Source organism: Microvirga sp. GN3, from assembly GCF_055792825.1.
Genome location: NZ_JBVVAK010000011.1, coordinates 54,916 through 107,681 on the forward strand (window position 1 = coordinate 54,916; position 52,766 = coordinate 107,681).

Below are 52,766 nucleotides of genomic sequence, written 5' to 3' on the forward strand. Positions count from 1 at the left end.
GAATCACACAAGTTTTTCTCCTGTAACCACCCTCCGGTTGCAGGGGTTAAGTCAATGAAAACTTTCCGACCAAGAAACGCCTATCACGTTTCGTCCCGCGTCCATCGTCTCGATCCGCGCCAGGAAAGCCGCTGCTCGCTTGCCCTGATCATGCTGCTGGGCCTCGCGACGCTCTTCGTCATGACCACGACCCAGACCCTCTCGGCTCACGACACCAAGACTATCCACGTTTATTCGCTGCGATAACGCGTGAGTGAACGGCGGCACGGTTGACCGCCTGTCGCAGAAGTTTAGCTCTCCGGCATCGGAACGACGGAGAGATTCAGAGATTCCAAGATGCTGAGCCCCCGACTTGCCCTGGCCTGCGCCCTTGCTCTCGGCACCATCCCTTCCGCCTTGGCCCAGGACACCCAGCGCTTTCGCACCGACAAGGTCGAGGTGATCGTCGAGACGGTCTCCCGCAATCTCGAAAATCCGTGGGGCCTCGCCTTCCTTCCCGACAATCGCATGCTGGTCACGGAGCGGCCCGGCCGCCTGCGCATCGTCGATGCCAACGGCACTCTCTCCGAACCGCTCCAGGGCATTCCGCGCGTTGTGGCCCGCGGCCAGGGTGGCCTTCTCGATGTCGCCATCGACCCGAATTTCGCTCAGAACCGCCTCGTCTACCTAAGCTATGCCGAGGATCGCGGCGAAGGCCGCGCCGGCACCAGCGTGGCCCGCGGCCGCCTCAATGCGAACGGAACCGCATTGGAAGCTGTGCAGGTCATCTTCCGCCAGGAGCCGACCCATACGGGCAACAACCACTGGGGCTCGCGCCTGGTCTTCGACCGTAACGGCAATCTCTTCGTGACGCTCGGCGACCGGTTCGACCTGCGCAACCAGGCGCAGAATCCGGCGAACCACATCGGCAAAATCGTTCATATCAAGCCCGAAGGCGGGGCGGCGCCCAACAATCCCTTCCTGAACCGAGAAGACGCCAAGCCCGAGATCTGGTCCATCGGCCATCGCAACCTGCAATCGGCCGCTCTGCATCCGACGACTGGCGAACTCTGGACCGTGGAACACGGCGCCCGTGGTGGCGATGAGGTCAACATTCCGCAGAAGGGCAAGAATTACGGCTGGCCCGTTATCTCCTATGGCGTCGATTACTCCGGTGCGAAGATCGGCGAAGGCACGAGGAAGGAAGGCCTGGAGCAGCCGGTCTATTACTGGGATCCCTCGATCGCGCCTTCCGGAATGGCCTTCTATACCGGCGACAAGTTCCCGGCGTGGCGCGGCAGCATCCTGGTCGGAGCGCTCGCGGGCAAGCTCGTCTCGCGGCTGGAGACCAACGGCAATCGCGTCACCGGCGAGGAACGCATGCTGCAGCAGCTCGGCGAACGCATCCGCGATGTGCGGCAGGGGCCGGACGGCTTCGTTTATCTGCTGACGGATTCCCGCAACGGCCGCATCCTGCGCATGAAGCCGGCGACCTGATTGCGCCTCAACCCCGCGGCCCGAACAGGATGAGCGCCGCGCCTGCCAGGCAGATGCCGGCGCCGGCGATGTCCCACCGGTCGGGCCGCGCCCCTTCGGCGATCCAGAGCCAGAGGATCGAGGCGACGATGTAGACGCCGCCATAGGCCGCATAGGCCCGCCCAGCCGCGTCGGCCGGAACGAGCGTCAGCAGATAGGCGAACAGTGCGAGCGATCCCATGCCGGGCACCAGCCACCACGGTGACTTGCCGAGCCTCAGCCAGGCCCAGAAGGAAAAGCATCCGGCGATCTCGGCAAGCGCCGCGCCTGCATAGACGAGGAACGCCATGGCCTCGGATCAACGCCCCTGGAAGATGAAGGCGGCGCCGGCCGCAATGAGGCCGAAGCCGATCAGGTGGTTCCAGCCGAGCGGCTCCTTCAGGTAGAGCACCGAAAAGATCGCGAAGACCACGAGGGTGATGACCTCCTGCATGGTCTTTAGCTCGGCCGCCGAATAGACCGCCGAGCCGATCCGGTTGGCCGGCACGGCGAACCAATATTCGATGAAGGCGATGGCCCAGCTGGCGACGACCGCTATCCAGAGGGGGGATGTCTTGAACTTCAGATGCCCGTACCAGGCGAAGGTCATGAAGACGTTCGATGCGATCAGCATCAGGACGGGCGCCGTTTGAGGGTTCATGAGAAGGACCGGAGGGGAGAAAAGAGGAGGTGCGAACCCTGCCCTATTCCTTCAGGCCAAAGTGTCAAGCTGCCCGATGGACGCGATGCCCTTAGCAGGAAAAGGAGCATCGGATGGTTTCCAAAAGTGGAAGTCCACTTTTGGGTCCGATGCTACCGGATGCCGAGGCGCTCCAGCACCTGGGAGCCGCCGGCGATCTGCGGATTGGAAGGGTCGAAACCCTCGCGCCGCTCGCGCTGTGTGACGAGTCCGCGGGCTCTCTCGAAGGCGACATCCAGGCGACGCTCGCCTCGCAGGGCCTTGTTGAAGAAGGCATCGCCGAAATAGGTCCAGGTCGCACCGTCCCGGCAGCCGAAGGAGGGCTTGTCCGCCGCCGCGGCCGTGATGACGAGGGTCCGGGCATCGGCCAGCTCTCGGGCAAAAACGCCGGAATAACAGGCTGAAACGATCACGACCCGGTGCTGCGCCCGGGTTTGATCAAGCAGCGCCCGCACATCGGATGGGGTCATCAGGCTCGCATTGCGTCCGGCGACGAGACCGATCCCTTCCGGTGCGCCATGAGAGGTGAGGACCAACGCCACGATATCCTCGGCCGGATCGAGGGTCTGGCCCACGGCCCGTGTGGCTGCAACGAGAGTTTGCGCGGTCGCACCAGCACGCCGCTTGGTATTGAACAGGACGATGGAGCGCCCCTTGGAACCAAACTGCCCCTCGAGGATGCGCGCCGCTCCCTTGGCCTCGCTCTCGAACACGCTCTGCGGACCCCACAGCCCGAAGGACAGGATGTAGACATCGACCTGCCCGGGACGTTGCGGGGCCAGTTTGACAGGCTCGGCCCGGCGAGCTGTCTGCCCGTGAGCCTCATAAGAAGGGCCGAGGGCGAGAGAGAGCCCAATCAGGCAAAAAGCGATCAACCGGTGCATGGTATACCCCAACCTCGAGCTACCTTACGCGCAGCGCCCGGCGAAAGCCAAGGAGCCACCAAGGCATCGGACCCAAAAGTGGACTTGCACTTTTGGGATCCATCCGATGCTCATTCTTTGATGAGCGCATCGTTGAGCGCGACCTCTGGGTCCGCACGATGCGCAGGCTGAACCGAATCCTCTCTTCCGGGTTTCCCTGTCAGGCACGTCACTGGTCATCCCAAGAGGGTATTACATGGATATCGCGCTCGATAAGGTTTGCGAACTCATTCTCCGGATCAGGGCCATCGACGTGAAGGAAGGCCCCACCGATCCGGCTTCGGGCTCGAACCCTATCGACGACGGCAGCATCGACTCCCTCACCTCCTCGCCGGATGACGCCACCGAGGACGAGCTTCGCGACGTGATCGCGGGCCTCAACGACGACGAGCGCGCCGACCTGATCGCCCTCGTCTATATCGGCCGCGGCGACATGGAACCCGAGGAATGGGGCGCCGCCGTGCGCCTCGCCCGCGAGCGCGAGGCATCGAGCTCGCTCTCGACCGCCGACTGGCTCATCGGCATTCCGAACCTGGCCGAGCTGCTGGACGAAGGCCTCAACGCCATGGGCCGTAGTTGCGCCTGAGGCGCTGACAAACCCATCATCCCATCAACAGATTGCCGCCTTCGAGCCGTCGGCCGAGGTACTCCGGAACAACGGTTGATGGCTGTCACCATCACGCAAATGGCATCGACGGCACAGTGACGGCGCCCTATTTGTGACATGGATCAAGCTGATAATTCACCCTACTCCCAAAGGAGGATGTGATGACTCCGCGCCTGCCCCCGGAGAGTCCGGACGACGACGTGCAGAGTGAGCTGCTCCAGGCCGTTCACAAAGCCCTGAACGACCTTACCCCCATCAACGACCCGGTAGAGGAACAACCCCTCACCGAGACGCAGCAGGACGTGCAAGCATCCGCATCGCCGGATGAAACCGAGGTCGAGATCGACCGCATCGAAGCCTATCTGCGGGGTCCGACGGCGTTCACCGCCTGACCCCAACCTCTTCCTTGTCCCGCCTTCGTCTATGCGGATCGCAACACGGAAGGCCGGCCCCCAATCCTCAGCGAGCAAATTGAGTCCCTGAAGCCGTTTCAGGAAATCCGTTCGCGCGACCGATCCATCGCAAGTGGGGCCTTGGCCCCACTCCTTACTGTTAGAAGTTCCTCAAGGCCTTTCAGCCTCACTGCTTGCCGAGCTTGAGGAACTGCGTCTCGCCGGACGAATCGTCGACGCCGTCGTTGTCGGTCACGATATAGGCGTCGCCCGCGGCATCGATGATGAAGCCCTCGACCTTGTCGAGCACGTAGCCGTTCGCGGACTTCAGATCGGCGAGGAGATCGCGCACCAGCATCTTCTGCACGAGCGGCAACTCGCCACCGAGCTTGACAGGCTTCATGTCGGCAAGCGAAACGGCATAGAGCTTCTTCAGCTTCGCCTTCTCGGCGATCTGGTTGTCACGCTCGATGATGATGACGCGATCACCCGCTGCCGCGATTTCGGACAGGCCGATCCAGCCGGCTTCCGTGCTGTCGAGCGGATAGCGCACGGCGCTCCAGCTCTTGTCCGACGGCTTGTAGGCGAGGAGTTTTACGGCGTTCTTGCCGTCGTCGGCCCATTCGCGCTGGACCGCGAGCCACACGATCTCGTCGGCGCCCGATCCGGTGACGGTCACGCCTTCGAAGCCGTAGTTCTTCGCGCCCTTTTCGAGCTCCGCCGGAACCGAGATCTCCTCCTGGATCGCACCCTTCGCATCGACCCGGATGAGCAGGTTCTTGACGCCCTTCTCGAGATTGCCCTCGGAGGCGAGCCAGAAGCCGTCAGACGCTGTTGCAATGCCTTCGAGATCGAGCTTCTCCGCCGCCGCGCCGTTGCGGGTCACGAGCGCTTCGCCCGTGATCAGTGCCGGCTTCTTCGTCGCGTCAATGGTGAGGATGCGCGGTGCGCCGCCATAGACGCTGTCCGTCACCGCGTAGAGCTTGCCGGCCTGCGCCTTATCGGCGGCAAGACCGGAAAGCGCACCCCAGCCGATCGGCAGGCCGTTGGCGTTCTTTCCCGAGCGGATCGTCGGATAGGCCGGAGCGGCGCGCTCTGCACGCTGGTAGATCATCACGTGCGGAGCAGCGCCGCCATCGCCGTGCAGATCGGTCTCGCTGGTGGCGACGAAGAGATTGCGCGACGGAATGGCAATCAACCCTTCCGGACCGATGCCGGTCGGCAGAACCTGCACGAGTTCAGGAGCCGCACCAGTATCGCGATAAACGGCGACGACCGAAGCGCGCTCGGAACCGACGAAGATCAGGTTGTCGTTGCCGAACCGGCCCGTCTCGACGCCTTCGATCTCGACGCCCTTCTTGTTGCGCTTGTCGGGATAATGGCCGAGCGACACGATCTCGTACTCCAGGCTCGCGCCGGATTCGTAGGCCACGCTGCCATCCTTGTTGAAGATGGTGAAACCGCGCGAACCGCCCTTCCAGTCGCCTTCATTGGCGGTCACGAAACGGTTGGCGTCGATCCAGTGCACCGCATCCGGCTCGCGCACGACCTTCTCCATCGAGCCGGTCAGTTCGATCTTGCCGTCCTTCTTGGTGTCGATGTTCTTCAGATCCACGCTGCCTGCGGAGAAATGCGTCTCGACCTTGCCGGTCTTTCCATCGACGATGGCGATGTGGTTGTTCTCCTGCAGGGTCACCACGACCTTGCCGTCCTCGGACACATCCACGTATTCCGGCTCCGGATCCTCGCCTGCGACAGCCGCAAGGCCGGTGAGAGCAACAGTCTTGAGAGCCGTGCAATCGAGGCTGCTGCCATTGAGAGAAGCGACCACCAGCGCGCCGGCGGGCATTTGCGGGATCGCACCCTCGTTCACCTCTTCATTGCGCTCGTTCTCAATGGCGACGGCAAGAACGCCCGCATTGGCGGCAACCGAATCGGGCTGGCCCGGCAGAGCGCATTCCGCAGCAACCTTGCGCTCGGCGAGGTTCACGGTGACGAGCTTGCCGCTCGGATTCGTGAAGCTCTCGGATGTGTTGACGGCCACATAGGCCTTCTCACCCACCACCTTCACCGAGGTAGACTCGCCACCGACGGCAAGCGAGCCGCCGGCCTTGGGATTTGCCGGGTCGGTGATGTCGATGAAGCCAAGCGCCTTGCGCGGGCTATCGGTATAGATTAGCAGCTTGCCGTCCTCGCTCGCCGTGATGATCTCCGCCACCGTGTCGGCCTTCTGGTCCCCGTCCTTCGGCAGGTTCAAGGTGATAGGGAAGCTGGCGATACGGTCGAAATATTCTGCGGCGGAGGCGCTGAGCGCCGTGCCGGAGAGGAGTGCGGCGGCAAGCGAGCCGGCGATAAGGGAGCGATGCATGGGATTCCCCGCAAGACGGTCAAGGTTAGCCGGATCGTCATGCGCCCGTCTCATGACGAGCCGATGACAGATGGCGGGCCGCATCGAGCGGGGCCGTTTTGCACCGAAATTACCGCTCGGGCGTTGTCGAGACCGAAGCCAAAAGATAGCTCTTACCGCTTGAGCCAAACCTCGCACTGAGACGATTTTCGACAGGAGCCTCCATGAGTATCGGCCTGATCGCCTTGCTGGACGATATCGCGAGCCTCGCCAAGGTCGCTGCGGCGTCCCTCGACGATGTGACCGCCCAGGCCGCCAAGGCCGGTGCCAAGGCGGCCGGCGTGGTGATCGACGATGCCGCCGTGACGCCACGCTATGTGACCGGCTTTTCCGCTTCTCGCGAGTTGCCGATCGTCGGCAAGATCGCCTGGGGCTCGCTCAAGAACAAGCTCATCTATCTGCTGCCGGCGGCACTGCTCCTCAGCCTGTTCGCGCCCTGGGCGATCACGCCGCTGCTCATGATCGGCGGCGCCTATCTCTGCTACGAGGGCTCGGAGAAGGTGTTCGAGGCGCTGTTTCCGCATGGCGCCCACGAGCACGAACGGGCGGTCGGCGCAGCGACCCAGACGGCACAGAACGTCGAGGACGAGAAGGTGAGCGGCGCGATCAAGACCGACTTCATTCTCTCGGCCGAGATCATGGCCATTACCTTGGCCAGCGTGCCGGCCGTATCCACCTGGATGCAGGCCGCCGTGCTGGCCGTCGTCGGCATCGGCATCACCGCTCTGGTCTATGGCGGCGTCGCTCTGATCGTGAAGGCGGACGATGCCGGGGTCGCGCTCGCCCGCAGCGACAGGCCGATGTCGAGCCTGCTGCGGCGCCGGAGCACGAGTGCTCCGCTGCATACGGATCGTCTCCTGGCTCCCGTGACCAGAGTGTTCGGGCGCGGATTGGTGAAGGGCATGCCGGTTCTGCTCAAGCTCCTCGCCATCGTGGGCACGGCCGCGATGATCTGGGTCGGCGGCGGCATCATCATCCACGGACTCGAAGGCTACGGCTTCGCCGATCTCGGCCACGTCATCCACGATGCCGCCGCAGCGGCGGGTCACGCGGTCCCGAGCCTCGGCGGGGTTGTCGAATGGCTGGTCTCGGCCGCCGCCGCCGGCCTCTTCGGGCTCCTTCTCGGTGCCCTCCTGATCCCCCTCATCCACTTCGTCGCAGTGCCGCTCGTGAAGGCCTTGCGACGGGGGAAACGCGAGGCGGAGAAGCATACGGTATAACCACTAGCGCATCGTGCGGAAAAGTGGATCCGGTTTTCCGCACTCAACGATGCGCCATTTAAGGGATTGAGCATCGGAATGGATCCCAAAAGTGCAAGTCCACTTTTGGGTCCGATGCTCTAGCACTCTTCCATTCCCCGGCTGTTCGTACCATATTCGTTCTATGGCCAAATCACCCAAGAAGCCCAAGCTTTCCACCGGGAAGGCGTCCAAACCTGATCTGAAGCCCCTGGCCCCTCATCTGGCAGAACTTCTCAACCCGGCGGTGAACCGGGAACGGGAGGCGGCCGAGGGTTTTGCCGAGCGGGCGCAGGAAACCTTCATCCATGGCGACATCACCGATGTCGACCCGGCGCTCGCCAAGAAGCTTGGCCTGAAAGGTCCCGACGATGGGCCGGACGTGGCCGACGAGCTGGGCGACATGTCCCCCGGCTCCGGCGTCTCGGCCACGGTCGATGCGCTCACCAAGCTTCTGACCGAGGGCGATCCGCGCTTCAAGAACGGCGTGCTCTGGGTGCCGCACCGCCCGTCCCGCCCCGAGAAGTCGGAAGGCGGCATTCCGTTCAAGATCAAGTCCGAGTTCACGCCCTCGGGCGATCAGCCCACCGCGATCCGCGAGCTGGTGGACGGGGTGCGCCGTAGCGAGCGCGATCAGGTGCTGCTCGGCGTCACCGGATCGGGCAAGACCTTCACCATGGCCAAGGTGATCGAGGAGACGCAGCGCCCTGCCCTCATCCTCGCACCGAACAAGACGCTGGCCGCGCAGCTCTACGGCGAGTTCAAGTCGTTCTTTCCGGACAATGCGGTCGAGTATTTCGTCTCGTACTACGACTACTACCAGCCCGAGGCCTATGTGCCGCGCTCGGACACCTTCATCGAGAAGGAAAGCTCCATCAACGAGCAGATCGACCGCATGCGCCACTCGGCGACGCGTGCGCTGCTCGAGCGCGACGACGTGATCATCGTCGCCTCGGTGTCGTGCATCTACGGTATCGGCTCGGTCGAGACCTATACGGCCATGACCTTCTCCGTGAAGGTGGGCGAGCGCATCGAGCAGCGCCAGCTCATCGCGGATCTCGTGGCCCTGCAGTACAAGCGCATCCAGAGCGATTTCGCCCGCGGCACCTTTCGCGTGCGCGGCGATGTGATCGAACTGTTTCCGGCCCACTTGGAGGATCGTGCCTGGCGCATCGGCATCTTCGGCGACGAGATTGAGAGCATTGTCGAGTTCGATCCGCTCACCGGCAAGAAGACCAACGATCTGCAATTCGTGAAGGTCTATGCGAACTCGCACTACGTGACGCCGCGCCCGACCCTGCAGCAGGCCGTGAAGGGCATTCAGGACGAGCTGCAGCACCGCCTGCAGGAACTTGCCCGCATGGGCCGTCTGCTCGAAGCGCAGCGGCTCGAGCAGCGCACGCAGTTCGACCTAGAGATGATCGAAGCGACCGGCGTGTGCAACGGCATCGAGAACTATTCGCGCTATCTCACCGGCCGCAAGCCCGGCGAACCGCCGCCGACCCTGTTCGAATACCTGCCCGACAACGCGCTCGTCTTCACCGACGAGAGCCACGTGACCGTGCCGCAGATCGGCGGCATGTATCGCGGCGACTTCCGCCGCAAGGCGACGCTCGCCGAATACGGCTTCCGACTGCCCTCCTGCCTCGACAATCGCCCGCTGCGTTTCGAGGAATGGGACGCCATGCGTCCGCTATCGATCCACGTGTCGGCGACACCGCAGAAATGGGAGATGGAGCAGACCGGCGGCGTGTTCGTGGAACAGGTCATCCGTCCGACAGGTCTCGTCGATCCCATCGTGGAGATCCGTCCCGCACGGTCACAGGTGGACGATCTCGTGCACGAGGTGAAGGAGCTTGCTGCGAACGGCTACCGCACGCTCGTGACCACGCTCACCAAGCGCATGGCGGAAGACCTGACCGAGTACATGCACGAGAACGGCATCCGCGTGCGCTACATGCACTCGGACATCGACACGCTGGAGCGCATCGAGATCATCCGCGACCTGCGTCTCGGCGCCTTCGACGTGCTCATCGGCATCAACCTGCTGCGCGAGGGTCTCGACATTCCCGAATGCGCGCTCGTCGCCATTCTCGATGCGGACAAGGAAGGCTTTCTGCGATCCGAGACCTCGCTGGTTCAGACCATCGGCCGCGCGGCGCGTAACGTGGAAGGCAAGGCGATCCTCTACGCCGATAAGATCACCGGCTCGATGGAACGCGCCATCGCGGAGACCAACCGCCGCCGCGAGAAGCAGCTTGCCTACAACGCCGAGCACGGCATCACGCCGCAATCGGTGAAGAAGAACATCGCCGACATTCTGGAAAGCGTCTACGAGCGCGATCACGTATCGGTCGACACGGGCCTCGCCGACAGGACGGTCGGCCACAACCTCAAGGCCGTCATCGCCGATATGGAAAAGCGCATGCGCGAAGCCGCCGCGAACCTCGAATTCGAGGAGGCTGCGCGCTTGCGCGACGAGCTCAAGCGCCTGCAGGCCACCGAGCTTGCGATCAGCGACGACCCGATGGCGCGGCAAGCCGATGTGGAACGCGACGCCGGGCGCTATGGCGGCTCGCGCAAATACGGACGCAACGCCAACCTGCCCCCGAAGGGCCTGCCGCCTTCAGGCGACGGCGCAAGCGAAGGCGATGAGGATTCCGCGTCTTACGGCCCGACGGGCAAGGGCCGCTCGGACGAGGGCACGCGCATCCGCAAGCCCGGCCTCGACGAGATGGGTCCCGGCACGGACCGCGAGGTCCCGCTGAACTACCGCGAACGCCCGGCCGCACGCTCGACGCAAGGATTCGCCGGGCAGAAGCCAAAGTACAGGGGCCGCAAGGGGCGATAAGCCACTCTCGGCTCCATTGTTGAACAGATGACATGTCCGGCCGCGTGCTGGGCATTTTGTTTGGGCGCCATCTCGGACGGAGCATGAGCGGAAGTCGGGGATCGTGTGCAAGATCTGGCGCTCGAGCCTAGCCACTGTCATTCCGGGGCGAGCGTCAGCGAGAGCCCGGAATCCATATCCGCTGACATTGCGGAAAAGAGGCTTAACGCTACTCACCCTTTCTTGAGACGTCGTGTTTATGGATTCCGGGCTCCGCTGCGCGGCCCCGGAATGACAGTATTTTACTCGTCTCAATGGATCCCCTTCCCTCGCTTCGCTCGCCGGGGATGACACGTGTTCCCGCCCTTACCGCCAGTTCACCGCGAACGCCTCGATCGGATGCGTGAAACCCTTCACGTTTCGGCTCCCGAGATCCACGAAGGAGAAGCGGGGAGCGACGAGACTGGTGACGATCTCCGACACCACGATGGTGTCGGGCTCGGCGCTCTGGCACAGGCGGGCTGCCATCTGCACGGTTGCACCGAACAGGTCGTTGTGGTCGGCCACCGGTTCGCCGGCATCGAGGCCGATGCGCACGCGCAGCTTTTCGCGGCTTGCAAGATTGAAGGCCTCGAAGGCCCGCTGGATCGCGCGGGCGGCATCGACGGCGTCGGTGACATCGTCGAAGGAGGCCATGATGCCGTCGCCGGTATGCTTGACCTCGCGCCCGTCCTTGTCGTGCAGGGCGCGGCGGACCATGGCATCGTGCGCGCGCACCATCTCGACGGCGCGCACATCGCCGAGGCGCTCGGTCATGGCGGTGGAATCGACGATATCGGTGAACATGATGGTGCGCAGGGCCGGATCGATCGCTCCTCTGGCGGCCGCCCCTGTCGGAGCGGGATCGGAGATGCGGCCGAGAAAGGCTTCGACGGCGGAGAGATCGACCTCGATCACGTCGCGGGCAACCTCCCCATGGGCTTCGTCATGGACCCGCATGGCGGTCTCGATATCGGGCGCATCGATGAGGCAGAACGCGGTGCCGCGGGTGTCGTCGAACCAGTAGGTCAGGAACCGCACCCCGTAACCCTCCTGCACCTCCAGGTCCTTGCGGTGGGCCTCGGCGATATCGGCAGCAGTCAGGCCTTTCAGGTCATGCCGGTCCAGGAAGATAGGCATCGTGGCTCTCCCAGCCCCCGTGAGCAATTTACATGGTTTCGCTTGAAGCAGCGATGTCTCTTGCGCGTAGCAAGTGCCGGACCGCACACCGGGATAGCCGACGCTTTTATTCAACCAATCGGTTGACTATCCAACCCGACGCGTCTATATTCAACCACATGGTTGAATTACAAACATCCCGGCTCGACACCGTCTTTCACGCCCTCGGCGATTCCACCCGGCGGCGGATGCTCCGCGACCTTGCGGAGGGTGAGCGCACGGTGAGCCAGCTGGCTGAACCCTTCGCGATCTCGCTCGCGGCCGCCTCGAAGCACATCAAGGTGCTGGAACATGCGGGCCTCCTCCGGCGCGACATCCGCGGCCGCACCCATGTCTGCCGCCTCGACCCTGGACCGTTGGCTACCGCCCACCAGTGGCTCGGCATCTACGAACGCTTCTGGACCGAGCGTCTGGACGTGCTGGAACGGCTCCTCCGCGAGGAGGACGCCAAAAAGTCCCCGCCCAAGAAGTCCCCACCCACTAAAGGAGACGACGAATGACAGACCTCGCGACCCGGAATGCCTATGGCGTGCTGACCGATCCTGCCACGCTGACGATCCAGCGCCTTCTGCCCGGCCCCATCGAGCGCATCTGGGCCTATCTGACGGACAGTGACCTGCGCCGCCAGTGGCTCGCGGCGGGCGAGATGGAGATGAAGCTTGGAGCACCGGTCGAATTCGTCTGGCGCAACGACGAGCTTACAAACCCGCCCGGACAGCGCCCGCCCGGCTTCGGCGAGGAGCATAAAATGGAGTCCCGGATCACCGAGCTCGATCCGCCCCACAAGCTCGCCATCACCTGGGGCTCGACCGGTGGCGTCTCCTTCGAGCTGGAACGGAAGGGCTCCGAAGTGCTGCTCACCCTCATCCACCGCCGTGTGCCCGACCGCTCGACCCTGCTCAATGTCAGCGCCGGCTGGCACGCCCACCTCGACATCCTGGCCGCCCGCGTGGCCGGCGAGGAGCCGGAGCCGTTCTGGGATAGCTGGGGTCGGTTGAAGAGCGAGTACGATCAGCGGATTCCGAGCTGACGGTTTTTACGAAAAGGCTCTACCCGGTTCGGCCGGGTAGGGCTTCGACTGACATCGGATACTCACGTGCATGTGGTGTGCACCCCATCGTGTCGCCTCATGAAGGGCATGTTGGATTTTGCGCGTTTGAAGCTCGGTCAGGCCGCCGATGCGCGATAACCACTCGGACTGTGATGGCGTTCACAGACGCAAGGCGAGCGATGCCGCACCGTACGCCCAGGATTAATCCACAGGCGAAGGCGCGCGATGCCGAACCCTACACTTATGGTCGACCTGCAGCATTGGCTTGCCGACCCAGTCGCCGATGCGTTCCCATTCGAGGCGGTCATTGCCGAATTCCGCCGGGTCGGCAAACACTTCGTCGCCGGCGAGTTACTCACAGCCCTTGCCAAGATACGTGCGGCACTGCCTGAGGGCGCAGACGCGCTGCGCCGCTTCCTGGACACCGCGCTCGACAAGTACGACGGGCGCTTCGACAACCCAAGCTATTTGGCGGTTCACGACCTGCCGCTGCCGACTGTGACGGAGCGGGACTCGCTCGAGTTCGATGCCTCCCATGCCGAGTGGCAGCGTGACCGGCTCATTATGCTGCTGGTCGCCGACCTACTGCGCTTCGAGATCGCGGCCCACGACGGAGCGACCGAGTTGCTTCCGCTCCTGCGCCCAGAGAGACGGATCACAATGAAGCGCTGCATTCTGGGCCTGCGAGCTTTGCGCACGGCGATGATGCGCCTGGGCATCGATGCCGCCAGCGAGGCCGATGATCCAATCGAGACAGCACGCGCACTGTGCGCCCGTGTCGAGGCCGAGCAGACTGCGGAGGAGCGCCGCATGCTCGCCGTGACGCTTCTGACTGTCTACACGATGCACGACGAGAACCTGTTCGTTCGCGTGCTTCAGTGCTACGAGACGACTTTCTCGCTCATCGCCGTCCAGCTGCGTGCGGCGATCGTGAGAGTCAAGGCAGGCGATGCTGGCGGCACAATGAGCGCGGTGCGCGCGGCCGAGCGGGCGATGCGGGAGGCCTCGCCGCTGTTCTCTCTCGTGGCAACGATGCAGCCGGAGGCATTCATGACCTTCCGCGAGTACACCGATGGCGCGAGCGCGATCCAGTCACGCAGCTACAAGACCCTTGAGAGTCTGTGCCGGCGGCCCGATCCGGAGCGTTTGGCCGGGCCAGGCTATGACGCCGTGCCCGAGGTGCGCGAGCGTGTGCTCGCTGGCGCGCCGACACTGGAGGAGGCGATCGCTGATGCGTCCCTGTCCTCCGACAAACTCACCGATCTTCTCGAGGCGATGAGCGCGTTCGAAGCCGCAATCATGGAGTGGCGCAAGACGCACCATAATCTTGCGATGCGCATGCTTGGTATGCGGCGTGGTACGGGCTACACGGCCGGCGTGCCATACTTGACGCAAGGTATGAAGATCCCACTGTTCTCGGCCCCTTCAGAGCAGGAGACTGCATCGGGGGCGCATGATCAGCGGCTCGTCCATCAAGACTCAAAGTAACAAGTTCCCTGGCCTTTAGGGATGCCTGCTTTGACCATGTTAGAAGCCCTCAGGCTGACGTCACTTTGTGCCGGAGTATCGCGCGGTCTAGGTCAGGCCGACATAGAGGAAGCGCTTCGACTTCACCATTCCCACAGAGTGTCCTCCGCGAAATTCGTGGCGCCCGCCCGCAATCAGGCGCATGATCGACAGCGCCATGCCGCATGCCTGGAAAAAACGCGAGGAGCTCGCCAAGGCGGATATCGACATCGCCGAGGGCGAGAGGCGCGTGGGCGAGCAGGTTGCCCTGATCGAGCGCCTGGCCAACCATGGGCACGACGTCACGGAGGCCATGAAACTGCTTCAGAACTACGAACGGACCCTGGAGGAGTTTCACAGACACCGGCAGATCATCCTGACCGAGATCGCCCGCCAGGAAGGGCCGGAGCCGCAAGACCCGCTGGCTTCATAAAGGGTTCCGGACATGACACGGGCGATTATTTCGCGCGCAGGGCTTCACTGATCACGCTTGGGGACAGTTCGAGGATCCTCCGGATAGACCGGCTGCTCAAGCAGCTTGCGGGATTCATCCAGCACGCGCTCGGTCTCCTCGATCCGCCGCCGGGTCAGCTTGAGCGCCAGCTGCGTCGAGCGGTGGCGAACATGCGTCCTATGTCGGTCCGACTCCAACTTGCTCATGGGCCGCAGCTTAGGCCAGCCCGCCCGGATGGGCATTCAGATAGGTTACAGCCCTCGGGCTCCTTTCTCCGGGCCTGCTTGCTCCTCGTTGATCAGCCCATCGATGAGGCGAACTCATACCCGGTATGCTGAGAGTCTGCGGCGCGGTCGGGCGTCGAGTTTCATGTCGGCATTCATGGTTCTGGACATCGTGGTCGTGGCGGCGCTCGCCTCGCCGCTGGGAGGCTGATTGCCTCCGGCGCCAGCTGATGACGCTGCTTATGTCGCTCGCGCTTGGCTTCGCCAGCGAGGTGCTGCTCGCCACCATCAGCTTCGAGATGGTGGCGAAGGCTCTCGGGCTGAGCTCGCCGGCCTTGACGATCATCGGCCTCGTCAAGACCGGGAAACACAGCTTCAGCCGCGCTTGACGTAGCCCGTCGTGACCTCGTCCTTATGAGCCGCGAAGGCTGCCAGGACTTCAGTCTTCTCCTGCTTCGGGACCTTGAAGAAATCCAGGGTCCGTCCGAGCTCCGCGGCCACCGCATCGAATTCCGCAGGCGAGATCCGCAGGTCCCGGTGCGCCTCCTCCAGGCCAAGCGGCGTCGCACCGGGCTTGGTGGCTGTGAACTCGAAGGGTCCACCGGACACCTGGCAGACCCACAGGGTCCGCATGAATTTGAGGCCGGGCAGCCTTTCCAGGTTCTTGGTGTGCCATTCCCGCAGCCGCGGGTTCTTGGACTTCTGGCCGACGACGGGGTTCTTCACGAGGGCGTCGCTGAAGTGATCCACCACCGCGGCAATGGCGAAGACGCCGCCCAGCCGCTCGTACAGACTTTTCTCAGGCTTCTTCTCGGGCTCGGTTTGACTGGCTTGGGCGTAAGCGTTGTCCGCCCCTGTCAACGCCACGGGTGCGGCGGTCACCGCGATCCCCAAGATTGCGCTTCGTCTTGTTAGGTGTGTCGAAAAAAGCTGTTTCATGTGCCGGCTCCTCGGTCATGGGAACCTCTGACCTGCTGACAGTAGCTGGGACGCCTGAGGCGGCATCCTTATTCCGGCCTGTCGTGACTTTTTCTGATGCTGTCCGGCACACTAGCCCTGGTTCAACAACTCCCCTATCCGCAACGGTTTCTGAAACCAAAAAGGGCGGCCCAAGGCCGCCCTCGCTGTCTCACGCTGTTGGAGCGTTAGAGCCGCCCCATCAGCAGCAGGATGATGAGGATGAGCAGGATCACGCCGAGAAGGCCGCTCGGGCCGTAGCCCCAGCCGCGGCTATAGGGCCAGGCCGGCACGGCGCCGATGAGCAGCAGGATGATGAGAATGAGCAGGATGGTGCTGAGTGCCATGGAAATACTCCCTCCACATTTGCCGCCGCGGGGCGGCGTTCGTCTAGAGCATCGGACCCAAAAGTGGGTTCCACTTTTGGGGTTAATCCGATGCTCAATCTAAATCGGCACATCGTTTAAGTGCGGAAAACCGGATCCACTTTTCCGCACGATGTGCCAGGAAAACTTGGCCGTAAGGGAAAAAGTTCCCGGCTCTTTTGCCTGTGGATGAGTGACGAAGGGGTAGGTCCGGGGGCGGAACGATCACCTTGGCTTGACGTTACCTCCTCGGCGATTGGGTGCCGCCATCAGTGCGACCCCCTGCGGGAGGTCGCTCCCTTCGATGGACCAGGACACCCCAATGCAGAAAAAGATTCCGAACCTTATGCCCCACGACGATCCAGAACCCGTTCCCGGCCTCCACAAATCCTCGTCCCCTGTCCTGAGTCGCTCGGTCCAGGCCCAGATCGGCCAGCGGCTGCGCCAGTTCTACGACGCGCTGGCGCTGGGCGAGCAGCCGGTGCCGGACCGCTTCATCGAGATCATCAATCGACTCGACGGCGTGAAGGGAGAAAAGCAGCAATCATGAGTATCGATACCGACTTGCGCGACTCCATGCTCAAGGCGACGCCGAACCTGCGCGCCTTCGCCATTTCGCTCACGAACAACGTGGACCGCGCCGACGACCTCGTGCAGGAGACGCTGATGCGGGCGATCGCCAATATCGACCGCTTCCAGCCCGGCACGAACATGCAGGCCTGGCTCTTCACCATCCTGCGCAACCTGTTCCATTCCGAATACCGCAAGCGCCGCCGCGAGGTGGAGGATGCGGACGGCAAATACGCGGCCGCCCTCTCGGTGCAGCCGGACCAGATGCCCCATCTCGATTTCGAGGATCTGCAGCGCGCGCTCGCCCTCCTGCCCCACGACCAGCGCGAGGCGCTATTGCTGGTGGGCGCCTCGGGCTTCTCCTACGAGCAGGCGGCGGAGATCTGCGGCTGCGCGGTCGGCACCATCAAGAGCCGCGTCAACCGCGCCCGCAACCGGCTGGCCGAGCTGATGCACTTCACCGACATGGAAGAGGATCTCGGCCCGGACCGCGTCACCCTCTCGGTGATGCACGCGGTCGCCTGACGGCCAGCTGCCGTCTCAATCTTAGAAAAACAATCGGCGCGTCCAGATCAGGTGCGCCGATCGTCTTAGCGGCGCCGGAACTGCTGGTTGCCGCGCTGCGGCGGACGCGGACCGGAAGAGGCACCCGAATCCTTGTGACGGAAGATCAGCCGGCCCTTCTCCAGATCATAGGGCGACATCTCGACGGTCACGCGGTCGCCGGCGAGCGTCTTGATGCGGTTCTTCTTCATCTTGCCGGCCGTGTAAGCGATGACCTCGTGGCCGTTGTCGAGCTGCACGCGGTAGCGCGCGTCCGGCAGAATTTCGGTCACAAGTCCTTCAAAGGTGATCAGTTCTTCCTTTGCCATGCAAAGCCTTCCTCATAACAAAAAAGCCGCCCCTGAACCGGAACGGCTATATGCAAGAGGACGTGCGAGCACGTCCTCCGGCATCAAACCTTACGCGTTCTGCAGGTTCACTGCAGACTGGCGGCCGGTGCGCTGGTCGGTCTGAAGCTCGTAAGAGATCTTCTGGCCTTCGCGCAAGCCGCGCATGCCGGCGCGCTCGAGAGCGGTCGCATGAACGAACACATCCTTGCCGCCGTTGTCGGGCTGGATGAAACCATAACCCTTGGTTTCATTGTACCACTTCACGGTTCCCTGTTCCATGGGAAATCCTTTTCACTGTCGATTGCACGTGGATGAGGGCCCAAGGGCCAGCCACCCGTTAGTCGATAGATGGTAGAGAGAAGGAACGTGCGCCCGGCAGTGCCAAAGCGGGAAGCCCAGTCGTCCGGCCAAATGTCGATGGACCGTACCTAAGGCACAGATGGGGCAATTACAAGGCAAAGCCCTTTCGGAAAACAACGGGAAATGCGTTGAAAATTCATGGATTTCGGACAGCCCGGATGACCTGAAGGGCCGCCTCCCCGGCCGGGGTGAATTGAATTTCGTCACGCCCGGCCTTGACGAGGCCCCGCTCGCCTACGCTCAGGAACACTCGCCCGCGCCTTCACGTTGGTTGCGCGACGCCACTCTCGGGTGGCCCCAATCCACGACAAATGAGGAGCGCTCCCATGGCCAATGAACGCCGCTACGGCAATCAGGATTTCGACTGGCGCGACCGCGAGGACGACGGCTACATCGCCCGCCGCGGCTTCGGCAATCGCAGCGCGGGATACGACCGAAACGCCGGTTACGACCGCGGATACCGCTCGGGCGAGGATGACGGCTCGCGCCTGGAGCGGGATGTCCGCGAGCGCGATTACGGGGATTCGGCCGGCTACGGCACCGGTGGATCGGCCCTCGACTGGTACGATGTGGTCGGCGACGAGGGCGGTTACGAGAGGCCCTTCTTCGGCACCCGGCGCGACCAGGACCGCTACGGCTGGGATCGCTATGGGCGCGACCGCCACGGATCGGACAGCTTCGGCCGCGGCTCGCGCGACTACAACGAGGAGCGCGGTTTCCTCGAGCGGGCCGGCGACGAGGTCCGATCCTGGTTCGGAGACGAGGACGCGGAACGCCGCCGCGAGCAGGATATGCGTGAAGCCGGCCGGCATCGCGGCCGCGGACCGAAGGGCTATCAGCGCTCCGATGCCCGCATCCTGGAGGACGTGAACGACCGCCTCACGGAAGATCCGCATATCGACGCCTCCGAGATCGAGGTCACGGTGGCGGGCCGCGAGATCACCCTCACCGGCACCGTGAGCAGCCGCTTCGAGAAGCGCCATGCGGAAGACCTCGCCGATTCCGTCTCCGGCGTCACCCATGTGCAGAACAATCTGCGCATTCAGCAACCCGCGGATGCCGGCATTGCCGGCACCATGATGTCCGGTGCAGGCGCGGCGGGCGCTGGCAGCGTCGGCATGCCAGAGACCACCGGCACTGGCACGGTCGCATCGACACGCCGGATCAGGGGGGCCTCGGGCAGCGGGATCTGACGGCCCATACTCGGTTTACCAGGATGCGCTTCTTCCCTTGGGGGCGAGGCGCATCTGTCGTACCAAGGCCTTTGCCTTTCCCTTGACGTAAGCCATCCCCATATGGGGAACGGGAAAGACGAGGACACTCATGGCAGGTATTTCCGTCACGCTCGAAGGCGACAACATCCAGCTGGCATTCCAGAAGGGCGAGCAATCGACCGCCGTGGTCATGGACCCCCATGCCGCCCGTTCTCTGGTACGGGCCGTGAGCCAGCTGCTCACTGCCATCGGCGAGAGCGCCGAGGAAAGTGACGACATGCCGGAGGAAATGGTCGACGTGACCTCCCAGACCATCGATATCGGCATGGACGAGCACGGCATGGCCGTGGTGGCCCTCCAGGCCGGCATGATGCCGCCCTTCTTGCTGCGCCTGAAAGACGATGAGGCCCGACACATCGCCCAGAGTCTGCTCGAGATCCTGAACAGTCCACGGGATGTCAGGGTCTCCCACGGTGATCACTGAGCTTAACTAAGCTCTTTCGTCGCAAGCATAGGGGGATTGATCAGAACATCGCTACCTGACAATGTAATAACATAATTATACCCACCTGACGCCTGAGCGCGTCTATGGGCAGTTAGGGCATTGTCATGGCGGATTGGTCATCGGGCTACGTTGTCGACGTCGAGTACACTTACGGCTTCTATCAGGAGCTGACGCCGAGCCTGCTCGGCTTCCTGGCCCTGCTGCAGGGTGTTCAATCGCCCGATCTCGCCTCCTCTTCCCTCGCATATTGCGAGCTCGGCTGCGGCCAGGGCTTTTCCACCAATCTGCTCGCCTCCGCCAATCCGCACATCCAGTTTCACGCCACCGACTTCAATCCCGCTCACATCGCCGGTGCCCGGACGCTCTCGCAATCGGCGCGGCTCGGAAACGTTCATTTCTACGACGACAGCTTCGCCGAGTTCCTGACCCGCAGCGACCTGCCCGATTTCGACTTCATCACCCTTCACGGGATCTATAGCTGGATCTCGCCCGAGAACCGGCGAACGATCGTCGAATTCATCCGCAGGAAGCTGAAGCCCGGCGGCATAGTCTACATCTCCTACAATTGCATGCCAGGCTGGGCCTCCATGATGCCGCTCCGGCGCCTCCTCGTGGAACATACGGTTGCCAAAGGCTCACAGCTTTCGCCCCGATCGCGTGCCTCGACCTTCCTGGATTTCGCCGACACATTCAACAAGCTGGACATGCGCTTCCTGGCTAACAACCCCAAATTGGCGAAGCGACTGGAAAGGCTCAGAAGCCAAAATCCGAACTACATCGCCCACGAATATTTCAACACGGAATCCAATCCGTTCTACTTCATGGACCTCGCCCAGGAGCTCAGTGAAGCAAAACTCACTTGGGTCGGCCCGGCGAACGCGGTTGAGAATCTCGATGAACTTCATCTCACGAAGGACCAGCGCGAGTTTCTCGCTGGCGTTGATAACGTCGCCCTGCGCCAGATGACGCGCGATCACATGGTAGACCAGCAGTTCCGGCGAGACATTTTCATCAAGGGGTCGGTTCGGCTTGCAGCTCATCAAATTCGCGACAAGTGGCTCGACACGCGCTTTGCCCTGTCCGTCACGGGCGCGAAGATCCCTCGCGAGGTGCGAGGCATGCACCATACAGTGAAACTGCAAAGTGCCATCTACGATCCGCTGATCGGCGCACTGGACCAAGGCCCCAAGACTTTGCGTGAAATCCTGAACGAGCCGGCCCTTGGTGGGATCGGCTTCGACCGCGTGGTTCAGGCCATCACGTTCCTGGCGGCTCTGGGCAAATGTCATTCCTGCCTGCCGGATCGAGGTTTTTCAGAAAGGAAACTCCAGACAGATCACTTCAACAGAGCCGTCGCGGCCGAGGCGCGTATCGAGCGCAAATACGGCTATTTCGCCTCTCCGGTCACAGGCGGAGGCATCGCGACCGACCGCATGGCTCAGTTGATATGGCTTGCCCTGTACGAGAAGGAAGCGGACATTGTCCGTTTCGTCGACGAGGCCCTGGCGGAAGCCGGGCAACGCTTGCTCAAGGACGGCAAGCCGTTGAAGGGGGAAGACCACACCCTAGAACTGCAAAAACGCGTCGCCGAGGTCGAGCAGGACCTGCTCGGCATCTGGGCCAATCTCGGCCTTGGAACACCAGTCGCCGGCAAGGCTGCCGAGCTGAGGCGGATCCGAGCCTGAATCGCCTCTTTCCGGCATTAAGCTCGGCCGGCAAGGAACTTCATTACGGCCATTCTGTTGTCGAACGCGGGGCATTCTCGGCCGCGCTTGGACAAGGCCATGGCAGTTCACGATCCAGAGCTCGTTTCCGGTGCCCACCCGGGTGTCCCCGTCATGGACGCGAAGGCGGAACCGACCCTCAAATATCCGGAATCCGAAGCGTTCTATGCCGAGGCGCTCCGGGAGCTGAACCATCTCGGGCTGCCCTTTCTGCTGGCAGGCACCTATGCGCTGTCCGCCTATACGGGCATCACGCGGCCGACCAAGGATCTCGACATCTTCTGCAAGGCCGGTGACTACACCCGGGTCCTGTCGCATTTCAAAAGCATCGGCTACTCCGTCGAGATCGAGGACGATCGCTGGCTAGGCAAGGTTTTCAAGGGCCAGTACTTCTTCGACGTGATCTTCGCCTCGTCGAACGGCACCATGCCCATCGGCGACCAATGGTTCGAGCGCGCACGTCAGATCGAGGTCTTCGGCTCTCCCGTGCGCATCGTCGGACCAACCGAGCTCGTCTGGTCGAAATGCTTCATTCAGCTGCGCCATCGTTATGACGGCGCGGACGTGGCACACACGATCCTGAAGGCGCATGACCAAATCGACTGGCATGCGTTGCTGGCCTACATGGAAGTGCACTGGGAGGTGATGCTCATGCACCTGCTCAACTTCCGCTGGATCTATCCGTCCGAGCGCGACAAGATTCCACGCTGGGTGATGGACGAACTTCTCGACAGGCTCTCAAAACAGCTCGATCTTCCGCCGCCGCAGATGAAGGTCTGCCGCGGGCGGATGTTCTCCCGCATCGATTACGAAATCGATGTCAAGCAATGGGGCTTCGCCGATGTCGGCGGCGAAGGTGAATGGCGGAATGAGTGATGAACCACAGCAACTGATGAAGGTCGCCGCCATGGGCGATCTTCATGTTCGCGAGGACAACTGGGGTTCCTATCGCGATCTGTTCGGAGAAATCTCCAAAGAGGCCGATGTTCTGGTTCTGGCTGGAGATCTGACGGATCTCGGGAGACCCAAGGAAGCCGAACTCCTGGCGCAGGACATCAAATCCTGCCCGATTCCGATTGTCGGCGTTCTCGGCAACCACGATTACGAATGCGGCGCTCATGAAGAGGTGACTCATATTCTCCGCGATGCCGGCATGCGAGTCCTTGACGGACAATCGGTCGAGATCGACGGTGTCGGCTTCGTCGGCGTGAAAGGCTTTGCCGGCGGCTTCGGACGCCGCATGCTCGGCTCCTTCGGTGAACCGGCGATCAAACAGTTCGTCGGCGAGACCATGAATGAGACACTGCGGCTCGAGAACGCCATGCGGCAGGTTCGCGCCAAGCGCTCCATGGTCATTCTCCATTACGCGCCGATCACAGAGACGATCGAGAGCGAGCCGCTGGAAATCTATCCCTTCCTGGGCTCGTCGCGGCTGGCTGAAACCATCGATCGGTTCAAGGTGAACGCCATCGTGCACGGCCATGCGCATCGCGGCCGTTTCGAGGGCCGCACGCCCGGCGGACAGCCGGTCTACAATGTCGCCAAGCATATCGAGAAGCCGACGGGCAAACCCTACGCCATCATCGAGATATGAGCCGGAATGCGCGCTGCCGGCCCATGATGTGCATCACTTCAATATCGCGTGCCGGGATCGGTGGGGTTGCCCGGCAGGTAATCTGGCTCCGAGCCGGGCCCTTTCGGGTCGGAGATCCCTGGATCGTTGACGGGATAGGGCGTGCGAGGTCCCGTCGGGCCGATATCCGGCTCTTCATCCGGAATTGTTCCAGGCGGCACCTCACTTGGGATATTGCCGCCCGGCGTCGGCTCGTTCGTCGGCGTTCCTGGATTGACCATCGTTTTGCCCTCTCTTGGAAATCCGTGACTGGGTCAACAGAACCATGCCATCAGGGTTCCGATGGGCGCCGTAATCGGAACCCCTCCCCACCCCATCCGTTCACGAACAGCCCCCACCACGGAATGGAGAATGTCATGCCTGACATCAAGCAGGCCAAGATCCTCATCATGGCGACCGACGGCTTCGAGCAATCCGAGCTGATGGTGCCGCAGGAAAAATTGTTGGATGCCGGCGCAACAGTCGAAGTCGCGGCTCCGAAATCGCGCATGAAGTCCAGCAAGATCTATGGCTGGGACAAGACGGACTGGGGCAAGACCGTGTCCGTCGACAAGGACATCGAGGACGTGAATCCAACCGACTACGACGCGCTCGTTCTGCCCGGTGGACAGATCAATCCCGACAAGCTGCGCACTGAACCGAAAGCCATCGAAATCATCCGCGCTTTCTATTCCTCAGGCAAAACCGTTGCCGCCATTTGCCATGCGCCCTGGCTTCTCATCGAAGCCGGTGTGATCAAGGGCAAGAAGTGCACGTCCTACCACGCGATCAAAACTGACATGATCAATGCCGGCGGCCAATGGCGTGACGAGACGGTAGTGACGGATCAGGGTCTTATTACCAGCCGCAATCCCGGCGACCTTGATGCCTTCGTGAGCAAGATCATCGAGGAAGTTCAAGAAGGTTTCCATGCGGGTCGCCGCATGGCGGCAGAATAATCGCGTATCACTATCACTCTTTGGACATGAAAAAGCGGCCGGTGCAAACCGGCCGCTTTCCGCTTTCACCTTTGTGAAACTGAGATTTAAGCCTGCTGGATCGCCGAGACCTTCCAGGGGCCGCCCTGATCGCGGCGGAAGGTCCAGAGCTCCGTCGCCTCGTCGAGCTTGTTCGGATCGCCTTCCACGACACGGCCCGTGGCCCTGTCTGTCATGACATCGGTGATGCCAAAGCGCATGGCGACGGTCGCGTAGTCCGTGGTGCCCTCGCGCCAGGCTTCCGACAGGTCGCCCTGGTTGAGACGCACGTCGGAGAGCTTGTTCACGACGCCGCGGGAAGCGTTGTCGTTGAGCTCTTCCTGGAAGTAGCCGGCCATCTCGGGCGTGGCGAGCGTCCAGAGCTTGGCGACATCCTCACGCGAATAGGCGTCCTGCATCTCGACGAGACCGCGCTCGAAAGCCGCGTAATCGCTCTCGCCGATACCGACCTCATCGCGCACGCCTGGACGACGAGGAGCCTGCTGTGACCGGCCTCCAAGAGCGCCACCCAGGGCCCCACTGAGACCGCCGCCCAAGCCGGAGCCCAGACCGCCGCCAAGGCCGCTGTTCATGGGACGTCCGCCAGTCGGCGGCACGCTGCCGCCCATGGAGCGGGCATAGCCCTGACCCGCACCGGCATAGGCCGGCTGCTGACGCCTGCTGCGGAACCACTTCATCGCGAACGAGACCAGCAGGACCACGAGGCCGATCTGAAGCAGCAGGCCGAGCATCGAGGCCAAGCCGCCGAGGCCACCGAAGAAGCCCTGACCGAACAGCATGCCGAGCAAGCCTGCACCGAAAAGGCCGGCCATCAGGCCCGTGCCGAAGCCGAAGCGGCGCGGCTGCGCCACGTTCGGGGCCAGTGTGCCCGGACGGGTCATGTTGGGACCCTGGTTCGGAATTTGCGAACGCTGGATCGGGGCTGCGGCTTCCGGCGCCGTCCGGGTTGCCGGCGGAGCGGTATAGGTGCGCGCGCCGCGCGATCCGAAGCCGCCGCTTCCCCGCCCGACGCGAGCCTCGGCCGCGCTACCGGCAAGGACCAAGGCAGCCGCCAGGGCAACCATCACCCGGCTGCGGCGAGAAGCAAATTTCATCATCGTCTTCGTTTTCCATCCCTTTGGAGCACGACGCTCCTGCGCCTCATGTGGTGATGCCTTGAGGCTTACGGAAGGGCTGGGCCGTTCGATTTTGGATCGGCGCTGCAATCCTGGGACCAATCATTTCGTTTGCAGAGATCCGTTCATCCAGGTCCTTGGCCCGATTGCTGGAAAGACCAGAATTAACCTTTGTTAATTGCCTCTACGGAAGCCGTTTAGTTAATGATATAACGAATTGTCACTTTATCTTGCAAGAACACACAAGACTCTTATTGTTCTATATTTGTTCTGCGACGAGAACACCCTTGCAGGCCCTTGGTTCCTCAGGGAAAGGCGGATTAACTCTGCCGAACCATCCCCGTTATCCACAGATTTCCCTCAAATGTCGCTTCAAAGCCCAATTCTTGCTTTGTTCACTTAGCTCCGTCCAGTGGATGGCAATGGTCTAGCCGGCTCAGTAACGGGCACGGCAAATGCCCCACACCAGGCGTCAAAAATCCCAACTCGAATGTTTCCCCAACGTCACGGCCATCCACATCTTTTGCCCACATGAGGACTGAAAAAGAAATGCCCGGCACGAGGCCGGGCACCATGTGGAAACGTAATTAAAAACCTTATGCCGCCTTGCTCTTGGGCTGCACCTCGGCCGAATAATCCTCCATCAGCACCTTGGTCATGTTGCCGGGCTGGTAGGTATAGGGGCCGATCTCCGACACAGGCGTCACCTCCGCGGCCGTTCCGGTGATGAAGCACTCGTTGAAGGATGAAAGCTCCTCCGGCATGATCCGGCGCTCCGCTACCTCGAAGCCGCGGCGCTTGGCGAGGTCGATCACCGTGCGGCGGGTGATGCCGTCGAGGAAGCAATCGGCAATCGGCGTGTGGACGACGCCGTCGCGGATGAAGAACACGTTGGCGCCGGTGCACTCGGCCACGCGACCCTGCCAGTCGAGCATCAGCGCGTCGGCATAGCCCTTCCGCTCCGCCTTGTGCTTAGAGATGGTGCAGATCATGTAAAGACCCGCCGCCTTCGCGGCCGACGGGGCTGTGGCCGGATCGGGACGGCGGTACTCCGCCATGTCGATGCGGATTCCCTTCATCTTCTGAGCCGGATCGAAATAGCTCGGCCATTCCCATGAGGCGATGGCGAGGTGGATCCTGTTGGTCTGAGCCGCAACGCCCATCATCTCCGAGCCGCGCCAGGCGACCGGACGCAGATAGGCGTCCTTCTGCCCGTTCTTCTCCAGCACGAGGCGCTTGGCCGCGTCGATCTCGGCCACCGTATAGGGGATCTCGAAATCGAGGATCTGGGCCGATTTCTTGAGGCGCTCGGAGTGCTCGGTCGACTTGAAGATCTCGCCGCCATAGGCGCGCTCGCCTTCGAACACGGAAGAGCCGTAATGGAGCCCGTGGGACAAGACATGGAGCTGGGCATCCTTCCAGGGTACGATCTGCCCGTCGTACCAGATCCATCCATCACGTTGATCGAAGGGGGTCGCGGACATCGTTTTTCTCCTTGAATGCCGACCTCTGTGGCGACCGGGGTCGTGTAATTTCCGGTTTGCTTCCAGCCGATTTCAATTTCATTCATTTCGCGGAAGCGGCTTGACGAGTAACAATCGTCCTGAGATATGTCAACAAGGCTGACATAAAAATTGGGAACAGGATGGTGCCAGACGCAATTCCGGCTTTGAAGTCTCAACAATCCGGCAAGGATACAGGCAAGGATATCTTGGCCGAACAGCCGGCCTATGACCTGATCGAATTGTTCTTCTTCGCCTATCGCGACTTCGTCAGCGATCCCGACAGAATCCTGGACGAATACGGCTTCGGGCGGGCCCATCACCGGGTGCTGCACTTCGTCAGCCGCCAGCCGGGCCTGACGATCGCGGAGCTCCTCGATATCCTGAGGATCACCAAGCAGAGCCTCAACCGGGTTCTCAAGGAACTCATCGAGAAGGATTTCGTCGAGAGCCGGATGGGGACCTCCGACCGGCGCCAGCGGCTTCTCTTTGCCACTGCCAAAGGCCACGATTTGGCCTTGAAGCTCGCCAAGCTGCAGACCCGCCGCATCATGCGGGCCTTGTCCGAGATGGAGCCGGAGGCGAAGGAGACGGTCAGCCGCTACCTTCTGCGTCTCATCGATCCGGACGACAGCGCCCACGTGAAGCAGCTCGTATTCGGCCTTAAGAAAACCTGATAAGCAAGGCCCGACAAAGCAGCTTGAAGCCTGATGGATGCACGCATCGACATTCCCGACCATGCCCCGCACGTCCTCGTGGTGGACGACGACCGCCGCCTGCGCGACCTTCTGACCCGCTTTCTGACCGAGAACGGATATCGGGTCACGGCAGCTGCCAGCGCTGCCGAAGCAAGGGCGAAAGCAGGAAACTTCGTCTTCGATGCCCTCGTGCTCGATGTGATGATGCCGGGAGAGACCGGGTTCGATTATGCCCGCAGCCTGCGCGAGCATTCGCAGGTGCCGATCCTGATGCTCACGGCCCGCTCCGAAGCCTCCGACCGGGTGACGGGCCTGGAAATCGGCGCGGACGATTATCTCCCCAAGCCCTTCGAGCCGCGCGAGCTGTTACTGCGCCTCGGCAACATCCTCAAGCGCACGCTGCCCCTACCAGGCGCGACGAACGTCGACGTGCCGGAGGTCATCCATTTCGGCCCCTTCTCGTATCGCTTCGACCGCGGCGAATTGCGTCGCGGGAATGAGGTAGTGCGCATCACCGAGCGCGAGCGCGAGATCCTGACAATCCTCGGCAGCCATGCGGGCGACAATGTTCCGCGCGAGGCGCTCGCCGGCAATGGCATTGCCGCCAACGAGCGCACGGTGGACGTTCAGATCAACCGGCTGCGCCGCAAGATCGAGATCGATCCTGCCAACCCGATCTTCCTGCAGACCGTGCGCGGCATCGGCTATCGTCTCGTGATCGATCGATGAAGATCGGAGCGACCTTACGCTATTCTCCCCTTGACCAGGCCGCGCGCTGGTTCGGCCGCTTTCTGCCAAAAGGGCTTTATGCCCGCGCGCTCATCATCATCATCGCGCCCGTCATCCTGCTGCAATCCGTCGTCGCCTATGTGTTCATGGAACGGCACTATCAGCTCGTCACGCGCCGTCTGTCCTCGGCGGTGACGGCCGATATCGCGGCGCTTATCGACATCTATGAAAACTATCCGCAGGATAAGGATGCGAGCACGCTCTCACGCATTGCATCGGAACGCCTGCAGCTCGACGTGGACATTCTGCGCGATACCGATCTGCCGCCGCCCGGGCCCAAACCCTTCTTCGACATTCTCGACGAGACCCTGACCGACGAGCTTCGGCGCCAGATCGACCGTCCGTACTGGATCGATACGGTCGGGCGTTCGAGCTATGTGGAAGTGCGCATCAAGCTGGATCAGAACGACGTCATGCGTGTTCTGGCGCGGCGCAGCCAAGCCTATGCGTCGAACTCGCATATCTTCCTCGTGTGGATGGCTGGCTCGTCCTTCGTGCTGCTCGGCATCGCCATCCTGTTCCTGCGCAACCAGATCAAGCCGATCCTGCGGCTCGCGGAAGCGGCCGAGGCATTGGGCAAGGGCCGCGAGATCGAGTTCCGCCCGCGCGGCGCGCGGGAAGTGCGCCAAGCCGGCCACGCCTTCATGGAGATGAAGCGGCGCATCGAGCGCAACATCGAACAGCGTACGACCATGCTGAACGGCGTGAGCCACGACCTGCGCACCATTCTTACACGCTTCAAACTCTCGCTCGTCTTCCTCGGCCAGACGCCGGAGGTTGAGGATCTCAAGCGTGACGTGGACGAGATGAGCCGCATGCTTGAAGGCTATCTCGCCTTCGCGCGCGGCGATGCGGGCGAGCAGGCGGTCGCCACGGATCTGAGGCAGCTCCTCGAAGAGGTCCAATCCGATGCGGAGCGCCAGGGCCACGTGACGGAACTCGACATTATCGGCGATCCGATGATCACGGTGCGTCCAGACGCCTTCCGCCGCCTCCTGTTCAATCTCGTGTCCAACGCGGCGCGGCACGGCGACCGGATTGAGATCACCGCCAATCACGAAACGCGCTGGCTCGTGCTGCATGTGGACGACGACGGGCCGGGTATCCCGGCCGACATGCGCGAGGAAGTCTTCAAACCCTTCGTGCGCCTGGACGAAGCGCGCAATCAGGATGAAGGTGGATCGGGCCTCGGCCTTGCCATCGCCCGCGATGTCGCCCGCTCCCACGGCGGCGACATCGTGCTGAGCGAGAGCCCGCTCGGGGGCCTGCGTGCAACGGTGCGGCTGCCCGCCTGAAATCTCTGCTCAAGGCACCTTCTTGCAGTGCATCTCCGGCGCGCCATAGCCCCATGTCACCAGGGCTTCGCCCTGATGCTCCCAGAAGCTTTCGTTACGCCCCCGATAGCGGGCGCCACTTCCGGAGAGCTGCACATACATCAGCGAGACGCTGTCTCCGCGCTCGGCAATCAGCGTCGCCGGATCGGTCTGGAAAAAAGTGGCGATCACCTCGTTGCGGGGATCGCCGTCGCAGACAAAGATCACGGGGCCGATGCTGGAGACAAGTCGATACCGCGCCTGCAATTCGGCGATGCGGCGCTTATATTCCCCTTCCACGCATCCGCGCCTGTCGCCGCTCTTCCAACACTCGTCGCGCCCCTTGATCCAGCCACGCTGCTCGGCCTGCAGCACGGGCGTCTGCTCGTTCACCGCCTTGCGGGAGGCTTCCGCATAAACGTCGGCCAGCTTGCGGTCGAGTGACGATAATGCGCTGTCAGTGCAGATCATCTCCTCGATGCTGCCGGTCTGCACCTTGTCGCAGGAGAAAGAAGGGCTCTGAGCCTGCGCGGCTCTGCCCCAAACCCCAACCATTGAGACTAAACCCACCGCGCCGAAAACGATCCAGAGGATTGTATAGGGCCTCTTCATGAGCATGCCTCACGTTGAGTGAAATCAGGAATGCTTCTCTGCCGTCAGGGACAAACTTGTGCCGCGAACCGATCCATCTGTGCCCCGCGACGACAACGCCAGGACTTCTTCACTTCGCGAATGCTCCAGATGCCTGCAGCGGTTCGGTCGAGAGCGATGTCCCATCGCTCTCCTTTTACGGAATCATCCAGAAGGCCGTCGCGCAACACCGTGATCTTCGTCGAAGACGGTACCTCGCCACCTTCGTTCGCCTGCACGATATGTTGCGTCGTGCCCTCGAACTCTCCTGCAATCGCCAGCGCAATGTCGAGCGGCGAAGCACCACCGGCCGCAAGGGACGATGCACTGCCATAAGCATCCGGCGCGACGACTTTCATATCCGCAACCGGCACATCCAAAAGGGATGTGTGCTGATCGCCCGTTACAGGCTGAGCGCTGGCCATCGCTGAAACGATGGAGGAAAAGGCGGCACCGAGGATAAGACGGTGAAGGCTCCGCATGATCTCCTCGTGTCGATCTAGTACAGCCTTCCGCCCACCGGCACATCGCGATCTGGGCGGATCAGCATCACATTACCATCAGCATCCGGCACGCCAAGCGTCAGGACCTCCGACATGAACGGCCCGATCTGGCGCGGCGGGAAATTCACCACCGCCATCACCTGCGATCCGACGAGATCCTCCGGCGAATGGTTCACCGTGATCTGCGCTGAGGACCGCTTGGTGCCGATCTCGGGGCCGAAATCGATGGTAAGCTTGAATGCCGGTTTGCGCGCCTGTGGAAACGGCTCGACAGCGACGATGCGGCCGACACGAATGTCGACCTTCAGGAAATCGTCGAACGTGATGGGCGCTGTTGCCGAACTCACCTGATCCATCTTTGCCCCTAACCTCTTTTAGATCGCCGCGGCAGGATTCTGCGTATCGCCGTTGTCTTCGCTCGCGCGGCGTGTCCCCGTACGTGTCGATCTGCGTCCCTGCATCAGGGCGCGTCCGACTGCACGCAAGGGCGCGCTCAAGCGCCGCAGATCCTCGGCTCCTTCCAGGATGCGCTCGGCGCGGCGTAGTTCGCGGTCGAGCCGCGCCATCGTCTTGGCGAGCGTCGGATCGTCATCGTCAAGCCATGTGCGCATGGTGTTGGCATAGACGAGAACAGCCCCCTGGACCTTCAGCTTTCCAAGTGGCCCTTCCGTGTTGATGCCGGCAGCCGCGAGCATGAAGCGCTGGGAATTGAGCGAGGCCTGATTGAGGGCGGCAATCGCGACAGGATCGTATTGCAGATCCTGGAAAGCTCGCCGCAGGGCCTGCCGATAAGGCTGCAGCGCATCGAAGCGGCGCATCAATACCTCGAAGATGCGTTCGCGCGCGGGCTCTCCCGCAAGATCGTCGGTCGTTCCCTCCAGCACCTGCCGGTCGATCTGGCGTGACAGCGCGCTGAGTACGGCGCCCTTCGACGGAAAGAGATCGCGAAACTCGGCAAGGGACACATTGGCGGCCTTCGCGACGTCGGTGATCTCGATCTCATGCCAGGGGCGCCGGGCGGCCAGATCCATGAGCGATTCGACGATAGCCTTTTTCTTATCCGTGGGTGCTTCTGCCGTCACGACCAACCTCCTGAGCATCTTCCTTTGAGGATTAATCTAGGGGCCGAGAGCAGCATTCCCAAGATTAGCCCGCAAGTTCCTCTGCCCGCCGCTTGGCGGCTGCCACGGCCTCGCGCATGAGTGCCTTCAGACCGTTCGGATCGCGCATGAGGACTTCCAGCGCGGCGGCAGTCGTGCCTCCGGGCGAAGTGACGTTCTGCCGGAGTGTGGCCGGCGGCAGATCGCTCTGGAACAGGAGCTCCCCTGCCCCGGTCACCGTGGCGCGCGCGAGACGCTGCGCCAGGTCCAGCGGCAATCCGGCAGCCGCTCCCGCTTCGGCGAGGCACTCCACGAGATGGAACACATAGGCCGGACCGGAACCCGACACTGCGGTAACGGCATCGATCAGGTCTTCGGACGGCAGCCATTCGACGATGCCGTTGCTGCTCAAAAGCGCGTCCGCCATCAGGCGCTGCGTCTCGCTCACCTGGTCGTTGGTCGCAGCTCCTGTCGCGCCGCGTCCGATGCTCGCGGGCAGGTTCGGCATGGCGCGCACGATGGCGCCGGCGGCCGGAAGCCGGCTCTTCAGGTCGCCGATGGTCTTGCCGGCGAGGATCGAGACGATCAGGGTCTGCGGCCCGAGACAGGTGTTGAGCGCGGGCGCGGCGTCGTCCAGCATCTGCGGCTTGATCGCCAGCACCAGCACGTCCGCAGCGGTAGGGTTGGCCGGATTCAGGGCGACTCCCGTCTCCCGGCAGAACTGCGTCATCTCCTCGGACGGGCGCGGATCGGTAACGGTCACGCCCTCGGGCCTCATGCCGACCTTGAGCCAACCCTCGAGCATGGAACCGCCCATTTTGCCGGCGCCGACGAGGATGAGGGATGACGGCAGATGGGACATGTTCGACGGCATGGGCTTAACCTGACGGAATGGAGAGGGAAGGCCGCACTCTATTCACGCCTGCCCTGCCCTGTCGAGGCGGGTTTAAGCCTCGCCTTCGGTTTCGAACAGGACAGAATCGAGAGCCTCTCGGGCAGACTTGCCGGCCCAGATCACGAACTGGAAGGCCTGGAAATACCGCTCGCAGGCTTCGACCGCGACCCGGAGCATGGTCTCGCACTGCCCATCTGTCGGATCGGCCCCGCCCGCCAGCAGCAGGGCATGGCGGAACATCACGACGTTTTCCGTGCTCCATAGGTCGAAATGCCCGACCCAGAGTTGCTCGTTGACGACGGAGATGAGCTGGATGACCTCCTGCCGCCGCCGCTCGGGCACCTTGAGGTCGAAGGCGCAGGCCACATGCAGGGCTTCCACGTCCTCGATCCACGTGAAGGCGATGTCGTAATCCGCCCAGCGGCCCGCCACCGAGATGGACATCTCATCCGTTTCGGCCCGGTCGAAGATCCAGTGCCGCAGGGAAGCGAGACGCTCAACCACATCGAGGGGATGTTCCGAGCGATCGATTTCAAGATGAATCTGCGGCATGTCGATCCTGGACGCTCAATTGCCTGAATATGGTAAACATATCCGGGCAATACCATTGCGTTGACCCGGACCTTATTCGGAAGAAGTACTCAGAATACTTCGATATTCGGAGATTCCGCCGCCACGGCCTCGAATCAGCTCATGAATCGACAGTCGTAGATTTCGACCTCTGTCACAATGCGCCGGATTCATCTGTCCACAACAGGAGACCCGCACCGGGCGCAGACCGGATTCCCGCTTGGATCAAGGCGTCGCGTGGCTTTTGCGACCGGAGGAAGCCAGCTTCGCCTCAAGCTCCTTCACCCGGGCTTCGAGCTTCTCGTTCTCCTCGCGGGCTGCCGTCACCATCTCGCGCAGAACCTCGACCTCCTCGCGGGTGGCGACGTCCATGTCCTTGATCAGACGCTCGAACTGGCTGCGGACCACGCTCTCGACCTCCCGCCGGACACCCTGCGCCGCCCCGGCAGCATCGGTGGCGAAGCGGGCGAGTTCATCAAAGATCCGGTTGGATGATTGGGTCATGGGGGCAAATCCGCAGCATTCGACGGGCTTTTAAAGCCCTGGAATGTCACACATGAGCGCATTCGCCGCAAACTGCAACAGGGTTGACGATCCACGCCTGGCGGGTCCAATGGCAACCCGTTCGATCAAGGCCCGCTCATGCCGCTCTCCTTTCCCATCATCGATCCCGTGGCGATCTCCATCGGCCCCTTCGCGATCCGCTGGTATGCGCTCGCCTATGTGGCCGGCCTCCTGGGCGGCTGGTTCTACGCCAAGCGCCTCGCGGCCAAAGCCGATCTCTGGGGCGGCTTGAAGCAGCCGAAGCCCACCGATGTCGACGACCTCATCGTCTGGGTGGCGCTGGGCGTCGTGCTCGGCGGGCGGATCGGCTACGTACTGTTCTACAATCTGGGCTCCTATCTCACGCACCCGCTGGAGATCTTCGCGATCTGGCGTGGCGGCATGTCCTTCCATGGCGGCTTCCTCGGCGCGGTGCTCGCCATCGTGCTCTTCGCCCGCTCGCGAGGGCTCAACCCGCTCGCCATGCTCGACATGGCGGCGGTGGTGACGCCCATCGGCCTGTTCTTCGGCCGCATTGCCAATTTTATCAACGGCGAGCTCTGGGGCCGTCCCGCTCCCGACTTTCCCTACGCGGTCGTCTTTCCCCATGCGGGTCCCGAGCCGCGGCATCCGAGCCAGCTCTACGAGGCCTTCGGGGAAGGCCTGATCCTCTTCATCATCATGGCCATCGCCGCCCGCCGCTTCAGTTTCCAGCGTCCTGGTCTCCTCGGCGGCATCTTCGTGCTGGGTTATGCGGTGGCCCGCATCGTCTGTGAGTTCTTCCGCGAGCCGGATGCACAACTCGGCTTCCTGTTCGGCGCCTCGGTTCAGGCGCTCAGCGGCGGCATCACCATGGGCATGCTGCTCTCCGTCCCCATGGCGCTCGTCGGTGCAGGCGTCATCGTCATGGCCGTGCGCGGCTATACGCGGCCCTCCAAGACCGTTGAGGCCGCGTGAAGCCGCTGAAGGATATCTTGCGCGAGATGATCGCGCTCGAGGGCCCGATCACAGTCGAGCGCTACATGAGCCTGTGTCTGAGGCACTACTACGCCACCCGCGACCCGCTGGGCTCAGGCGGCGATTTCACCACGGCTCCCGAGATCAGCCAGATGTTCGGCGAGCTGATCGGTCTGTGGATGCTGGAGGTTTGGAACGGGAAGGGCCGTCCTGCTCCATGCCGGCTCGTCGAGCTGGGGCCGGGACGCGGTACGCTCATGGCCGATCTGCTGCGGGCGACAAAGCTCCTGCCTGATTTCAAGAACGCCGCCACCGTGCATCTCGTCGAGACGAGTCCGTCCTTAAGGCGGAAGCAGCAGGAAGCCCTCACCCCATCAGGCTTCTCCCTTCACTGGCACGACCGGATCGAGGATGTACCCGCCGGCCCCACCCTTCTCGTCGCCAACGAGTTCTTCGATGCCCTGCCCATGCGCCAATTCGTCGGCACCGAGCGCGGCTGGTGTGAGCGGCTCGTGGGTCTCGACGACGAGCGCCTGATCTTCGGCCTGCGGCCGGAGCCGGAACCTGCTCTCGGCCAACCACCGCGCGTCGGCGATATCCTCGAATGGCCGGCTGCTTCCATCGACGTCATGAGCGAGTTCGCCCGGCGTTTGAAGCACGATACAGGCGCTGCGCTGATTCTCGATTATGGTTATTGGGGCCCGGCTTTTGGAGATACGCTGCAGGCGCTCAAGGAGCACAAATTCGCCGATCCCCTGGAGGAGCCGGGAGAGGCCGATCTCACCACCCATGTAGACTTCCATCGCCTCGCCCAGGCCGCAATTGCCGGGGAAGCCCGGGCGCATGGCATCGTCACCCAGGGCGATTTTCTCCAGGCACTCGGCGTCGAGGCCAGAGCCGCCGCTCTCAAGGCACGCGCCACGCCCGCACAGGCCGCCGGTATCGACCACGCGCTCGCCCGGCTGACGGAACGCGGGCCGACCGGCATGGGTGATCTGTTTAAGGTTTTAGCCGTTACACATGAGGCGATCGCAACCGTCCCCGGATTGCCCGCCCTGTCTCCCTCTTCCTAAGATCGAGCCATGTTCATTCAAGCGCCCGCCCTCGCCTCCCAGCCCGGCATCCGCCATGCCTTCTTCACCCGCCAGGGTGGCGTGTCCGATGGGATCTATGCCTCCCTCAACGGCGGCATTGGCTCATCAGACGAGCCTGCGAAGGTGCAGGAGAACCGCCGCCGCATGACCGAGGCGCTGAGCATCAACCCCGATGCCCTGATCAGCGTCTATCAGGTTCATTCGCCGGATGCGGTCATCGTCGAAGGTCCATGGCATGGCGAGCACCCCAAGGCGGACGCCATGGTCACGGCAACACCCGGCCTCGCGCTCGGCATCACCACGGCGGATTGCGGGCCGGTGCTGTTTGCGGATCCGGAAGCGCGGGTGCTCGGAGCAGCCCATGCGGGCTGGCGCGGCGCGGTAACCGGCGTGCTCGAATCCACCATCGAGGCGATGGAAAAACTCGGCGCCCGACGCTCGAACATTGTCGCTGTCCTTGGGCCGACGATCAGCCAGAGGGCCTATGAGGTCGGTCCCGACTTCATTAAGCGCTTCGCAGAAGAAGCGCCCGGACACGAGCGCTTCTTTAAGGAAGCCGAGAGATCGGACCATGCCATGTTCGACCTTCCCGGCTTCATCGGCGCGCGCCTGGAAGCGGCAGGGATCGGAGCCTTTACCGATCTCGGCCTTTGTACCTATTCCGACGAGGAGCGGTTCTTCAGCTATCGCCGCACCACCCATCGCAAGGAACCGGATTACGGCCGGCTGATCTCCGCGATCGCGTTCACTCCTTGATGCCGACCACGTCCGGCGTCTCCCAGGCGAGATGCTGGCCGCCATCGACGGCGATCATCTGGCCAGTGACGCTGCGCGCTTGCGCCAGATAAAGCACCGCATCGGCAATCTCGTCCGGCGTGCCGCCGTGCCCCAGCAGCACTGCCTCGCTCTGCTTGGCGAAATCCTCATCGCCCTGGCGCACGTTCGATAAGGTGGGACCGGGCCCGATTGCATTGACGCGGATGCGCGGTGCCAGCGCCTGCGCCATGGTCTGCGTGGCCGAGAACAAAGCCGCCTTGGTGAGCGTGTAGGAGAAGAATTGCGGCGTGAGTTTCCAGACCCGCTGGTCGACGATGTTGATAATGCAGCCGTGCATGTCGGCAGGAAGCTGATGGGAGAAATCGCGGGCGAGAAATGCCGGGGCGCGCAAGTTGACGGCAAAGTGCCGATCCCATCGATCCTGCGAGAGCGTCTCGACCTCATCCGGCTCGAACTCGGAAGCGTTGTTGACGAGAAGCGTCAGCGGCCCCAGTGCCCGAACCGACTCCGGCACCAAGCGCTCGACCGCATCGCCATCAGCAAGATCGCCCTGCACGACCGCGGCCCGCCCTCCAACCTCCCGGATGCGGTCTGCGATTTTTTCAGCCTCATCGGTCGAATTGCGGCAGTGGATCGCCACTGCATAGCCCTCTGCCGCGAGCCGTTCGACGATTCGCCGCCCGATGCGTTGCGCACCGCCGGTTACGAGAGCGGCCTTGTTCATGGTCAACCTCTTGAAATGTAAGCACATCACAGCACTTCGTGCATTGGACAAGAAAATGACATTTTTTTGCTTTGTCGTCGAACCAACAGCCAAGCTGTACGTTTAGGGCTCCAGCAATGCGCAAGGGGGAACTCGCACATTGCCGCCACAATCCTGCCACGGTGGTCTTCGGCGCTGTGGTTGTCAGGTCACAGCCCTCGACCGGTTGTCGCTCTATAAACGGGCAGTGCTTGGCTTGACCCAATGGGAAACCGGGTCGGGCACGCATGACATCGATTAGGAAAGAGAAACCATGAAGAAAATTCTTCTCGCCAGCGTCGCTCTCTTCGGCTTTGCCGGAGCCGCTTCCGCTGCGGACCTCCCGGTTCGCGCCGCTCCTCCGGCTCCGGTCATTGCTGCTGTTCCGGTCTTCACCTGGACCGGCTTCTACGTCGGTGTGAACGCCGGCTACGGCTGGAACACGAACGACAGCATCACGACGCTTGATGGCCGTCGTTTCGACCTGAACGACGAGGGCGGCTTCGTCGGCGGCGCTCAGGCTGGCTACAACTACCAGATCGGTTCGTTCGTGGTCGGTCTCGAAGGCGACATCCAGTACGCCGATTTCGGCGGCGATGACCGCTTCGACTTCGACGGCGACGGCATCCTCGACGACGACTTCAACCGCAGCGACTGGTTCGGCACGGTGCGCGCCCGCGCCGGTGTGGCCTTCGACCGCGCCCTGATCTACGCCACCGGTGGTTTCGCCTTCGCGGACGATGCTACCGGCTGGACCGTCGGTGGTGGTCTCGAGTACGCCTTCACCAACAACCTGTCGGCCAAGGTCGAAGGCCTGTACGTTAACCTCGATCAGGACGACAACAGCATCTTCGGCATCGACAGCGACGCCGAATTCGGCGTGATCCGTGCGGGTCTGAACTACCGCTTCGGCACCTACTAAGATCCATCGCTCCCGCGATGATCGAAAGGCCCGGTGGCAACACCGGGCCTTTTTGTTTATGGCGTCACCCTGGTCTTGGCATAGGCCGGAACGCGGGATTCGAAATCCGCAAGCCAGGCGACGAGCTTGGGATAGCTCTCACGCCAGCGACCGCCGAAGCGCAGGTCGAGATAGCCCAGCGCACAGGCAAGAGCGATCTGGCCGATGTGCAGATTCTGGCCGGGTTGTGCGAGATGGGCCTCAGCGTGGTCGAGGCCGCGGCGGACCTTGTCGGCCTGGTGGCTGACCCATTTCGGCTCGTGCCTATCCTCCGGCCGGAAGCGGCCCTCATAGACCTGCAGCAGGGCCGCATCCATGATGCCGTCGGCGAGCGCCTGATCGCGCAACGCGGTAAACCTCTCCGGGCCATTTGGAATGATGCCCCCGCCCCCGGCGAGATGATCAAGGTAATCCACGATCACGCGGGAGTCATAGAGTACCTCGCCGCTCTCCAGGATGAGCGCGGGGATCTTGCCGAGCGGATTCTGCTGACGGATGGAATCCTCAGGGTTCAAGGTATCCGCGTCGACAATCTGAATGCGATCGGTCAATCCGAGGATCGAAGCCGAGAGTTTGATCTTCCGGCCGAAGGGCGACGCGGGCGAGGAACGGAGAACGAGCATGACGTGCATCCTGTTAGAAGAACGGCAGGAGTCATGAACGCTTAGGCATCGATCGGCAATCCGGTTTAAGCAGGGGGGCCGAATGCTTCACAGCGATAAGCGCCGTAGCCGCTGCGCGACAGGCGCTCTGCGAGTGCAGGCAAAAGCGTTTCCGCCTCCTCTCTCAAGGACCAGGGCGGGTTGATGACGAAAAGCCCACTGCCATTGAGCCGTGATGGATCGCGCGGATCGTCCACATAGAGTTCGAGACGAAGGCCCGGGCGCGGACTCTCCTCGTGCAATCGTGCGGCCACAGTATCGACGGGGCCGACATCCTTGATAGGATACCAGCCGGCATAAACGCCGGTCGGCCATTTCTTCAAAGCGGTGAGCAGTTCCGTTCCGAGGCGTTCCAGTTCATTCGGCTTCTCATAGGGCGGATCGATGAGCACGAGCCCGCGCTTCTCCTTTGGCGGGATCAGCGCATGAAGCGCCGTCCAGCCGTCGAGATGCATCACCTTGAGATTCGTGACCTCATTGAAGGCCTCGCTCAGCATCGCGTGGTCGGCCGGGTGCAGCTCCACGAACACGCCCCTATCCTGGCGCCGCAGCAGCTCGCGCACGATTCCGGGCGAGCCGGGATAGACGGTCTCGCCATGGCGCGCCCGCACATCGGCAACCACGCCCCGATAGGGAGCGAGGATGTTCTCGACCTCGGGTGGAAAGGCCTCGTCCAGGCGCCCGATCCCTTCGACCCACTCCCCGGTCCGCCCGGCCTCGTCGCCAGCGAGATCGTAAAGCCCGATCCCCGCATGGGTGTCGATGACGCGCAGCGGCGTTTCCTTGCGCTGCAGATAGACGAGGATGCGCACCAGGAGAGCGTGTTTCATGACGTCGGCGAAATTGCCGGCGTGGAAGGCATGGCGATAATTCATTGTCGTCCTATAGCATCGGACCCAAAAGTGGGCTCCACTTTTGGGTCCGATGCGCATATCATTTCAGTGTACCGGACTCAGGCGCTATCTCACCGCCGGGACCGTAATTTCGCCCGCGCGGCAACCGTCGCGGTCGACCTCGGGACACTGGCGAAAGCCGCGCAGGTCCCTGGCAAGGCAGATGCGCACTTCCTGAAAGATACGCCGTCCACAGAAAACCGAAATCATATCGGGACGCAAGCCCGGATTGGCGTTCATGAAGGCGCGTTCGATCTCGCTCGGCAGCACCTTGGACCGGCTGTCCAGAGACTTGAAGCCGTTGGGAATGCGCACGAACTCGCGCGCCTGCCGCACCGCTCGGAAATAGCCGCTTGGGCTTTCGCCCGTGCAGGTCCCATGCTTGCGCCATTGATAACGCGCCAGATTATCGTCCGGGAATAGTCCGCTGGCGTCTGCCATCGCCGCCTGGGGAACGAAGCGGCCATTGGGTTCGCAGAAGCTGGGATAGCCCTGCTCCCGCTGGGGCCACAATCCGTGGGTCACGAAGCCGAGACTGCTGCCGGCGTCGCATTGGCGGCTCCGGCTGCCGCTGCTCTCGCAGAAGCCGGGCGACCACGACAGGGCCAGCACATAAAAGTCGAACTGCCCCATCGGGGCACCCCTCGCCTCCCGGGGGCCCTGGGCCGCGGAAGGAAGGATCAGGAGAAGGCAGGCGCCCGCGAAGGCAAGCCACCGGCGCAGGATCAAGGGGCCGCCTGCTTGCAATGCGGTGCAAAGGCATAATTGCGGTCGAGGCCGTCGACGCAGGCTTCCGTGTTCCAGCCGATGCCGATGAAGCCGAGATCCTCACGGATCGAGAAATTGATCCTGCGCTTGTAGCCGTCGGACACGATCACGGTGCCGGTGCAATAGCGGCGGGGAATGAAGTCGAGCCCCCAAGGACGCCAGGCGACTTCCTGAACGCGCTCGAAGCCGATCAGCTTGAGGTCGGAATTCCAGAACCGGCCTTCCTTGCGCGCAAATCGCGAACTGATGTCCTGGAGCACGGACGGATCGGCGCAGGCCGGCAGCGAGGCGTCGAAAGGCTCGTCCCGTCGTTCCGCGGGCGTGATCTCACGCGCAAGCGCAGGCGCGCTCAACAGCGCACAAGAGATGATAGCCGCCAGCCACTTCATGTCGAATGCTCCACCAAGTCTTCAGACCGTGTAACAGCGACCATGTGGGCGACGCCCGCGAAGGTCAAGATGCGCTTACGGTTTAATAGATGGCGTGGCTGTTGAGCATCATCGGCTGGCCCGCGGATCGCCCCTGCTGCCTCGGCGGAGCATAGGTCTATTCGAGCGGGCGGCCCACCGGGGGAAGCGGCGCCTGGGAATAGGATGGGGACGCGGGGGCCCTTGAATATCCTGCGTTCGGCCCCGGCAGATCGGCCGCGTATCCTCCGCCGGACGAGTAGCGCGCTGGAGGAACCGGGGCAGAGATGACAGGAGACGGCGGCGGAGGGGCTGGCGGGATATAGGCCTCTCCGTCCGAGACGTCCTGCTCCAGATCGACGGGCGCCAGATCGCCGAAAGCTGCGGCGCTCTGCAGAACCTCGCGGCTGCGCTCCGGATCGATTCGCGGAGAGAATTTCAGGACCGGCTTGCAGATGCGCCGCTCGCCGCGGGGATCGTGGCGCGCCAGGTCGATGTGGAAGTGATCGTAATGGAAGGCGTCGGAGCCAGGTCCCAGCACGGTCGTGAAATAGCGGCAGGCGCCGACGAAGGCTTCGCGCAGGAATTCCTGTTCAGTGGCATCCCTTCCCCGCCACCCCTTGACCACGGAGATTTCCCGACCGTCGGCCAGGACGAAGCCCATGACGTCGAGGGCGTTGCCGAACGAATGCTCCGAGAGCTTGGCGCCCATCTGGTTATTCCGAGGACGGCAGGAATAGGAACCGGCCTTGATGTCCGCCAGAGGCACGCCGAAATACATCTCGGCGGCAGGCTTCACGATCTCGTTGAGCCAGGTATCGATGCGGGGAATGATCGGGCAGGCCAGCGTGACCTTCGATTTGAGCCCCACTGCACCGTCGTTGAAGGCCGAGACCTTGAACGGATAATCCATGCCGCAGACACCCGGCCCATCGATCTTGGAACTGAGAGACATATAGGCGGAGGGCTGTACGAGGCGCTGCGAGAGGCAGGCTTCCTCGGCCTGCGCGCGCCAAGGCTCACGCTGTTCGAACCGAAACAGCCCGCAACCGGTGAGCCCAAGCCCGGTGAGCGATAGGGCAAAAAACGCAACTAACCCGCGACGCATGGGCGCGAGACTGGCTCAAGGACGTAAACATCCCGTCAACGGGGAAGGCGCCTTCTTCAGCACATCGCGCGAAAACGACGGATCGCACCTGGCAATGTGCATTCAAGGAGTGGGGGCCCCCTTTGCATCTTCACCGGCATTGTTCCGGGATCCATGTCTTGACACCCTTGTGGTTCCCAAGACGTGGATGGCCGGGTCAGGTCCGGCCATGACGGTGTGGGTGGGGATGGGTCTATATCAAAGAGCCAGCAGTCAGGGGCCCGCAGCCTGCGCTGCGAGCCTGACGGTTGATCGAGGGTGGCGCGACGGGCAGCCCGGCTCGATGTCTGATGGTGAAGGGAAGAGCCGAACTGTCTCTTCGCGCACGGCTTGTTGAGGCGGACAGGCGAGGCCGGCTCAGTCAACCGCCGCAGGCGGTGACCGTCTGCGCGACGGCGGCCTGCGACCGATCCCGACCACCAACCCACATCCTGGGCCTCCCGCACCTGCGTTCAGTGCGTGCACGGGACCGTGCCTGCTCCCACACTGCGACGCCTCGCGAGCGCGCCCCTCGCCAGGAGCAGATCTGAGGCAATGATATAGCTAATGCTAGGATCATTGTCAAGAACAAAATGAGAACATTATCCAAGCGCCTATCGCGTCATCCATCCCCGGACTTGTTCCGGCCATCCCCGTCTTTGCAGCGTTGCGGTTCCCAAGGCGTGGATCCCCGGGACTGATCCCCGGATCAAGTCCGGGGACGGGGATGACGGCGGAGGGTGTGGAAGTTGGTGCATTCCCCGCCAGAGCGCAGCGGAGGGAAGAGATCCTCCTGCATGTTCAGCGCTCGCGATCCTGTGCTCCAGTGAGTTCGATTCGAGAATTTCGGGCGCCTTTTGCAACTGATTCACGTTGACGGCGGGTGCGACAGAATTGAGCAGGAACTTTTTTCGCCGAGAGTTTCGCAAAAATTTTGCACAGAAAAACAACGGCTTAAATTTTTGTTAACGATTACATCGACCGCTGCTACGCTCCCTATACCCCCTGTGAGGCGCTTCTCAGGGCCGCGGAGGTTTGATAGCGTACCTATCCATTCAGAGAGGGGGTCCAAACCCCTTCAGAGATAGGGGCTCCGATGAACCTGACATCGAATCTGGACTGGGCGTCCAAGCTCAACATCGCGGCTGTCTGCGTATCCTTTTCCTATATTCTCGTTGTCGTAACCGGTCTCTTTTAAGACAGCACCTTATCGCCTCGGATCGGGCGAAAAAGCGATCCTCCCTTGCCTCCACGCTGCCGAGCCCCGGCAGCGTTTTTCATGTCTCCGGGCAGGGCACTTCCGTGATGCTCCAGGACATCACGTTGATTTCCATCTGGCACTGCGCCAGCTTGGGCCCCTCGGCGGTCTTGAGGCAGACCTTCTCCCCAGGCGCGAACATCTTGCCCTGGGCACGGCAATAACAATCGAGCGGGTTGTGAGCAAGAGCCTGAGCCGTCTGGGACATCGGCACCTCATGGGCCAGAGCCGGGGCTGCGGCGATCAGGCTTAGAAAGACAACGACGCTGCGCATGAGACGCCTCCGTATGTCATTTCACGGAAGATGCTCACCCTGTCGCGAGGCTGCGTCAAGCGCAGATTAACGCCATCTTTCCGTCGCCCGGTCGTCGGCCTCCTTGGCCTCGATCCAGGCTCCGACCGTTCCATCCTTAAGATGCTCGCGCTTCCAGAACGGTGCGTGGGTTTTCAGGTAATCCATCAGGAACGAGGCGGCCTCGAAGGCCGCCTGACGGTGGGCGCTGGCCGTAAGCACGAGCACGATCTCCTCGCCCGGCATGATCCTGCCGAAGCGGTGGATGACAGTGAGGCCGAGAAGCGACCAGCGGGTTTGTGCCTGCGCGGCAATACGGGCGATCTCGGCCTCCGCCATGCCGGGATAATGCTCAAGTTCGAGGGCCGCGAGCCGCCCGCCCTCATCCCGACACAGGCCGGTAAAGGCCACGACCGCCCCGATATCCGCCCTCCCTCCGGTGAGGGCTGTCGTCTCGACGGCGGCATCGAACGGCTCAGCCTGAATGCGGATAGTGGCTGCCATAGCGTTCGGCCCCTCGCAGGAGCTAGCCGCCCGTCATCGGCGGAAAGAAGGCAATCTCGCGCGCCCCCGCGACCCGGGCCTCGGGCTTGACGTGAACATGGTCGATGGCGGCACGGACGATGCCTTCGTTCTCGAAGGCATATTCGTATTCCTCGCCCCGCCCCTTCAGCCAGCGCACCAGCTCCGCAACGGTGTCGATGCCTTCGGGAAGCTCGATCTCCTCGTCCGTCCGGCCGACCCGCTCCCGCACCCAGGCGAAATAGACGAGCTTCATAGGCTCTAGCCCTCGTCCATGAGGTGATGGATGCCGTTCTTGAAGTAGTCCCATCCGGTATAGATCGTCAGGATGGCGGCGATCCACAGAAGGATCGTGCCGATAAGCGTGTTGTTGGGCAGAACAGTCTCGCCCGCCGGTCCCGCGATCAGGAAGCCCAAGGCCACGAGCTGGAGGGTCGTTTTCCACTTGGCGACCCGGCTGACGGGGACGCTGACCTTCAGCTCGGCGAGGAACTCGCGCAGGCCCGAGACCAGGATTTCGCGGCAGAGGATGACGATGGCGGCCCAGATGGACACGCCCTGGATCGTCCCGTCTGACACCAGCATGAGCAGGCTTGCGGCGACCAGAAGCTTGTCGGCGATGGGGTCGAGCATGCGCCCCAGTGCCGATTGCTGGGCGAAGGTGCGCGCCACATAGCCGTCGAGATAATCGGTGATTGCCGCCAGGGCGAACACGATCAGGGCCAGCCAGCGGGACCAATGGTCTTCCGGCCAGAACAGGAGACCGACCACGGCCGGGACCGCAGCGAGCCGACCATAGGTCAGCATGTTCGCAAGGTTGAAAGCCTTCGAGCGGCTAAAGGCGGAAACAGTCTTCATAACACCCGCAGGAAGCATGAGGACGGTCCGTCCGTCAATCGGACAGACCCCGGTTGCACACCATCGTCATTCGGCAAACACGGCAATGTGAGATCAGCCTGCCTTTCCCGGAAATCGACATTCATGCCTATCCCCGCTCGTGGAAAAAGTCATAGATCGCGCGGGCCGTTGCGGCATTCACCCCGGGAGCCTTTATCAGGTCCTCCAGGGCCGCGCGCTGGATTGCCTTGACGGTCCCGAAATGGTGCAGGAGTGCCCGCTTGCGGGTCGGCCCGATACCGGGGATCTCGTCGAGCGGATTCTTCACCAGTTCCCTCTTGCGTTTGGCCCGGTGGGCGCCAATGGCGAAGCGGTGAGCCTCATCGCGCAGGCGCTGCACGAAATAGAGCGCCGGATCGCGTGGCGGCATCTTGAAGGGCGGTTCGCCCGGCTTGAAGAAAGTTTCGCGCCCGGCATCCCGGTCACGGCCCTTGGCGATGCCGATCAGGGCGACGTCGTCCTCGCTGACGCCAACTTCCGCCAGGGCTTGCCGGGCGGCCTCAAGCTGTCCCTTGCCGCCGTCGATCAGGACCAGGTCCGGCCAGGCGGGAAATGAATCATCGCCCGCCTGCCCATCTGTTTCCGCGCCTCGCGACTCCTCCTTCACCAGCCGGGCGAAGCGGCGCTGCAGCATCTCGCGCATCATGCCGTAATCGTCGCCGGGCTTCAGATCTTCGGACTTCATATTGAAGGTGCGGTAATGCTGCTTCATGAAGCCATTGGCACCAGCCACCACCATGGCGCCGACCGCGTTGGTGCCCATGATGTGGGAGTTATCATAGACTTCCACGCGCTTCGGCACCTTCGGCAATCCAAAGGCCTGACCCAGAGACACGAGGAGCTTCTGCTGTGAGGAGGTATCCGCAAGCCGCCGGCCGAGCGCCTCACGGGCATTGCGCAGCACATATTCGATGAGCTGGCGCCGCTCGCCACGCTGGGGCGTATGGATCTCGACCCTGGTCTCGGCGCGCGTGGAAAGCGCCGCGGCCATGAGCTCGGCATCCTCGATCTCGTGCGAGAGAAGGATGAGGCGTGGAGCCGGCTTGTCGTCATAAAACTGCGAGAGGAAGGAACCCAGAACCTCCTCCCGGCTCATGGACTTGTCGGCCTTCGGAAAGTAAGCGCGGTTGCCCCAGTTCTGCCAGTTGCGGAAGAAGAACACCTCGACGCAGAACTGCCCCGCCTGCTCGTCGACCGCAAAGACATCCGCCTCCTCGACCGACTGGGTGTTGATGCCCTGCACGCCCTGAATGGCCGACAATGCGGCCAAGCGGTCGCGGCAGCGCGCGGCGCGCTCGAATTCGAGTTCTTCGGCCGCCGCTTGCATCTCATCCGTGATGCGTTGCTTCACCGCGTTGGACTTGCCCGACAGAAAAGCGCGCGCCTCGGAGACGAGTTCGGCATAATCCTCCGACGAAATCTCGTTCGTGCAGGGCCCCGAGCAGCGTTTGATCTGGAACAGCAGACAGGGCCGCGTGCGGTTCTCGTAATAGCTGTCGTTGCAGGAGCGCAGCAGGAATGCGCGCTGCAGCGCATTGATGGTGCGATTCACCGCCCAGACGCTGGCGAAGGGGCCATAATAATCGCCCTTGCGCTTCCTCGCGCCGCGATGCTTCACGAGCTGCGGCGCCTCGTGATCGGCGGTGAGCAGGATATAGGGAAGCGACTTGTCGTCCCGCAAAAGCACGTTGTAGCGGGGCTTGAGCTGCTTGATGAGATTGGCCTCGAGCAGCAGCGCCTCGGTCTCCGTCGCCGTGGTGACGAATTCCATCGACGTGGTTTCGCCGATCATGCGGGCGATGCGGTTCGAATGCGCCTGGCCCCGCGCATAGGAGCCGACGCGGTTTTTTAAACTCTTCGCCTTGCCGACATAGAGCACGTCGCCCTTCGTATCGAGCATGCGATAGACGCCGGGCGCATTGGGAAGGGTATTCCAGAAGTGCCGGATGACCTCGGTGCCGCGCTGGACCGAGCCCGGATGGGCCTCCAGATCGAATTCGACATCCGAGCCGCTTTCGACGGCGACCGTCTCATCGTCTTCCTCATTGTCCAGGATATCCGGCGGGACGTCATTGGTGGTGTTGCGACTCATGGGAGAGATTTAAGGGCTCGGGAGTCTTCAGGAAAGTGCCGCCGACGAACTGGCGTAGCCCTGCCATTCGGTCTAAACGGCTAAGCTCTTGAGAACTCAGCGGAGTCCATCATGCGCTTGTCGATCGTCACATCAGCCGTCGTCGCGGCCCTGGTGGGTTTCGGCAGCACGATCGCCATCATCATCGCGGCTGCCCAGGCGGTGGGTGCCGATGCGGCTCAGACCTCATCCTGGGTCGCGGCCCTGTGCCTGGCGACGGCGGCCATCAGCGGGATCCTCAGCGTTCGCTATCGCATTCCCGTCGTTGCCGCATGGTCGACGCCCGGTGCCGCGTTGATCGCGGCCTCCAGCGGCATCTCCATCCATGCGGCGGTCGGCTCGTTCATTCTGGCAGGCGGGCTGATCATGCTGACTGCTTTCATCAAGCCGTTCGGGCAGCTGATCGGGCGCATCCCCACGCCGATTGCCGCTGCCATGCTGGCAGGCATTCTCATCCGCTTTGTCCTGGCGGTGTTCGAAAGTGCGCAAGCCGCGCCCAGTCTCGTCCTGCCTCTGGTCGGTCTTTTCCTTGTCGTTCGCCTCTACAATGCCGCCTTCGCGGTCCTGGCCGTTCTGTTCGTGGGCCTTGGGCTCGCCTTCGCGGGCGGCCTGGCTCAGCCTCTTGCCTCCAGCCTGAGCCTATCCTCCCTCACCTTCATCGAACCGGCATGGGAACCGACGGCCCTGATCGGCCTGGGAATTCCGCTCTTTCTGGTGACGATGGCCTCGCAGAACCTGCCCGGCTTCGCGGTTCTGCGGGCATACGGATATACCCCACCGTCGCGGCCGATCCTGGCCATTTCCGGCCTTGCCTCGATCGTCACGGCCTTCTTCGGTGCCCATACGAGCAATCTCGCAGCGATCTCGGCGGCAATCTGCACCGGACCGGACACCCCACCCCGACCCGGCCAAGCGCTGGATGGTCGGGCCGTTCTATACCCTGTGCTATGTAATCATCGCCGCGTTCGCCGCAGCCCTGATCGGTCTGATCGCTGCCCTGCCTCCCGAGCTAATTCGGACAGTAGCGGGACTTGCCCTCATGGGTGCCTTCGCGGGCGCCTTGAGTTCAGCCCTTTCCGACACCTCGAAAATCTTTCCGGCAGTCCTGACCCTGGCCGTCACGGCCTCCGGCCTTACGCTCTTCGGCATCGGCTCTGCCTTCTGGGGCTTGGCGGCGGGCCTTCTTGCCCTTGGGCTCGATGCTCTCGCACTTCGGCTACGCAAGCCCGCCTGATCTGGACGGCGGCCTCCGTTAAGCTTAAGACTTCGTTACGAAGACCAAGAACGGGGGCCCTCATGGCCGGGATAAAGCATGTGGGGCGGCTTGCCGCTATGGTCCTGACAGCAGCTCTGGGAGCCTGCCAGGGCTCGTTCAGCGGATCGCCCGAGGGTGTTCCGGTTGCCCTGGAGAGCATCGACGGCGCCCCGACTCCCATCCGCACCGCCCTTGTCGACGAACTGACCAGTGCCGCCACCGACCGCAAGGTCGATCTTGTCGGCGCCAGCGCCGAGGCGCGCTACCGGGTCCGCGGCTATTTGTCGACCTCGACCGAGGACGGGGAAACCAAGGTGGCCTATGTCTGGGACGTCTTCGATTCCCAGAAGCGCCGGGCCAAACGCCTTGCCGGATCGAGCCCGGTCCCTGCAGCTTCCATCTCGGATCTCGATAAGGCGACGCTCGCGAAGCTGGCGCAGGCCAGCATGGACGAGATCGCCGAATTCCTCACCGCATCCAAGTCCGAGACACCCGCCACACCCGAAAAACCTATTCAGACAGCAGAGATCTCAGGGGAGGAGCCCCCTGTTGCGATGCAGTGATTGCATGGCGACACGCCAAACTTGCCGCACATTGGAAGCCTTCCATGTATTGTGACGGTCTCATATCGCTGCTAAGAGCCTTGCGCCCAGCCGTGCAGGGATTATGGCATTGCGCAGCGGGTGTTATCGGTCACTCGAAGCCAAAGTTGCTTGCATGAAGCTCGTTGCGGGAAATTCCAATCGTCCGCTGGCGGAGGCTATCTCCGCCTATCTCAATGTCCCGTTGGCCAAGGCTCAGGTCAGGCGCTTCGCGGATATGGAAGTCTTCGTGGAGATTCAGGAGAATGTGCGCGGCGAGGATGTGTTCATCATCCAGTCGACCTCGTTCCCCACGAACGACCACCTGATGGAGCTTCTGATCATCACCGATGCGCTGCGCAGGGCCTCGGCCCGCCGCATCACGGCAGTGATCCCCTATTTCGGCTACGCACGGCAGGATCGCAAACCCGCTGCCCGCACCCCGATCTCGGCCAAGCTTGTTTCCAATCTCATCACCCATGCGGGCGTCGACCGCGTCCTGACACTCGACCTCCATGCGGGCCAGATCCAGGGCTTCTTCGACATCCCGACCGACAATCTTTTCGCTGCCCCCACCCTGGCACGCGACATCAAGGATCACCTCGACGGCGGCAACCGCATGGTGGTCTCGCCCGACGTGGGCGGCGTGGTGCGCGCCCGCGCGCTCGCCAAGCGCATCGATGCGCCGCTCGCGATCGTCGACAAGCGCCGTGAGCGTCCCGGTGAATCCGAGGTGATGAACATCATCGGCGACGTGTCCGGCCGCTCCTGCATCCTCGTCGACGACATCATCGATTCCGGCGGCACCCTGGTGAACGCCGCCGACGCCCTCCTCGCCAATGGGGCGAAGGAGGTCTACGCCTATATCACCCACGGTGTCCTGTCCGGCGGCGCGGTGGCGCGCATTGCCAGTTCCCGACTGAAGGAGCTCGTGATCACCGACTCCATCATGCCGACCGAGGCCGTGAAGGTGGCGCACAACATCCGCGTCATCTCGATCGCCCCGCTCATGGGCGAGGCCATCGGACGCACGGCGACGGAAAGCTCGGTGTCGAGCCTGTTCGACTGACCACGAAGCGGTCACGGCTCAGACAAATCCGTGACCGTTCGTTGCTCGCAAAGTATCACGCATCCTTGCGGCGGTTGGCCAGGATGCCGCCGGCCATGATGCAGGCGAGTCCCACGAAGGACAAAGCCGTCAGCACGTCTCCGAATAGGACGGCGGCGAGCAGCACGCCGAAGCCCGTGCCCCAATAGCCGATCTGGCTGAATACCACTGGCCCGGCGATCTGCTGCAGGCGAAAGTTCATCACCTGTGAGAGCGCCGACATCGCTCCCAAGCCCACGAGCCAAGAGACGATTGTGGGGTCGTCGAACCGCCACTCCATCGGCGTCTCGAAGACGGGTGCCATCAGGGCCACCATCACGCTGGAGCTGAGCGACGCACCGCAGGAAAAAGCGAGCGCCGACGTGCCCTTCGGCCACCAAGCCGAGCGGATGATATTGCCCGCTGCCGCACAGACCGGGATCACGAGGCCTACAGCTACCCAAACCGGCTGCCCGATATCGATCTGCAAAATCTGCTGCTGAACCAGGGCGATCATGCCCGTGAAACCGATCACAATCCCGAGGAAGCGGCGCAGGAACATCCGCTCTATTCCTAAGCCCGCCGCAAAGGTCATGGTGAGCAGAGGCGACAGGCAATAGACGATGGAGGTGTAGGCAGGCCCTACCCTCTCGACCACGAAATAGGACAGGACGCTCGGTACCGCGAAGCTGACGAGTCCCAGGACGACATACAGCACGAGATGCTCCGGCGCGGTCGGGATCTTCTGCCGGAAGGCCGCGAGCCACGGCAGCAGGAAGAGGCCGGCTGCGAGATTGCCGAAGACACCGAGCTGAAAAGGCTGGATCCCTGCATCCAGCGCCACCTTGTTCATCATGATCCGGCTGGCAAAGAGGAAACCGCACAGGCCCAAAAGACCAATGGCGGATTCCGAGGCACTGGAGAGACGCGCTGCGATCATGGACGCACCTTCGGAGAGGCTTCCTACGGCGAGGCATTGCAAGAAGCACAGCAGGAAATTATCTTGATACAAAGATAAATAGGCGATTATCTCGATGTCAAGACAAATTGCCCCCCCTTCCTCGGCCGCATCTCGGGATGGAATCGACGAACGCCGCGCCCAATGGGCAAAAGAACTCCCGGAGGTCGATACACGTGGCATGGCGATTTTGGGCCGCGCGCGCTGGATCACGCTAACCGCGCGCCCGCCCATCGAGGCCGTATTCAAGGCTCATGAGTTGGATAGCGGGGAAGTCGACGTCCTGTTCTCGCTCCTTCGCTCCGGCCCACCCTACCGATTGCGCCCGACAGAGCTGTTCCGCTCCCTGATGATCTCATCGGGCGGCCTCACGGACCGCCTGAACCGTCTCGCCAAGGCCGGCCTGATCCGGCGAGCCACTGCTGAAGGCGACGGGCGCAGCCTGCCGGTCGAGTTGACGGATGAGGGGATTCAGCTTGCGCAAAGGGCCTTTCGCGAGGATATGGCCATCGAGGCGGCCATGCTTGAGGGACTGACCGAGGAAGAGCAAATTCAGTTGGCCGACCTTCTGAGAAAGCTCGCATTGACGATCACAGCCTCGCGGCCGTTCGGCTGAGCTTCTCCATCTCCGCCAGACTGAAGATCGGCCAAGAGACCGAGCCAACTTGTTGCATTTCGGGTGGTTCTTCTCTATAAGCCGCCTCGCGCTCGCTCGACACCCTTGGAGGCACGGGCGCGGACCTCATGGCCGCCGGCAGGTTCTTCGCAGAACCCGGGCGGCCATCGGTTTTTCAACCCATTTATCAAGGACCACGACCATGAGCGAAGTAAAGCAAATCAAGGCCGTGGCGCGCGACCGGGCCGGCAAGGGGGCCGCCCGGGCCGTTCGTCGCCAAGGCCAAGTTCCCGCCGTCATCTACGGAGCCGGCCAGCCGGCCCAGGCGATCGCCCTCGACTTCAACCAGACCAAGCAGCTGATCTTCGCCGGTCACTTCCTGACCACGATCTTCGAGATCGACGTCGACGGCAAGACGGTCCGCGCCATCCCGCGCGATTACCAGCTCGACCCGGTGAAGGACTTCCCTGTCCACGTCGACTTCCTCCGCCTCGCGCAGGGTCAGGCGATCAAGGTCGTGGTTCCGGTGCACGTGGTCGGCCAGGAGAAGAGCCCCGGCGTGAAGCGCGGCGGCACGCTCCAGATCGTCGAGCACTCGGTGGAACTGCTCGTTCCCTCCGACGCGATCCCGGACTACATCGAGGCTTCGGTCGAGGGTCTCGACATCGGTTCCTCGGTCCACCTGAACGACATCAAGCTACCGAAGGGCGCGAAGGCGACCTCCACCGAGAACGCCACCCTCGTCACCGTCGTGGCTCCGACCGGCCTGAAGGAAGAGGCTGCAGAGGCTCCGGCCGCTGAGGTCGCCCCCCCTGCGGCCTAATGGCCTGAACGGGCGTTCAAGCCCATCGATCGGCTTCAACGCTCCGACCGCAAGGCCGG

Annotated in this window: 62 protein-coding genes and 1 pseudogene; 31 read left to right on the plus strand and 32 right to left on the minus strand. The window is 62.7% G+C overall.

The genetic code is table 11. The features are described from left to right. Positions 1-54 precede the first annotated feature (54 nt). Together ACS5Q1_RS08000 and ACS5Q1_RS08005 are read left to right on the plus strand one after the other, a co-directional pair. Complete coding sequence (locus ACS5Q1_RS08000) at positions 55-246, plus strand: hypothetical protein (protein ID WP_473097659.1); 192 nt, start codon at positions 55-57, stop codon at positions 244-246. Positions 247-336: 90 nt separating this feature from the next. After that, complete coding sequence (locus ACS5Q1_RS08005) at positions 337-1,476, plus strand: PQQ-dependent sugar dehydrogenase (protein WP_473097660.1); 1,140 nt, start codon at positions 337-339, stop codon at positions 1,474-1,476. Between the two features lie 7 nt (positions 1,477-1,483). On the opposite strand, the gene ACS5Q1_RS08010 is transcribed toward ACS5Q1_RS08005, so the two are convergent. The 3 genes from ACS5Q1_RS08010 to ACS5Q1_RS08020 all read right to left on the minus strand — a co-directional run bounded on the left by ACS5Q1_RS08010 (position 1,484) and on the right by ACS5Q1_RS08020 (position 3,078). After that, on the minus strand, positions 1,484-1,804 hold the full coding sequence (locus tag ACS5Q1_RS08010; RefSeq protein ID WP_203442951.1) for a YnfA family protein: 321 nt from the start codon (positions 1,802-1,804) through the stop codon (positions 1,484-1,486). A 9-nt stretch (positions 1,805-1,813) separates the two neighbouring features. Beyond that, entirely contained in the window at positions 1,814-2,155 is a 342-nt protein-coding gene (locus ACS5Q1_RS08015) for a DMT family protein (protein WP_473097661.1), read from the minus strand. Positions 2,156-2,307: 152 nt separating this feature from the next. Continuing rightward, positions 2,308-3,078, minus strand: a complete 771-nt coding sequence (locus tag ACS5Q1_RS08020; RefSeq protein ID WP_203442949.1) for a C13 family peptidase — start codon at positions 3,076-3,078, stop codon at positions 2,308-2,310. Between the two features lie 235 nt (positions 3,079-3,313). Here ACS5Q1_RS08020 and ACS5Q1_RS08025 point away from each other — a divergent pair, with 235 nt between their 5' ends. Then, positions 3,314-3,703, plus strand: a complete 390-nt coding sequence (locus ACS5Q1_RS08025; RefSeq protein WP_473097662.1) for a DUF3775 domain-containing protein — start codon at positions 3,314-3,316, stop codon at positions 3,701-3,703. Positions 3,704-3,885: 182 nt separating this feature from the next. Then, a complete protein-coding gene (locus ACS5Q1_RS08030) occupies positions 3,886-4,116 on the plus strand; it encodes a hypothetical protein (RefSeq protein ID WP_473097663.1) in 231 nt (76 codons plus the stop codon). Between the two features lie 187 nt (positions 4,117-4,303). Here ACS5Q1_RS08030 and ACS5Q1_RS08035 read toward each other — a convergent pair whose 3' ends face one another. Then, a complete protein-coding gene (locus ACS5Q1_RS08035) occupies positions 4,304-6,484 on the minus strand; it encodes an esterase-like activity of phytase family protein (protein WP_473097664.1) in 2,181 nt (726 codons plus the stop codon). Between the two features lie 203 nt (positions 6,485-6,687). Between ACS5Q1_RS08035 and ACS5Q1_RS08040 the strand changes: the two genes are divergently transcribed. Both ACS5Q1_RS08040 and uvrB read left to right on the plus strand, forming a co-directional pair. Then, positions 6,688-7,743: a DUF808 domain-containing protein gene (locus ACS5Q1_RS08040; RefSeq protein ID WP_473097665.1), complete on the plus strand. Its 1,056-nt coding sequence runs from the start codon at positions 6,688-6,690 to the stop codon at positions 7,741-7,743. 163 nt (positions 7,744-7,906) lie between these two features. Then, positions 7,907-10,612 carry an excinuclease ABC subunit UvrB gene (gene uvrB / locus ACS5Q1_RS08045; protein WP_473097666.1) on the plus strand — a complete coding sequence of 902 codons (2,706 nt, stop codon included), beginning with the start codon at positions 7,907-7,909 and terminating at the stop codon, positions 10,610-10,612. 345 nt (positions 10,613-10,957) lie between these two features. Here the strand turns inward: uvrB and ACS5Q1_RS08050 are convergent, their stop codons facing one another. Next, on the minus strand, positions 10,958-11,770 hold the full coding sequence (locus tag ACS5Q1_RS08050) for a nickel-binding protein (protein WP_473097667.1): 813 nt from the start codon (positions 11,768-11,770) through the stop codon (positions 10,958-10,960). A gap of 158 nt (positions 11,771-11,928) precedes the next feature. Here ACS5Q1_RS08050 and ACS5Q1_RS08055 point away from each other — a divergent pair, with 158 nt between their 5' ends. The 4 genes from ACS5Q1_RS08055 to ACS5Q1_RS08070 all read left to right on the plus strand — a co-directional run bounded on the left by ACS5Q1_RS08055 (position 11,929) and on the right by ACS5Q1_RS08070 (position 14,799). Next, the gene (locus ACS5Q1_RS08055; protein WP_473097668.1) at positions 11,929-12,309 is read left to right on the plus strand and encodes an ArsR/SmtB family transcription factor; all 381 of its coding nucleotides are present in this window, start codon (positions 11,929-11,931) and stop codon (positions 12,307-12,309) included. Then, the gene (locus ACS5Q1_RS08060) at positions 12,306-12,839 is read left to right on the plus strand and encodes an SRPBCC family protein (protein WP_473097669.1); all 534 of its coding nucleotides are present in this window, start codon (positions 12,306-12,308) and stop codon (positions 12,837-12,839) included. Before ACS5Q1_RS08055 ends, ACS5Q1_RS08060 begins: the two co-directional genes overlap by 4 nt. A gap of 246 nt (positions 12,840-13,085) precedes the next feature. After that, positions 13,086-14,348 (plus strand): tryptophan 2,3-dioxygenase family protein, encoded by a 1,263-nt coding sequence (locus ACS5Q1_RS08065; protein WP_473097670.1) that lies wholly within the window; start codon positions 13,086-13,088, stop codon positions 14,346-14,348. A 181-nt stretch (positions 14,349-14,529) separates the two neighbouring features. Continuing rightward, positions 14,530-14,799 carry a hypothetical protein gene (locus tag ACS5Q1_RS08070; protein WP_473097671.1) on the plus strand — a complete coding sequence of 90 codons (270 nt, stop codon included), beginning with the start codon at positions 14,530-14,532 and terminating at the stop codon, positions 14,797-14,799. A 44-nt stretch (positions 14,800-14,843) separates the two neighbouring features. Here ACS5Q1_RS08070 and ACS5Q1_RS08075 read toward each other — a convergent pair whose 3' ends face one another. Next, on the minus strand, positions 14,844-15,026 hold the full coding sequence (locus ACS5Q1_RS08075) for a hypothetical protein (RefSeq protein WP_473097672.1): 183 nt from the start codon (positions 15,024-15,026) through the stop codon (positions 14,844-14,846). Positions 15,027-15,274: 248 nt separating this feature from the next. Here ACS5Q1_RS08075 and ACS5Q1_RS08080 point away from each other — a divergent pair, with 248 nt between their 5' ends. After that, positions 15,275-15,433, plus strand: a complete 159-nt coding sequence (locus ACS5Q1_RS08080) for a hypothetical protein (protein ID WP_473097673.1) — start codon at positions 15,275-15,277, stop codon at positions 15,431-15,433. Here ACS5Q1_RS08080 and ACS5Q1_RS08085 read toward each other — a convergent pair. Together ACS5Q1_RS08085 and ACS5Q1_RS08090 are read right to left on the minus strand one after the other, a co-directional pair. Then, on the minus strand, positions 15,420-15,983 hold the full coding sequence (locus ACS5Q1_RS08085; protein ID WP_473097674.1) for a group I truncated hemoglobin: 564 nt from the start codon (positions 15,981-15,983) through the stop codon (positions 15,420-15,422). The genes ACS5Q1_RS08080 and ACS5Q1_RS08085 overlap by 14 nt on opposite strands. A 206-nt stretch (positions 15,984-16,189) precedes the next feature. Then, on the minus strand, positions 16,190-16,348 hold the full coding sequence (locus tag ACS5Q1_RS08090; protein WP_203442936.1) for a DUF3309 family protein: 159 nt from the start codon (positions 16,346-16,348) through the stop codon (positions 16,190-16,192). 340 nt (positions 16,349-16,688) lie between these two features. Between ACS5Q1_RS08090 and ACS5Q1_RS08095 the strand changes: the two genes are divergently transcribed. Together ACS5Q1_RS08095 and ACS5Q1_RS08100 are read left to right on the plus strand one after the other, a co-directional pair. Next, entirely contained in the window at positions 16,689-16,916 is a 228-nt protein-coding gene (locus ACS5Q1_RS08095) for a NepR family anti-sigma factor (RefSeq protein WP_473097675.1), read from the plus strand. Next, entirely contained in the window at positions 16,913-17,461 is a 549-nt protein-coding gene (locus ACS5Q1_RS08100) for a sigma-70 family RNA polymerase sigma factor (protein ID WP_203442935.1), read from the plus strand. Before ACS5Q1_RS08095 ends, ACS5Q1_RS08100 begins: the two co-directional genes overlap by 4 nt. Before the next feature lie 65 nt (positions 17,462-17,526). Here the strand turns inward: ACS5Q1_RS08100 and infA are convergent, their stop codons facing one another. Together infA and ACS5Q1_RS08110 are read right to left on the minus strand one after the other, a co-directional pair. Next, positions 17,527-17,808 carry a translation initiation factor IF-1 gene (infA, locus tag ACS5Q1_RS08105; protein WP_009494617.1) on the minus strand — a complete coding sequence of 94 codons (282 nt, stop codon included), beginning with the start codon at positions 17,806-17,808 and terminating at the stop codon, positions 17,527-17,529. A gap of 90 nt (positions 17,809-17,898) precedes the next feature. Continuing rightward, positions 17,899-18,108, minus strand: coding sequence for a cold-shock protein (locus tag ACS5Q1_RS08110; RefSeq protein ID WP_009494616.1), 210 nt, complete (start codon positions 18,106-18,108; stop codon positions 17,899-17,901). A 407-nt stretch (positions 18,109-18,515) separates the two neighbouring features. Between ACS5Q1_RS08110 and ACS5Q1_RS08115 the strand changes: the two genes are divergently transcribed. From ACS5Q1_RS08115 to ACS5Q1_RS08135, 5 genes are all read left to right on the plus strand, one after another. Next, on the plus strand, positions 18,516-19,382 hold the full coding sequence (locus ACS5Q1_RS08115) for a BON domain-containing protein (protein ID WP_473097676.1): 867 nt from the start codon (positions 18,516-18,518) through the stop codon (positions 19,380-19,382). Positions 19,383-19,512: 130 nt separating this feature from the next. Then, a complete protein-coding gene (locus ACS5Q1_RS08120) occupies positions 19,513-19,887 on the plus strand; it encodes a hypothetical protein (RefSeq protein WP_473097677.1) in 375 nt (124 codons plus the stop codon). Between the two features lie 125 nt (positions 19,888-20,012). Beyond that, on the plus strand, positions 20,013-21,593 hold the full coding sequence (locus ACS5Q1_RS08125; RefSeq protein ID WP_473097678.1) for a class I SAM-dependent methyltransferase: 1,581 nt from the start codon (positions 20,013-20,015) through the stop codon (positions 21,591-21,593). A 99-nt stretch (positions 21,594-21,692) separates the two neighbouring features. Beyond that, positions 21,693-22,508, plus strand: a complete 816-nt coding sequence (locus ACS5Q1_RS08130) for a nucleotidyltransferase family protein (protein ID WP_246776767.1) — start codon at positions 21,693-21,695, stop codon at positions 22,506-22,508. Continuing rightward, positions 22,501-23,226, plus strand: a complete 726-nt coding sequence (locus tag ACS5Q1_RS08135; protein WP_473097679.1) for a metallophosphoesterase family protein — start codon at positions 22,501-22,503, stop codon at positions 23,224-23,226. Before ACS5Q1_RS08130 ends, ACS5Q1_RS08135 begins: the two co-directional genes overlap by 8 nt. 38 nt (positions 23,227-23,264) lie before the next feature. Here ACS5Q1_RS08135 and ACS5Q1_RS08140 read toward each other — a convergent pair whose 3' ends face one another. Then, complete coding sequence (locus tag ACS5Q1_RS08140) at positions 23,265-23,486, minus strand: hypothetical protein (RefSeq protein ID WP_203442930.1); 222 nt, start codon at positions 23,484-23,486, stop codon at positions 23,265-23,267. Positions 23,487-23,621: 135 nt separating this feature from the next. Here ACS5Q1_RS08140 and ACS5Q1_RS08145 point away from each other — a divergent pair, with 135 nt between their 5' ends. Continuing rightward, positions 23,622-24,203, plus strand: coding sequence for a type 1 glutamine amidotransferase domain-containing protein (locus tag ACS5Q1_RS08145; RefSeq protein WP_473097680.1), 582 nt, complete (start codon positions 23,622-23,624; stop codon positions 24,201-24,203). Positions 24,204-24,289: 86 nt separating this feature from the next. Here ACS5Q1_RS08145 and ACS5Q1_RS08150 read toward each other — a convergent pair whose 3' ends face one another. Then, positions 24,290-25,339: a Tim44 domain-containing protein gene (locus ACS5Q1_RS08150; RefSeq protein ID WP_473097681.1), complete on the minus strand. Its 1,050-nt coding sequence runs from the start codon at positions 25,337-25,339 to the stop codon at positions 24,290-24,292. 614 nt (positions 25,340-25,953) lie between these two features. Then, positions 25,954-26,841: a branched-chain amino acid aminotransferase gene (locus tag ACS5Q1_RS08155; RefSeq protein ID WP_203442927.1), complete on the minus strand. Its 888-nt coding sequence runs from the start codon at positions 26,839-26,841 to the stop codon at positions 25,954-25,956. A gap of 161 nt (positions 26,842-27,002) precedes the next feature. Here ACS5Q1_RS08155 and ACS5Q1_RS08160 point away from each other — a divergent pair, with 161 nt between their 5' ends. The 3 genes from ACS5Q1_RS08160 to ACS5Q1_RS08170 are packed head-to-tail and all read left to right on the plus strand — an operon-like array spanning position 27,003 to position 29,641. Then, positions 27,003-27,536 carry a MarR family winged helix-turn-helix transcriptional regulator gene (locus ACS5Q1_RS08160; RefSeq protein WP_203442926.1) on the plus strand — a complete coding sequence of 178 codons (534 nt, stop codon included), beginning with the start codon at positions 27,003-27,005 and terminating at the stop codon, positions 27,534-27,536. 33 nt (positions 27,537-27,569) lie between these two features. Continuing rightward, on the plus strand, positions 27,570-28,286 hold the full coding sequence (locus ACS5Q1_RS08165; protein WP_473097682.1) for a response regulator: 717 nt from the start codon (positions 27,570-27,572) through the stop codon (positions 28,284-28,286). Continuing rightward, complete coding sequence (locus ACS5Q1_RS08170) at positions 28,283-29,641, plus strand: ATP-binding protein (RefSeq protein WP_203442924.1); 1,359 nt, start codon at positions 28,283-28,285, stop codon at positions 29,639-29,641. The genes ACS5Q1_RS08165 and ACS5Q1_RS08170 overlap by 4 nt, the downstream gene beginning before the upstream one ends. A gap of 9 nt (positions 29,642-29,650) precedes the next feature. Here the strand turns inward: ACS5Q1_RS08170 and ACS5Q1_RS08175 are convergent, their stop codons facing one another. From ACS5Q1_RS08175 to ACS5Q1_RS08205, 7 genes are all read right to left on the minus strand, one after another. After that, positions 29,651-30,271, minus strand: coding sequence for an MliC family protein (locus ACS5Q1_RS08175; RefSeq protein ID WP_473097683.1), 621 nt, complete (start codon positions 30,269-30,271; stop codon positions 29,651-29,653). 44 nt (positions 30,272-30,315) lie between these two features. Beyond that, positions 30,316-30,714, minus strand: coding sequence for a hypothetical protein (locus ACS5Q1_RS08180; RefSeq protein WP_473097684.1), 399 nt, complete (start codon positions 30,712-30,714; stop codon positions 30,316-30,318). Between the two features lie 74 nt (positions 30,715-30,788). Next, entirely contained in the window at positions 30,789-31,148 is a 360-nt protein-coding gene (locus tag ACS5Q1_RS08185) for a tRNA-binding protein (protein WP_473097685.1), read from the minus strand. An 18-nt stretch (positions 31,149-31,166) separates the two neighbouring features. Next, entirely contained in the window at positions 31,167-31,874 is a 708-nt protein-coding gene (locus tag ACS5Q1_RS08190; protein ID WP_473097686.1) for a TetR/AcrR family transcriptional regulator, read from the minus strand. Positions 31,875-31,938: 64 nt separating this feature from the next. Next, the gene (gene proC / locus ACS5Q1_RS08195; RefSeq protein ID WP_473097687.1) at positions 31,939-32,766 is read right to left on the minus strand and encodes a pyrroline-5-carboxylate reductase; all 828 of its coding nucleotides are present in this window, start codon (positions 32,764-32,766) and stop codon (positions 31,939-31,941) included. Between the two features lie 72 nt (positions 32,767-32,838). Further along, a complete protein-coding gene (locus ACS5Q1_RS08200; protein WP_473097688.1) occupies positions 32,839-33,339 on the minus strand; it encodes a type III secretion system chaperone family protein in 501 nt (166 codons plus the stop codon). Between the two features lie 243 nt (positions 33,340-33,582). Next, positions 33,583-33,861 (minus strand): accessory factor UbiK family protein, encoded by a 279-nt coding sequence (locus ACS5Q1_RS08205; RefSeq protein ID WP_473097689.1) that lies wholly within the window; start codon positions 33,859-33,861, stop codon positions 33,583-33,585. Between the two features lie 138 nt (positions 33,862-33,999). On the opposite strand from ACS5Q1_RS08205, the gene lgt reads away from it, so the two are divergent. From lgt to pgeF, 3 genes are read left to right on the plus strand one after another with little or no spacing between them, the layout of a single operon-like run. Further along, positions 34,000-34,857 carry a prolipoprotein diacylglyceryl transferase gene (gene lgt, locus ACS5Q1_RS08210; protein ID WP_473097690.1) on the plus strand — a complete coding sequence of 286 codons (858 nt, stop codon included), beginning with the start codon at positions 34,000-34,002 and terminating at the stop codon, positions 34,855-34,857. Beyond that, positions 34,854-35,930, plus strand: a complete 1,077-nt coding sequence (locus ACS5Q1_RS08215) for a class I SAM-dependent methyltransferase (protein ID WP_473097691.1) — start codon at positions 34,854-34,856, stop codon at positions 35,928-35,930. Before lgt ends, ACS5Q1_RS08215 begins: the two co-directional genes overlap by 4 nt. A 9-nt stretch (positions 35,931-35,939) precedes the next feature. Further along, positions 35,940-36,707 (plus strand): peptidoglycan editing factor PgeF, encoded by a 768-nt coding sequence (gene pgeF, locus ACS5Q1_RS08220; RefSeq protein ID WP_473097692.1) that lies wholly within the window; start codon positions 35,940-35,942, stop codon positions 36,705-36,707. Here pgeF and ACS5Q1_RS08225 read toward each other — a convergent pair. Continuing rightward, a complete protein-coding gene (locus tag ACS5Q1_RS08225) occupies positions 36,697-37,452 on the minus strand; it encodes an SDR family oxidoreductase (RefSeq protein WP_473097693.1) in 756 nt (251 codons plus the stop codon). The two genes, pgeF and ACS5Q1_RS08225, sit on opposite strands and share 11 nt — an antisense overlap. 292 nt (positions 37,453-37,744) lie before the next feature. On the opposite strand from ACS5Q1_RS08225, the gene ACS5Q1_RS08230 reads away from it, so the two are divergent. Further along, positions 37,745-38,392 (plus strand): outer membrane protein, encoded by a 648-nt coding sequence (locus ACS5Q1_RS08230; RefSeq protein WP_473097694.1) that lies wholly within the window; start codon positions 37,745-37,747, stop codon positions 38,390-38,392. A 56-nt stretch (positions 38,393-38,448) separates the two neighbouring features. Here ACS5Q1_RS08230 and ACS5Q1_RS08235 read toward each other — a convergent pair whose 3' ends face one another. The 10 genes from ACS5Q1_RS08235 to uvrC all read right to left on the minus strand — a co-directional run bounded on the left by ACS5Q1_RS08235 (position 38,449) and on the right by uvrC (position 47,348). Next, positions 38,449-39,054, minus strand: a complete 606-nt coding sequence (locus ACS5Q1_RS08235; RefSeq protein WP_473097695.1) for a glutathione S-transferase — start codon at positions 39,052-39,054, stop codon at positions 38,449-38,451. Positions 39,055-39,119: 65 nt separating this feature from the next. Beyond that, positions 39,120-39,968, minus strand: coding sequence for a 23S rRNA (adenine(2030)-N(6))-methyltransferase RlmJ (locus ACS5Q1_RS08240; RefSeq protein ID WP_473097696.1), 849 nt, complete (start codon positions 39,966-39,968; stop codon positions 39,120-39,122). An 84-nt stretch (positions 39,969-40,052) separates the two neighbouring features. Then, positions 40,053-40,715 (minus strand): ribonuclease T2 family protein, encoded by a 663-nt coding sequence (locus tag ACS5Q1_RS08245; RefSeq protein WP_473097697.1) that lies wholly within the window; start codon positions 40,713-40,715, stop codon positions 40,053-40,055. After that, entirely contained in the window at positions 40,712-41,143 is a 432-nt protein-coding gene (locus ACS5Q1_RS08250; protein ID WP_473097698.1) for a hypothetical protein, read from the minus strand. The genes ACS5Q1_RS08245 and ACS5Q1_RS08250 overlap by 4 nt, the downstream gene beginning before the upstream one ends. 157 nt (positions 41,144-41,300) lie before the next feature. Continuing rightward, the gene (locus tag ACS5Q1_RS08255; protein ID WP_473097699.1) at positions 41,301-42,269 is read right to left on the minus strand and encodes an extensin-like domain-containing protein; all 969 of its coding nucleotides are present in this window, start codon (positions 42,267-42,269) and stop codon (positions 41,301-41,303) included. 1,295 nt (positions 42,270-43,564) lie between these two features. Beyond that, a complete protein-coding gene (locus ACS5Q1_RS08260) occupies positions 43,565-43,819 on the minus strand; it encodes a hypothetical protein (RefSeq protein WP_473097700.1) in 255 nt (84 codons plus the stop codon). Between the two features lie 66 nt (positions 43,820-43,885). Beyond that, positions 43,886-44,341 carry a molybdenum cofactor biosynthesis protein MoaE gene (locus ACS5Q1_RS08265; RefSeq protein WP_473097701.1) on the minus strand — a complete coding sequence of 152 codons (456 nt, stop codon included), beginning with the start codon at positions 44,339-44,341 and terminating at the stop codon, positions 43,886-43,888. Positions 44,342-44,363: 22 nt separating this feature from the next. Then, positions 44,364-44,615, minus strand: a complete 252-nt coding sequence (moaD, locus tag ACS5Q1_RS08270) for a molybdopterin converting factor subunit 1 (RefSeq protein ID WP_473097702.1) — start codon at positions 44,613-44,615, stop codon at positions 44,364-44,366. A 5-nt stretch (positions 44,616-44,620) separates the two neighbouring features. After that, positions 44,621-45,217: a CDP-diacylglycerol--glycerol-3-phosphate 3-phosphatidyltransferase gene (gene pgsA, locus ACS5Q1_RS08275; protein ID WP_473097703.1), complete on the minus strand. Its 597-nt coding sequence runs from the start codon at positions 45,215-45,217 to the stop codon at positions 44,621-44,623. A 127-nt stretch (positions 45,218-45,344) separates the two neighbouring features. Beyond that, positions 45,345-47,348: an excinuclease ABC subunit UvrC gene (gene uvrC, locus ACS5Q1_RS08280; RefSeq protein ID WP_473097704.1), complete on the minus strand. Its 2,004-nt coding sequence runs from the start codon at positions 47,346-47,348 to the stop codon at positions 45,345-45,347. A gap of 111 nt (positions 47,349-47,459) precedes the next feature. On the opposite strand from uvrC, the pseudogene ACS5Q1_RS08285 reads away from it, so the two are divergent. From ACS5Q1_RS08285 to ACS5Q1_RS08295, 3 genes and pseudogenes are all read left to right on the plus strand, one after another. Next, positions 47,460-48,621, plus strand: a pseudogene (locus tag ACS5Q1_RS08285) (benzoate/H(+) symporter BenE family transporter). Positions 48,622-48,683: 62 nt separating this feature from the next. Then, on the plus strand, positions 48,684-49,205 hold the full coding sequence (locus ACS5Q1_RS08290) for a hypothetical protein (protein WP_473097705.1): 522 nt from the start codon (positions 48,684-48,686) through the stop codon (positions 49,203-49,205). A gap of 154 nt (positions 49,206-49,359) precedes the next feature. Then, positions 49,360-50,292, plus strand: a complete 933-nt coding sequence (locus tag ACS5Q1_RS08295; protein WP_203442900.1) for a ribose-phosphate pyrophosphokinase — start codon at positions 49,360-49,362, stop codon at positions 50,290-50,292. Between the two features lie 55 nt (positions 50,293-50,347). Here the strand turns inward: ACS5Q1_RS08295 and ACS5Q1_RS08300 are convergent, their stop codons facing one another. Further along, the gene (locus ACS5Q1_RS08300; protein WP_473097706.1) at positions 50,348-51,250 is read right to left on the minus strand and encodes a DMT family transporter; all 903 of its coding nucleotides are present in this window, start codon (positions 51,248-51,250) and stop codon (positions 50,348-50,350) included. 94 nt (positions 51,251-51,344) lie between these two features. Between ACS5Q1_RS08300 and ACS5Q1_RS08305 the strand changes: the two genes are divergently transcribed. Further along, entirely contained in the window at positions 51,345-51,884 is a 540-nt protein-coding gene (locus ACS5Q1_RS08305; protein ID WP_473097707.1) for a MarR family winged helix-turn-helix transcriptional regulator, read from the plus strand. 202 nt (positions 51,885-52,086) lie between these two features. Further along, complete coding sequence (locus tag ACS5Q1_RS08310) at positions 52,087-52,707, plus strand: 50S ribosomal protein L25/general stress protein Ctc (protein ID WP_473097708.1); 621 nt, start codon at positions 52,087-52,089, stop codon at positions 52,705-52,707. Positions 52,708-52,766: the final 59 nt, after the last annotated feature.

Bases quoted from the DNA above. Each gene is read 5' to 3' on its own strand.
- ACS5Q1_RS08155 (WP_203442927.1), bottom strand. From the start codon at position 26,841: ATGTCCGCGACCCCCTTCGATCAACGTGATGGATGGATCTGGTACGAC.
- ACS5Q1_RS08065 (WP_473097670.1), top strand. From the start codon at position 13,086: ATGCCGAACCCTACACTTATGGTCGACCTGCAGCATTGGCTTGCCGAC.
- ACS5Q1_RS08080 (WP_473097673.1), top strand. From the start codon at position 15,275: ATGACGCTGCTTATGTCGCTCGCGCTTGGCTTCGCCAGCGAGGTGCTG.
- ACS5Q1_RS08035 (WP_473097664.1), bottom strand. From the start codon at position 6,484: ATGCATCGCTCCCTTATCGCCGGCTCGCTTGCCGCCGCACTCCTCTCC.
- infA (WP_009494617.1), bottom strand. From the start codon at position 17,808: ATGGCAAAGGAAGAACTGATCACCTTTGAAGGACTTGTGACCGAAATT.
- uvrC (WP_473097704.1), bottom strand. From the start codon at position 47,348: ATGAGTCGCAACACCACCAATGACGTCCCGCCGGATATCCTGGACAAT.
- ACS5Q1_RS08000 (WP_473097659.1), top strand. From the start codon at position 55: ATGAAAACTTTCCGACCAAGAAACGCCTATCACGTTTCGTCCCGCGTC.
- ACS5Q1_RS08180 (WP_473097684.1), bottom strand. From the start codon at position 30,714: ATGGCCAGCGCTCAGCCTGTAACGGGCGATCAGCACACATCCCTTTTG.
- ACS5Q1_RS08085 (WP_473097674.1), bottom strand. From the start codon at position 15,983: ATGAAACAGCTTTTTTCGACACACCTAACAAGACGAAGCGCAATCTTG.
- ACS5Q1_RS08055 (WP_473097668.1), top strand. From the start codon at position 11,929: ATGGTTGAATTACAAACATCCCGGCTCGACACCGTCTTTCACGCCCTC.
- ACS5Q1_RS08310 (WP_473097708.1), top strand. From the start codon at position 52,087: ATGAGCGAAGTAAAGCAAATCAAGGCCGTGGCGCGCGACCGGGCCGGC.
- ACS5Q1_RS08200 (WP_473097688.1), bottom strand. From the start codon at position 33,339: ATGCCGCAGATTCATCTTGAAATCGATCGCTCGGAACATCCCCTCGAT.
- ACS5Q1_RS08010 (WP_203442951.1), bottom strand. From the start codon at position 1,804: ATGGCGTTCCTCGTCTATGCAGGCGCGGCGCTTGCCGAGATCGCCGGA.
- lgt (WP_473097690.1), top strand. From the start codon at position 34,000: ATGCCGCTCTCCTTTCCCATCATCGATCCCGTGGCGATCTCCATCGGC.
- ACS5Q1_RS08070 (WP_473097671.1), top strand. From the start codon at position 14,530: ATGATCGACAGCGCCATGCCGCATGCCTGGAAAAAACGCGAGGAGCTC.
- ACS5Q1_RS08120 (WP_473097677.1), top strand. From the start codon at position 19,513: ATGGCAGGTATTTCCGTCACGCTCGAAGGCGACAACATCCAGCTGGCA.
- ACS5Q1_RS08040 (WP_473097665.1), top strand. From the start codon at position 6,688: ATGAGTATCGGCCTGATCGCCTTGCTGGACGATATCGCGAGCCTCGCC.
- ACS5Q1_RS08235 (WP_473097695.1), bottom strand. From the start codon at position 39,054: ATGCTCGTTCTCCGTTCCTCGCCCGCGTCGCCCTTCGGCCGGAAGATC.
- ACS5Q1_RS08060 (WP_473097669.1), top strand. From the start codon at position 12,306: ATGACAGACCTCGCGACCCGGAATGCCTATGGCGTGCTGACCGATCCT.
- ACS5Q1_RS08145 (WP_473097680.1), top strand. From the start codon at position 23,622: ATGCCTGACATCAAGCAGGCCAAGATCCTCATCATGGCGACCGACGGC.
- ACS5Q1_RS08050 (WP_473097667.1), bottom strand. From the start codon at position 11,770: ATGCCTATCTTCCTGGACCGGCATGACCTGAAAGGCCTGACTGCTGCC.
- ACS5Q1_RS08185 (WP_473097685.1), bottom strand. From the start codon at position 31,148: ATGGATCAGGTGAGTTCGGCAACAGCGCCCATCACGTTCGACGATTTC.
- ACS5Q1_RS08165 (WP_473097682.1), top strand. From the start codon at position 27,570: ATGGATGCACGCATCGACATTCCCGACCATGCCCCGCACGTCCTCGTG.
- ACS5Q1_RS08135 (WP_473097679.1), top strand. From the start codon at position 22,501: ATGAGTGATGAACCACAGCAACTGATGAAGGTCGCCGCCATGGGCGAT.
- pgeF (WP_473097692.1), top strand. From the start codon at position 35,940: ATGTTCATTCAAGCGCCCGCCCTCGCCTCCCAGCCCGGCATCCGCCAT.
- ACS5Q1_RS08020 (WP_203442949.1), bottom strand. From the start codon at position 3,078: ATGCACCGGTTGATCGCTTTTTGCCTGATTGGGCTCTCTCTCGCCCTC.
- ACS5Q1_RS08175 (WP_473097683.1), bottom strand. From the start codon at position 30,271: ATGAAGAGGCCCTATACAATCCTCTGGATCGTTTTCGGCGCGGTGGGT.
- moaD (WP_473097702.1), bottom strand. From the start codon at position 44,615: ATGAAGCTCGTCTATTTCGCCTGGGTGCGGGAGCGGGTCGGCCGGACG.
- ACS5Q1_RS08230 (WP_473097694.1), top strand. From the start codon at position 37,745: ATGAAGAAAATTCTTCTCGCCAGCGTCGCTCTCTTCGGCTTTGCCGGA.
- ACS5Q1_RS08250 (WP_473097698.1), bottom strand. From the start codon at position 41,143: ATGAAGTGGCTGGCGGCTATCATCTCTTGTGCGCTGTTGAGCGCGCCT.
- ACS5Q1_RS08095 (WP_473097675.1), top strand. From the start codon at position 16,689: ATGCAGAAAAAGATTCCGAACCTTATGCCCCACGACGATCCAGAACCC.
- ACS5Q1_RS08295 (WP_203442900.1), top strand. From the start codon at position 49,360: ATGAAGCTCGTTGCGGGAAATTCCAATCGTCCGCTGGCGGAGGCTATC.
- ACS5Q1_RS08225 (WP_473097693.1), bottom strand. From the start codon at position 37,452: ATGAACAAGGCCGCTCTCGTAACCGGCGGTGCGCAACGCATCGGGCGG.
- ACS5Q1_RS08100 (WP_203442935.1), top strand. From the start codon at position 16,913: ATGAGTATCGATACCGACTTGCGCGACTCCATGCTCAAGGCGACGCCG.
- ACS5Q1_RS08240 (WP_473097696.1), bottom strand. From the start codon at position 39,968: ATGAATTATCGCCATGCCTTCCACGCCGGCAATTTCGCCGACGTCATG.
- ACS5Q1_RS08160 (WP_203442926.1), top strand. From the start codon at position 27,003: ATGGTGCCAGACGCAATTCCGGCTTTGAAGTCTCAACAATCCGGCAAG.
- ACS5Q1_RS08170 (WP_203442924.1), top strand. From the start codon at position 28,283: ATGAAGATCGGAGCGACCTTACGCTATTCTCCCCTTGACCAGGCCGCG.
- ACS5Q1_RS08125 (WP_473097678.1), top strand. From the start codon at position 20,013: ATGGCGGATTGGTCATCGGGCTACGTTGTCGACGTCGAGTACACTTAC.
- ACS5Q1_RS08305 (WP_473097707.1), top strand. From the start codon at position 51,345: ATGTCAAGACAAATTGCCCCCCCTTCCTCGGCCGCATCTCGGGATGGA.
- ACS5Q1_RS08205 (WP_473097689.1), bottom strand. From the start codon at position 33,861: ATGACCCAATCATCCAACCGGATCTTTGATGAACTCGCCCGCTTCGCC.
- ACS5Q1_RS08300 (WP_473097706.1), bottom strand. From the start codon at position 51,250: ATGATCGCAGCGCGTCTCTCCAGTGCCTCGGAATCCGCCATTGGTCTT.
- ACS5Q1_RS08265 (WP_473097701.1), bottom strand. From the start codon at position 44,341: ATGGCAGCCACTATCCGCATTCAGGCTGAGCCGTTCGATGCCGCCGTC.
- uvrB (WP_473097666.1), top strand. From the start codon at position 7,907: ATGGCCAAATCACCCAAGAAGCCCAAGCTTTCCACCGGGAAGGCGTCC.
- ACS5Q1_RS08025 (WP_473097662.1), top strand. From the start codon at position 3,314: ATGGATATCGCGCTCGATAAGGTTTGCGAACTCATTCTCCGGATCAGG.
- ACS5Q1_RS08140 (WP_203442930.1), bottom strand. From the start codon at position 23,486: ATGGTCAATCCAGGAACGCCGACGAACGAGCCGACGCCGGGCGGCAAT.
- ACS5Q1_RS08090 (WP_203442936.1), bottom strand. From the start codon at position 16,348: ATGGCACTCAGCACCATCCTGCTCATTCTCATCATCCTGCTGCTCATC.
- ACS5Q1_RS08150 (WP_473097681.1), bottom strand. From the start codon at position 25,339: ATGATGAAATTTGCTTCTCGCCGCAGCCGGGTGATGGTTGCCCTGGCG.
- ACS5Q1_RS08030 (WP_473097663.1), top strand. From the start codon at position 3,886: ATGACTCCGCGCCTGCCCCCGGAGAGTCCGGACGACGACGTGCAGAGT.
- ACS5Q1_RS08115 (WP_473097676.1), top strand. From the start codon at position 18,516: ATGGCCAATGAACGCCGCTACGGCAATCAGGATTTCGACTGGCGCGAC.
- ACS5Q1_RS08255 (WP_473097699.1), bottom strand. From the start codon at position 42,269: ATGCGTCGCGGGTTAGTTGCGTTTTTTGCCCTATCGCTCACCGGGCTT.
- ACS5Q1_RS08290 (WP_473097705.1), top strand. From the start codon at position 48,684: ATGGCCGGGATAAAGCATGTGGGGCGGCTTGCCGCTATGGTCCTGACA.
- ACS5Q1_RS08015 (WP_473097661.1), bottom strand. From the start codon at position 2,155: ATGAACCCTCAAACGGCGCCCGTCCTGATGCTGATCGCATCGAACGTC.
- proC (WP_473097687.1), bottom strand. From the start codon at position 32,766: ATGCCGTCGAACATGTCCCATCTGCCGTCATCCCTCATCCTCGTCGGC.
- pgsA (WP_473097703.1), bottom strand. From the start codon at position 45,217: ATGAAGACTGTTTCCGCCTTTAGCCGCTCGAAGGCTTTCAACCTTGCG.
- ACS5Q1_RS08260 (WP_473097700.1), bottom strand. From the start codon at position 43,819: ATGCGCAGCGTCGTTGTCTTTCTAAGCCTGATCGCCGCAGCCCCGGCT.
- ACS5Q1_RS08110 (WP_009494616.1), bottom strand. From the start codon at position 18,108: ATGGAACAGGGAACCGTGAAGTGGTACAATGAAACCAAGGGTTATGGT.
- ACS5Q1_RS08075 (WP_473097672.1), bottom strand. From the start codon at position 15,026: ATGAGCAAGTTGGAGTCGGACCGACATAGGACGCATGTTCGCCACCGC.
- ACS5Q1_RS08130 (WP_246776767.1), top strand. From the start codon at position 21,693: ATGGCAGTTCACGATCCAGAGCTCGTTTCCGGTGCCCACCCGGGTGTC.
- ACS5Q1_RS08005 (WP_473097660.1), top strand. From the start codon at position 337: ATGCTGAGCCCCCGACTTGCCCTGGCCTGCGCCCTTGCTCTCGGCACC.